This is a genomic window from Candidatus Methylopumilus turicensis (assembly GCF_000953015.1).
Taxonomy (GTDB): Bacteria; Pseudomonadota; Gammaproteobacteria; order Burkholderiales; family Methylophilaceae; genus Methylopumilus_A; species Methylopumilus_A turicensis.
This window is the reverse complement of sequence record NZ_LN794158.1, coordinates 1,664,617-1,722,287: the sequence shown is the minus strand read 5'-3', so window position 1 is coordinate 1,722,287 and position 57,671 is coordinate 1,664,617. Positions and strand designations below refer to the sequence as shown.

General features: G+C 45.6%; 54 protein-coding genes and 1 tRNA gene (2 of these 55 only partly in view). 34 read left to right on the top strand and 21 right to left on the bottom strand.

Annotation, left to right across the window (positions count from 1 at the left end; all coding sequences use genetic code 11):
* The 5 genes from BN1209_RS08680 to BN1209_RS08660 form a co-directional block, all read right to left on the bottom strand.
* Positions 1 to 2,681, bottom strand: the 5' portion of a protein-coding gene (locus BN1209_RS08680; RefSeq protein ID WP_045751818.1) for a glutamate synthase-related protein. The gene continues 1,945 nt to the left of window position 1, outside the view; only the first 2,681 of its 4,626 coding nucleotides appear in the window; the start codon lies at positions 2,679 to 2,681; its stop codon lies off the left edge, out of view.
* A 284-nt stretch (positions 2,682 to 2,965) separates the two neighbouring features.
* Positions 2,966 to 4,258: a glutamate-1-semialdehyde 2,1-aminomutase gene (gene hemL / locus BN1209_RS08675; RefSeq protein WP_045751817.1), complete on the bottom strand. Its 1,293-nt coding sequence runs from the start codon at positions 4,256 to 4,258 to the stop codon at positions 2,966 to 2,968.
* Between the two features lie 19 nt (positions 4,259 to 4,277).
* Entirely contained in the window at positions 4,278 to 4,904 is a 627-nt protein-coding gene (thiE, locus tag BN1209_RS08670) for a thiamine phosphate synthase (protein WP_045751816.1), read from the bottom strand.
* A 9-nt stretch (positions 4,905 to 4,913) separates the two neighbouring features.
* Positions 4,914 to 5,741 (bottom strand): bifunctional hydroxymethylpyrimidine kinase/phosphomethylpyrimidine kinase, encoded by an 828-nt coding sequence (thiD, locus tag BN1209_RS08665; RefSeq protein ID WP_045751815.1) that lies wholly within the window; start codon positions 5,739 to 5,741, stop codon positions 4,914 to 4,916.
* A gap of 103 nt (positions 5,742 to 5,844) precedes the next feature.
* Positions 5,845 to 5,918: transfer RNA gene (locus tag BN1209_RS08660), tRNA-Gly, on the bottom strand.
* Between the two features lie 152 nt (positions 5,919 to 6,070).
* On the opposite strand from BN1209_RS08660, the gene thiS reads away from it, so the two are divergent.
* Genes thiS through mltA form a run of 4 tightly spaced genes read left to right on the top strand, consistent with a single transcriptional unit; the run spans position 6,071 to position 8,697 of the window.
* Complete coding sequence (gene thiS / locus BN1209_RS08655; RefSeq protein WP_045752097.1) at positions 6,071 to 6,274, top strand: sulfur carrier protein ThiS; 204 nt, start codon at positions 6,071 to 6,073, stop codon at positions 6,272 to 6,274.
* 21 nt (positions 6,275 to 6,295) lie between these two features.
* Complete coding sequence (locus BN1209_RS08650) at positions 6,296 to 7,075, top strand: thiazole synthase (RefSeq protein WP_045752096.1); 780 nt, start codon at positions 6,296 to 6,298, stop codon at positions 7,073 to 7,075.
* A gap of 6 nt (positions 7,076 to 7,081) precedes the next feature.
* A complete protein-coding gene (apaG, locus tag BN1209_RS08645) occupies positions 7,082 to 7,465 on the top strand; it encodes a Co2+/Mg2+ efflux protein ApaG (protein WP_045751814.1) in 384 nt (127 codons plus the stop codon).
* The gene (mltA, locus tag BN1209_RS08640; protein WP_052661137.1) at positions 7,465 to 8,697 is read left to right on the top strand and encodes a murein transglycosylase A; all 1,233 of its coding nucleotides are present in this window, start codon (positions 7,465 to 7,467) and stop codon (positions 8,695 to 8,697) included. Before apaG ends, mltA begins: the two co-directional genes overlap by 1 nt.
* 67 nt (positions 8,698 to 8,764) lie before the next feature.
* Here the strand turns inward: mltA and pqqA are convergent, their stop codons facing one another.
* The 5 genes from pqqA to glnA form a co-directional block, all read right to left on the bottom strand.
* The gene (gene pqqA, locus BN1209_RS09080) at positions 8,765 to 8,836 is read right to left on the bottom strand and encodes a pyrroloquinoline quinone precursor peptide PqqA (protein ID WP_081624291.1); all 72 of its coding nucleotides are present in this window, start codon (positions 8,834 to 8,836) and stop codon (positions 8,765 to 8,767) included.
* 136 nt (positions 8,837 to 8,972) lie between these two features.
* Complete coding sequence (gene ntrC, locus BN1209_RS08635; RefSeq protein WP_045751813.1) at positions 8,973 to 10,361, bottom strand: nitrogen regulation protein NR(I); 1,389 nt, start codon at positions 10,359 to 10,361, stop codon at positions 8,973 to 8,975.
* Positions 10,362 to 10,389: 28 nt separating this feature from the next.
* On the bottom strand, positions 10,390 to 11,505 hold the full coding sequence (glnL, locus tag BN1209_RS08630) for a nitrogen regulation protein NR(II) (protein WP_045751812.1): 1,116 nt from the start codon (positions 11,503 to 11,505) through the stop codon (positions 10,390 to 10,392).
* Between the two features lie 204 nt (positions 11,506 to 11,709).
* Positions 11,710 to 12,021: a hypothetical protein gene (locus BN1209_RS08625; protein ID WP_045751811.1), complete on the bottom strand. Its 312-nt coding sequence runs from the start codon at positions 12,019 to 12,021 to the stop codon at positions 11,710 to 11,712.
* Between the two features lie 263 nt (positions 12,022 to 12,284).
* Complete coding sequence (gene glnA, locus BN1209_RS08620; protein ID WP_045751810.1) at positions 12,285 to 13,694, bottom strand: type I glutamate--ammonia ligase; 1,410 nt, start codon at positions 13,692 to 13,694, stop codon at positions 12,285 to 12,287.
* Positions 13,695 to 13,942: 248 nt separating this feature from the next.
* Between glnA and BN1209_RS08615 the strand changes: the two genes are divergently transcribed.
* From BN1209_RS08615 to mtgA, 3 genes are read left to right on the top strand one after another with little or no spacing between them, the layout of a single operon-like run.
* Positions 13,943 to 14,398 carry a rhodanese-like domain-containing protein gene (locus BN1209_RS08615; protein WP_045751809.1) on the top strand — a complete coding sequence of 152 codons (456 nt, stop codon included), beginning with the start codon at positions 13,943 to 13,945 and terminating at the stop codon, positions 14,396 to 14,398.
* A gap of 15 nt (positions 14,399 to 14,413) precedes the next feature.
* Positions 14,414 to 15,247, top strand: coding sequence for a shikimate dehydrogenase (gene aroE / locus BN1209_RS08610; protein ID WP_045751808.1), 834 nt, complete (start codon positions 14,414 to 14,416; stop codon positions 15,245 to 15,247).
* 3 nt (positions 15,248 to 15,250) lie between these two features.
* Positions 15,251 to 15,943, top strand: coding sequence for a monofunctional biosynthetic peptidoglycan transglycosylase (gene mtgA / locus BN1209_RS08605; RefSeq protein WP_045751807.1), 693 nt, complete (start codon positions 15,251 to 15,253; stop codon positions 15,941 to 15,943).
* A gap of 1 nt (position 15,944) precedes the next feature.
* Here mtgA and uvrA read toward each other — a convergent pair whose 3' ends face one another.
* On the bottom strand, positions 15,945 to 18,761 hold the full coding sequence (uvrA, locus tag BN1209_RS08600; RefSeq protein ID WP_045751806.1) for an excinuclease ABC subunit UvrA: 2,817 nt from the start codon (positions 18,759 to 18,761) through the stop codon (positions 15,945 to 15,947).
* Positions 18,762 to 18,924: 163 nt separating this feature from the next.
* On the opposite strand from uvrA, the gene BN1209_RS08595 reads away from it, so the two are divergent.
* Complete coding sequence (locus BN1209_RS08595) at positions 18,925 to 20,310, top strand: MFS transporter (protein ID WP_045751805.1); 1,386 nt, start codon at positions 18,925 to 18,927, stop codon at positions 20,308 to 20,310.
* Between the two features lie 3 nt (positions 20,311 to 20,313).
* Complete coding sequence (locus tag BN1209_RS08590) at positions 20,314 to 20,802, top strand: single-stranded DNA-binding protein (RefSeq protein WP_045751804.1); 489 nt, start codon at positions 20,314 to 20,316, stop codon at positions 20,800 to 20,802.
* Between the two features lie 73 nt (positions 20,803 to 20,875).
* Here the strand turns inward: BN1209_RS08590 and BN1209_RS08585 are convergent, their stop codons facing one another.
* Positions 20,876 to 21,667: an exodeoxyribonuclease III gene (locus BN1209_RS08585; protein ID WP_045751803.1), complete on the bottom strand. Its 792-nt coding sequence runs from the start codon at positions 21,665 to 21,667 to the stop codon at positions 20,876 to 20,878.
* Between the two features lie 32 nt (positions 21,668 to 21,699).
* Here BN1209_RS08585 and pyrE point away from each other — a divergent pair, with 32 nt between their 5' ends.
* Complete coding sequence (gene pyrE / locus BN1209_RS08580) at positions 21,700 to 22,359, top strand: orotate phosphoribosyltransferase (RefSeq protein WP_045751802.1); 660 nt, start codon at positions 21,700 to 21,702, stop codon at positions 22,357 to 22,359.
* A gap of 158 nt (positions 22,360 to 22,517) precedes the next feature.
* Here pyrE and gatB read toward each other — a convergent pair whose 3' ends face one another.
* From gatB to gatC, 3 genes are read right to left on the bottom strand one after another with little or no spacing between them, the layout of a single operon-like run.
* Complete coding sequence (gene gatB / locus BN1209_RS08575) at positions 22,518 to 23,960, bottom strand: Asp-tRNA(Asn)/Glu-tRNA(Gln) amidotransferase subunit GatB (RefSeq protein WP_045751801.1); 1,443 nt, start codon at positions 23,958 to 23,960, stop codon at positions 22,518 to 22,520.
* Positions 23,960 to 25,429 (bottom strand): Asp-tRNA(Asn)/Glu-tRNA(Gln) amidotransferase subunit GatA, encoded by a 1,470-nt coding sequence (gene gatA / locus BN1209_RS08570; RefSeq protein WP_045751800.1) that lies wholly within the window; start codon positions 25,427 to 25,429, stop codon positions 23,960 to 23,962. The genes gatB and gatA overlap by 1 nt, the downstream gene beginning before the upstream one ends.
* A 6-nt stretch (positions 25,430 to 25,435) precedes the next feature.
* Positions 25,436 to 25,723 carry an Asp-tRNA(Asn)/Glu-tRNA(Gln) amidotransferase subunit GatC gene (gene gatC, locus BN1209_RS08565; protein WP_045751799.1) on the bottom strand — a complete coding sequence of 96 codons (288 nt, stop codon included), beginning with the start codon at positions 25,721 to 25,723 and terminating at the stop codon, positions 25,436 to 25,438.
* Between the two features lie 133 nt (positions 25,724 to 25,856).
* Here gatC and BN1209_RS08560 point away from each other — a divergent pair, with 133 nt between their 5' ends.
* The 13 genes from BN1209_RS08560 (at position 25,857) to BN1209_RS08500 (ending at position 38,492) form a co-directional block, all read left to right on the top strand.
* Positions 25,857 to 26,900, top strand: coding sequence for a rod shape-determining protein (locus BN1209_RS08560; protein WP_045751798.1), 1,044 nt, complete (start codon positions 25,857 to 25,859; stop codon positions 26,898 to 26,900).
* Between the two features lie 131 nt (positions 26,901 to 27,031).
* Positions 27,032 to 27,970 (top strand): rod shape-determining protein MreC, encoded by a 939-nt coding sequence (gene mreC, locus BN1209_RS08555; RefSeq protein WP_052661136.1) that lies wholly within the window; start codon positions 27,032 to 27,034, stop codon positions 27,968 to 27,970.
* On the top strand, positions 27,957 to 28,436 hold the full coding sequence (mreD, locus tag BN1209_RS08550) for a rod shape-determining protein MreD (protein WP_045751797.1): 480 nt from the start codon (positions 27,957 to 27,959) through the stop codon (positions 28,434 to 28,436). The genes mreC and mreD overlap by 14 nt, the downstream gene beginning before the upstream one ends.
* Before the next feature lie 5 nt (positions 28,437 to 28,441).
* The gene (mrdA, locus tag BN1209_RS08545) at positions 28,442 to 30,364 is read left to right on the top strand and encodes a penicillin-binding protein 2 (protein WP_045751796.1); all 1,923 of its coding nucleotides are present in this window, start codon (positions 28,442 to 28,444) and stop codon (positions 30,362 to 30,364) included.
* Positions 30,357 to 31,454 (top strand): rod shape-determining protein RodA, encoded by a 1,098-nt coding sequence (gene rodA / locus BN1209_RS08540; protein ID WP_045751795.1) that lies wholly within the window; start codon positions 30,357 to 30,359, stop codon positions 31,452 to 31,454. Before mrdA ends, rodA begins: the two co-directional genes overlap by 8 nt.
* Positions 31,451 to 32,434, top strand: coding sequence for a septal ring lytic transglycosylase RlpA family protein (locus tag BN1209_RS08535; protein ID WP_045751794.1), 984 nt, complete (start codon positions 31,451 to 31,453; stop codon positions 32,432 to 32,434). The genes rodA and BN1209_RS08535 overlap by 4 nt, the downstream gene beginning before the upstream one ends.
* A gap of 31 nt (positions 32,435 to 32,465) precedes the next feature.
* Positions 32,466 to 33,599 carry a D-alanyl-D-alanine carboxypeptidase family protein gene (locus BN1209_RS08530; protein ID WP_045752093.1) on the top strand — a complete coding sequence of 378 codons (1,134 nt, stop codon included), beginning with the start codon at positions 32,466 to 32,468 and terminating at the stop codon, positions 33,597 to 33,599.
* Between the two features lie 15 nt (positions 33,600 to 33,614).
* Complete coding sequence (locus BN1209_RS08525) at positions 33,615 to 33,905, top strand: HP0495 family protein (RefSeq protein WP_045751793.1); 291 nt, start codon at positions 33,615 to 33,617, stop codon at positions 33,903 to 33,905.
* Positions 33,906 to 33,920: 15 nt separating this feature from the next.
* Complete coding sequence (lipB, locus tag BN1209_RS08520) at positions 33,921 to 34,547, top strand: lipoyl(octanoyl) transferase LipB (protein ID WP_082048437.1); 627 nt, start codon at positions 33,921 to 33,923, stop codon at positions 34,545 to 34,547.
* Positions 34,544 to 35,512 (top strand): lipoyl synthase, encoded by a 969-nt coding sequence (lipA, locus tag BN1209_RS08515; protein WP_045751792.1) that lies wholly within the window; start codon positions 34,544 to 34,546, stop codon positions 35,510 to 35,512. Before lipB ends, lipA begins: the two co-directional genes overlap by 4 nt.
* Positions 35,513 to 35,790: 278 nt before the next feature.
* Complete coding sequence (locus tag BN1209_RS08510; RefSeq protein ID WP_045751791.1) at positions 35,791 to 36,978, top strand: Fic family protein; 1,188 nt, start codon at positions 35,791 to 35,793, stop codon at positions 36,976 to 36,978.
* A 93-nt stretch (positions 36,979 to 37,071) separates the two neighbouring features.
* Positions 37,072 to 38,079 carry a Gfo/Idh/MocA family protein gene (locus tag BN1209_RS08505; RefSeq protein ID WP_045751790.1) on the top strand — a complete coding sequence of 336 codons (1,008 nt, stop codon included), beginning with the start codon at positions 37,072 to 37,074 and terminating at the stop codon, positions 38,077 to 38,079.
* Positions 38,079 to 38,492 (top strand): HIT family protein, encoded by a 414-nt coding sequence (locus tag BN1209_RS08500; RefSeq protein ID WP_045751789.1) that lies wholly within the window; start codon positions 38,079 to 38,081, stop codon positions 38,490 to 38,492. Before BN1209_RS08505 ends, BN1209_RS08500 begins: the two co-directional genes overlap by 1 nt.
* Here BN1209_RS08500 and BN1209_RS08495 read toward each other — a convergent pair whose 3' ends face one another.
* The 6 genes from BN1209_RS08495 to BN1209_RS08470 all read right to left on the bottom strand — a co-directional run bounded on the left by BN1209_RS08495 (position 38,493) and on the right by BN1209_RS08470 (position 46,914).
* Positions 38,493 to 38,807, bottom strand: a complete 315-nt coding sequence (locus tag BN1209_RS08495; protein WP_045751788.1) for a (2Fe-2S) ferredoxin domain-containing protein — start codon at positions 38,805 to 38,807, stop codon at positions 38,493 to 38,495.
* 18 nt (positions 38,808 to 38,825) lie between these two features.
* Entirely contained in the window at positions 38,826 to 39,785 is a 960-nt protein-coding gene (locus tag BN1209_RS08490) for an energy transducer TonB (RefSeq protein ID WP_045751787.1), read from the bottom strand.
* 21 nt (positions 39,786 to 39,806) lie between these two features.
* Complete coding sequence (mpl, locus tag BN1209_RS08485; RefSeq protein WP_045751786.1) at positions 39,807 to 41,195, bottom strand: UDP-N-acetylmuramate:L-alanyl-gamma-D-glutamyl-meso-diaminopimelate ligase; 1,389 nt, start codon at positions 41,193 to 41,195, stop codon at positions 39,807 to 39,809.
* Positions 41,196 to 41,214: 19 nt separating this feature from the next.
* Positions 41,215 to 45,066 carry a methionine synthase gene (gene metH / locus BN1209_RS08480; protein ID WP_045751785.1) on the bottom strand — a complete coding sequence of 1,284 codons (3,852 nt, stop codon included), beginning with the start codon at positions 45,064 to 45,066 and terminating at the stop codon, positions 41,215 to 41,217.
* Positions 45,067 to 45,159: 93 nt separating this feature from the next.
* A complete protein-coding gene (locus tag BN1209_RS08475) occupies positions 45,160 to 46,671 on the bottom strand; it encodes a YifB family Mg chelatase-like AAA ATPase (RefSeq protein ID WP_045751784.1) in 1,512 nt (503 codons plus the stop codon).
* Positions 46,672 to 46,680: 9 nt separating this feature from the next.
* Complete coding sequence (locus BN1209_RS08470; protein WP_045751783.1) at positions 46,681 to 46,914, bottom strand: accessory factor UbiK family protein; 234 nt, start codon at positions 46,912 to 46,914, stop codon at positions 46,681 to 46,683.
* A gap of 224 nt (positions 46,915 to 47,138) precedes the next feature.
* On the opposite strand from BN1209_RS08470, the gene BN1209_RS08465 reads away from it, so the two are divergent.
* The 11 genes from BN1209_RS08465 to eat form a co-directional block, all read left to right on the top strand.
* Positions 47,139 to 48,125 carry an ABC transporter substrate-binding protein gene (locus BN1209_RS08465; protein ID WP_045751782.1) on the top strand — a complete coding sequence of 329 codons (987 nt, stop codon included), beginning with the start codon at positions 47,139 to 47,141 and terminating at the stop codon, positions 48,123 to 48,125.
* Between the two features lie 36 nt (positions 48,126 to 48,161).
* Entirely contained in the window at positions 48,162 to 49,127 is a 966-nt protein-coding gene (locus BN1209_RS08460; RefSeq protein WP_045751781.1) for an ABC transporter permease, read from the top strand.
* 9 nt (positions 49,128 to 49,136) lie between these two features.
* Complete coding sequence (locus BN1209_RS08455) at positions 49,137 to 50,060, top strand: ABC transporter ATP-binding protein (RefSeq protein WP_045751780.1); 924 nt, start codon at positions 49,137 to 49,139, stop codon at positions 50,058 to 50,060.
* 3 nt (positions 50,061 to 50,063) lie between these two features.
* A complete protein-coding gene (gene nikR, locus BN1209_RS08450) occupies positions 50,064 to 50,528 on the top strand; it encodes a nickel-responsive transcriptional regulator NikR (RefSeq protein ID WP_045751779.1) in 465 nt (154 codons plus the stop codon).
* 15 nt (positions 50,529 to 50,543) lie between these two features.
* On the top strand, positions 50,544 to 51,275 hold the full coding sequence (locus BN1209_RS08445) for an urea amidolyase associated protein UAAP1 (RefSeq protein ID WP_045751778.1): 732 nt from the start codon (positions 50,544 to 50,546) through the stop codon (positions 51,273 to 51,275).
* Between the two features lie 9 nt (positions 51,276 to 51,284).
* On the top strand, positions 51,285 to 51,944 hold the full coding sequence (locus tag BN1209_RS08440) for an urea amidolyase associated protein UAAP2 (RefSeq protein ID WP_045751777.1): 660 nt from the start codon (positions 51,285 to 51,287) through the stop codon (positions 51,942 to 51,944).
* 63 nt (positions 51,945 to 52,007) lie between these two features.
* Entirely contained in the window at positions 52,008 to 52,139 is a 132-nt protein-coding gene (locus BN1209_RS09260) for a hypothetical protein (protein WP_269446853.1), read from the top strand.
* Positions 52,129 to 55,731 (top strand): urea carboxylase, encoded by a 3,603-nt coding sequence (uca, locus tag BN1209_RS08435; protein ID WP_045751776.1) that lies wholly within the window; start codon positions 52,129 to 52,131, stop codon positions 55,729 to 55,731. Before BN1209_RS09260 ends, uca begins: the two co-directional genes overlap by 11 nt.
* A 10-nt stretch (positions 55,732 to 55,741) precedes the next feature.
* The gene (gene atzF, locus BN1209_RS08430) at positions 55,742 to 57,115 is read left to right on the top strand and encodes an allophanate hydrolase (protein WP_045751775.1); all 1,374 of its coding nucleotides are present in this window, start codon (positions 55,742 to 55,744) and stop codon (positions 57,113 to 57,115) included.
* A 9-nt stretch (positions 57,116 to 57,124) separates the two neighbouring features.
* The gene (locus BN1209_RS09290; RefSeq protein ID WP_320408768.1) at positions 57,125 to 57,532 is read left to right on the top strand and encodes an allophanate hydrolase-related protein; all 408 of its coding nucleotides are present in this window, start codon (positions 57,125 to 57,127) and stop codon (positions 57,530 to 57,532) included.
* Positions 57,533 to 57,591: 59 nt separating this feature from the next.
* Positions 57,592 to 57,671, top strand: the 5' end (the start) of a protein-coding gene (gene eat, locus BN1209_RS08420) for an ethanolamine permease (RefSeq protein ID WP_045751774.1). Its footprint extends 1,270 nt past the window's final position; 80 of the gene's 1,350 nt are visible here — the first part of the coding sequence; the start codon lies at positions 57,592 to 57,594; its stop codon lies beyond the right edge, outside the window.

The following is a 57,671-nucleotide window of genomic DNA, read 5'->3' as shown; positions in this document are numbered from 1 at the left end:
TCAGTTGAAATCGAACCTAAAGACATTGCGCCCGTTGCAAAGCGTTTAACGATCTCCTTGGCTGATTCAACTTCTTCTAGTGGCACAGGGGCGCCAGCAGATTTAATCTCGAATAAACTACGTAAGGTCATGTGACGACGGCTTTGGTCGTTGATCAGTTTTGCATACTCTTTGTAGGTGCTGGCTTCACCAGTTCGCGTTGCATGTTGTAGTTTCGCAATTGAATCAGGCGTCCACATATGCTCTTCACCACGGATGCGGTAAGCATACTCACCGCCCGCATCTAGCGCGTTTGCCAAAACAGGATCGTCTCCGAAGGCAGCTGTGTGAAGCTTGAAGCTTTCTGTTGAAACTTCCTCTAAGCCGATGCCTTCGATATGCGTCGCTGTACCGGTGAAGTATTTTTCAATAAATGGCGTGTTCAGGCCAATGGCTTCAAAAATTTGCGCACCGCAATAAGATTGGTAGGTTGAAATACCCATCTTGGACATGACTTTATGCAACCCTTTGCTGATCGCTTTAATGAAGTTTTTATTGGCTTCGTAGGAGTCACCTTTGACCATATCTGCAATGGTTTGGAAGGCGAGCCAAGGGCAAACAGCCTCAGCACCGTAACCGCCAAGCAAAGCGAAATGATGAACCTCACGTGCAGAACCAGTATCAACCACTAAGCCAGTGCTGGTTCTGAGGCCTGCACGTACTAATGACTGATGCGTCGCTGATGTGGCTAATAATGCAGGGATCGCTAAGCGATCTTTGCTGATTGCGCGGTCTGAAAGAATCAATAAATTGTACCCATCACGCACTGCTTTGCTGGCCGCAGCACAAATTGCTTCAACGGCGGCGCCCATCCCTGCGGTGCCTTCTGAAATTGGATAAGTAATATCCAACGTTAACGCGCGGTATTGGTTTTCAGTGAGCGTATCAATGGCTCGAAGTTGTTCTAATTCCACTAACGTGAGTACAGGCTGGCTAGCCTCTAAACGCATTGGTGGGTTAGTCTCATCAATCGCTAGTAGGTTTGGTTTCGGTCCAATAAAAGTGACCAGTGACATGACTAATTCTTCACGAATTGGGTCAATTGGTGGGTTGGTCACTTGGGCAAATAATTGCTTAAAGTAGTGATATAGCACTTTTGGCTTATTAGACAACACAGACAACGCACTATCGTTACCCATCGAGCCGGAGGCCTCTTCGCCATTAGCAATCATTGGTTGCATGACGAACTTCACATCTTCTTGAGTGTAACCAAACGCTTGCTGCGTATCCATTAAGCTGGCAGCCATCGCTGGTTGCGCATCCACCTTAGGTAAGTCCGCTAAGGAATAACGCGTTTTTTCAATCCATGCTTTATATGGTTTAGCTTCGGCTAGGCTTTTCTTGATTTCAGCATCGTCAATGATGCGGCCTTCTTCAAGGTTAATCAGCAGCATTTTGCCTGGTTGCAAACGCCATTTCTTGATGATTTTTTCTTCTGGGAATGTCAGCACGCCCATTTCAGAGGCCATCATCACATGGTCATCATCTGTTAATAGGTAGCGTGCTGGACGTAAGCCATTACGGTCAAGAGTCGCGCCAATGGTGGTGCCGTCTGTGAAGGCAACCGCTGCTGGGCCATCCCAAGGCTCCATCAAGGCTGCGTGATATTCGTAGAAAGCGCGACGATCTGCATCCATCAGTTTGTTGGCGCTTTCGTTGGACCATGCTTCAGGAATTAACATCATCATCGCGTGTGGCAATGAGTAGCCGCCAGCCACCAACAACTCAAGCGCGTTATCAAATGCAGCGGAGTCAGATTGACCTTCCACAATGAGTGGCCATAACTTTTCTAAGTCCTCACCCATTAATGCAGAGCGCATAGATTCGTGACGAGCAGCCATCCAGTTGATATTGCCTTGCACGGTGTTAATTTCACCATTGTGCGCAATCATGCGGAATGGATGTGCTAAGTCCCAAGCAGGGAAGGTGTTGGTTGAGAAACGTTGATGCACTAAGGCTAGTGCAGACATCATGTCAGGGTCATTTAGATCGGTGTAGTAAACACCAACCTCATTGGCAAGCAGCATGCCTTTGTAGATGATGGTTTTTGATGACAATGATGGGAAATAAAATTGTGCAGAATCGTCTAATTTAAGCGCACGTACTTCATGTTCGATGCGTTTACGAATCACAAATAGTTTACGTTCAAACGCATTTTGGTCAGCTACATTTTCACCCCGACCAATAAACACTTGGCGCATTACTGGTTCAACGTCTTTCGCCGCTTGTGCAATGTTACTGTTGTCACGCGGTACATCACGCCAGCCTAAGAGTGTTTGCGCTTCTTCGTGGATGATGCGTGCAACGATAGATTCACAAGCTTCGCGGCCATTTTTAGTTTGAGGTAGGAATGCGGTGCCGCAAGCGTAGTTGCCAATTGCCGGAAGCGTAATGCCAAGTTTGGTTGCTTCTTTGCGCATAAACGCATCTGGCATTTGAATCAAAATGCCGGCGCCGTCACCCAATTTTGGGTCGTAACCAGTCGCACCACGGTGGGTTAAGTTTGCAAGAATTTGCAAACCTTGTTGCACAATTTGATGGCTCTTTTTGCCTTTTATGTGCGCAACAAAACCAAGACCGCAGGCGTCGCGTTCGTTAGATGGACTATATAAACCTTGCTGCTCTGGCATTCCGCTGCCCATTTCCTATCCCTCGTCAGTACTGATAAAAACGGACACCAAATCGAGGGTTTTGGTGTCCGCTAACCCCGTCGTTGCTGGATTTTTGATAAGAAAAGACTCATCACAATCAGCACACGGGAAAATGTAAATTAATCCATATTCTTAACATATGATCTTGATTTGCTTAAATTGAAGCAACTTAATCACATATTTCACGGTGAAACCTTGTAATTCTATATACATTAACGCTCTGCTTCAACCTACATATGCATGTAAACCTTAGCTTTTGCAGAAAATTAAATCCGTTACTTTCTAGCCTTCATCTCGCTAAAAACTTTTTTGGCTGCAGCGATGGTTGCATCAATATCAGCATCGCTATGCGCGGCAGATATAAATCCAGCCTCAAAGGCTGATGGCGCTAAGTAAAAACCAGCATCTAACATGGCATGAAAGAAGCGGTTAAAGGCTTCTTTATCAGACTGCATGACTTCGTCGAAACTGGTGGGTACCTTTTCACTAAAATAAAGACCAAACATTCCACCAACAGATTGCGCACTAAATAAAATGCCCGCTTCTTTTGCCGCATGACTTAATCCATCAACCAAACGTTTTGCACTTGCCGTGAGTTTTTCATGGAAGCCCGGCGCTTGAATGAGCTCCAAAGTTTTCATGCCCGCTGCCACTGCGACAGGGTTGCCTGACAATGTCCCTGCTTGATATACAGGGCCAACAGGAGCTAAGCATTGCATAATGTCTGCACGTCCACCAAACGCGCCAACAGGCAAGCCACCACCAATGACTTTTCCAAGCGTAGTAAGGTCGGGCTTCACGTTGTAGAGCGCCTGTGCACCGCCAAGCGCTACGCGGAAACCTGTCATCACTTCATCAAAGATCAACACGGCGCCATGCTTGGTACATTGCTCACGCAATGCTTCTAAAAAGCCTTTACTAGGCGTAATTAAGTTCATATTGCCTGCAATGGGTTCGACAATTACACAGGCAATTTCGTTGCCAATTTCTTTAAATAGCGTTTCAAGACCGGGTATATCGTTGTAGTTGAGCGTCAGCGTATGTGCAGCAACCTCGGAGGGAACGCCAGCCGAACTTGGTGTGCCAAAGGTAAGTAATCCAGAGCCAGCTTTCACCAATAATGCATCTGCGTGACCATGGTAGCAGCCTTCAAATTTTACAATCTTACTACGACCTGTAAAACCACGCGCAACGCGAATCGCGCTCATTGTGGCCTCTGTCCCTGAGCTGACAAGGCGGAGCTGTTCCATACTTGGGACGAGTTTGCTCACCATTTCAGCCATGTCTAATTCACGTGCCGTAGGCGCGCCAAATGAAAGACTATTCACGGCGACTTCTTGTACTGTTTTAATCACTTCTGGATGAGCGTGTCCTAAAATCATCGGCCCCCACGAGCCAATGTAATCTGTATATTCTTTACCATCTTCATCCCACAATTTTGAGCCTAAGCCACGCTTAAAAAATATTGGGGTGCCACCCACAGAGCGGAAAGCACGAACGGGTGAATTAACGCCCCCAGGAATAAATTTTTGTGATTTTTCAAAAAGTTGTTGATTACGTGATGTCATGATGAATATGCCCAATGGCTTAAAAAAATGATGAAAATTGTTGTGCGCAAGGCGCGATTTCTTGAATGTCTCGATTAAATAATTCACCAATCACCGCAACAGCAGAAGCGCCTGCAGCAACGACACTGCCAACATTTTCTAGTGTAATGCCGCCAATAGCAACACAAGAGACTTGTAAAATTTGGGCTCGTGTAAACAAATTAAGTTCTGCGCGGGGTGCATTGGGTTTGGTCTTGGAGGTAAAACATGCACCAAAGGCAACATAGTCAGCACCAAGTTCTGCCGCTTTCTGGGCGCGATTAAAATCGCCGTAACAAGAAACTCCTAAAATTTTATCTGGCCCTATTTGCGATCTTGCAACTGCAATGTCGCCATCGTCCCCGCCAATATGAACACCATTAGCATCGAGCGCTAAACAAAGCTCAATGTGGTCGTTAATGATGAATGGGACTTGATGTTGGCGGCAAATTGTTAATAAAGCGCTTGCTTGTTCTATCCGTAAGGCATCTTGAGCAATTTTGTTGCGGTATTGAATAACCCGCGCACCCCCTAAAATGCTTGCCTCAACCATCTTACAAAGTTGATCAGTATTTTCTGAGTCGGGAGTAATGGCATACAGGCCATGAATCTTGGCGCTATTGAACATCGGTTTTGACTATTCTTCCTCGTCGTCGCGTGCCCAAAACATTCGGTCAGGAATGTATTGACCCATGCCAGGACGGAAGCCTGCTTTGAGTGTCTGCCATGTGTATTCTTGCGCTTCGAGAATCGCTTCTTCCATACTCAGGCCATGCGCGATACATGCGGCAATCGCTGAGGTGAGCGTACAGCCAGAGCCATGATAACTGCCTGGTAAACGCTCCCAGTTGTAGGATTTAATCAGGCCAGTTTCACCATAAAGCGTATTGACCACTTCGTGCGAGCGCTCATGGGTGCCAGTGACTAAAACGTACTCACAGCCAATATCTAATAAGCGCTGAGCACTTTCATCTAGTGAAGCATTTTCTGCTTCATCTGAGTCGTCATTGTAGAAAGCTAAACGACGTGCTTCGATGCTGTTGGGGGTAATTAAAGTGGCTTGTGGAAATAGCAAATCAATCATTGCAGCTTGCACATCGTCGTTCGCAAGCTCGTCGCCGCGGCCAGATGAAAGCACGGGGTCGATTAGTAATGGAGTATCAGGGTAATCGGCCATAATCTCCGCGATGACTGCCACGTTTTCTACGCTACCAATCATGCCAATCTTAAAAGCCATGACCTGCATGTCTTCTAGAATAGTGCGTGCTTGTTCGTTGATCCATTCTGCATCAAAAACCATCACATTTTCAATGCCAACAGTATCTTGAACGGTGATGCCTGTCACCACAGAAAGTGGGTGACAGCCGATGCTTGCAAACGTCAAAATGTCTGCTTGCAAACCCGCCCCGCTGCTTGGGTCTGTGGCCGCAAAAGTCATTACTGATGGTGGCATGAGATTTTTCATGGTGTATGTATTGGCGTGAAACGCACGTTAAAACTTAATACCGTATTCTAGCTTAAAACCGAGGGGCAAATTGAGAAACGAGGATTTCCGTATGGAGGAAAATTGGAGCGGGTGACGGGAATCGAACCCGCGTATCGAGCTTGGGAAGCTAGCGTTCTACCATTGAACTACACCCGCAATTGAAAGCGCACGTTATTTTACCAATTTTGTGGCGAGAGCACCGTATTTATTGGGTTTGCCAAATGGTGTGCAAACTACGTAAAATAGCTAATTAATTTTGAAAACACGTGCCGCATTGTTTTGGGCAGTTTCTGACGAGTATCCAATTGATTCAAATCACGATTAACGGTAACCCTAGAAGTTTTGATGCGGAAATCACCACGGTGGCGGCTTTAGTTGAGAAGCTCGGTTTGGTTGGTAAGCGTCTCGCGATTGAGCGAAATGGTGAGATCGTTCCCAAAAGTACCTTTGCTGAAGTGCCGTTGCAAAATGGTGATAAATTGGAAATTGTGGGTGCTGTCGGTGGCGGTTAAGGTTAGGTTAAACAAATGAGCATGAACACATTAAATATTGCAGGTAAGTCATACAACTCACGTTTATTGGTGGGGACAGGTAAATATAAAGACTTTACTGAAACGCGTGCGGCGATTGATGCGAGCGGTGCTGAAATTGTGACGGTGGCAATTCGCCGTACCAATATTGGTCAAAATGCAGGTGAGCCTTCATTGCTCGATTATTTACCGCCCGAAGAATTTACTTATTTGCCTAATACCGCTGGTTGTTATTCAGCGGATGATGCGGTGCGCACTTTACGTTTAGCACGTGAGTTGTTGGATGGTCACAAGCTGGTCAAACTTGAGGTGCTTGGCGATCCAAACACGCTCTACCCAAACGTGATTGAAACGATCAAAGCAGCTGACGTGTTGGTTAAAGACGGTTTTGATGTGATGGTTTATACCTCTGACGATCCGATTATTTGCAAGCAGCTAGAAGAAATTGGTTGTTGTGCCGTTATGCCGCTTGCTTCATTAATTGGATCAGGCATGGGAATTTTAAATCCTTGGAATCTTCAGATTATTATCGAAAATGCCAACGTGCCGGTGTTGGTGGATGCTGGCGTGGGTACGGCATCTGATGCAGCCATTGCAATGGAGCTTGGCTGTGCAGGTATTTTGATGAATACCGCGATTGCAGGTGCAAATGATCCCATTTTAATGGCGTCTGCCATGAAAAAGGCTGTAGAGGCAGGCCGTGAAGCTTACTTGGCGGGCCGTATGGCGAAAAAACTTTATTCAGCTACCCCAAGCTCACCAACCTCTGGATTGATTACCTAGGCTGCCATGACTTCTGATAAACATTACGAATGTTCGGTGACGGTAAGAACAGAGTTTTTACCTGACCAGTCTGATCTTCAAGCGGGTCGTTATGCGTTTTCTTACCACATCACCATCACGAATACAGGCACATTAGCTGCCCAGTTAATTAGTCGTCATTGGGTGATTACAGATGCTGAGCAAAAGGTTCAAGAAGTCCGTGGGTTCGGCGTGGTGGGCGAGCAGCCATTGTTACAGCCATCTGCGACATTTGAATATGCCAGTGGTACGGTGCTGACAACCACTGTTGGTACTATGCATGGCACTTATCAATTTACCGCAGTTGACGGTACGCAATTTGATGTTCCTATTCCTTCCTTCACGTTGTCCATGCCAAGGGTTTTACATTAATGCTACACAAAAGGATTTTGCGTCTTTCATTTTTGTTGATCAGTTTGATGATGCTCAATGCCTGTGATCGGTTCCAAGTAAAGCCAACACCTCCCGTGAAGCCTGACTGTGATTGCCCGGTTCAGCCTACTCCTGCTTTGAAACCTGCAGAAGTGAAACCGGAACCTATTAAAGTACCAGATTATGGTCTGCTTAAACCGGCGGATTGGCAGGAGTTGGATGCAATCACGAAAGATGATGTCACTAAAGCATGGCCAGCTTGGAAATTAGGATGCGCCTCGCTCAAAGCTAAGCCAGCATGGCAAGCCGTTTGTAATGAGGCGGATAAATTAGAGACTCCCTCTCATGAGAGCATCATTGATTATTTTAAAAACAATTTTGCCGTGTACCGCACTACAAACTTAGATGGAACGAATACGGGTTTAATTACTGGATATTATGCGCCTGTCATTAAGGGCAGTCGTGTTAAAACCGACAAATACCGATTTCCTTTATATACCCGTCCAGATGACTTAATCACGGTAGAGTTATCTAGTCTTTTTCCTGAGCTAGCCAACAAACGGGTACGTGGTCGGGTAGTGGGGACTAAGTTAATTCCTTATTACAACCGTGGCGAGATAGAAGCGGACAATTCCCCTTTAAAAGGGAAGGAATTTGTTTGGGTCGATGACCAAATTGATTTGTTCTTTTTACAAATCCAAGGGTCTGGCATGGTGCATTTTGATAACGGTGAAAAAATGCACGTCGGTTACGCAGATCAGAATGGTCAGTCCTATCAGTCTATCGGGCGGTTGTTGATAGAAAAAGGTGAGCTAACTGCGGATAAAGCCTCAATGCAAGGCATTAAAGACTGGTCACGGAATAATCCCAATAAGTTGCGAGACTTACTCAATGCTAATCCTAGCTACGTTTTTTTTCGTGAGTTACCACCAGGACTGCCAGGTCCGATCGGCGCACTTGGTTCGCCAATATTGGCTGAGCGTGTAGTGGCAATTGATCCTAAATTTGTGCCACTAGGCGCACCTATTTTCTTGTCGACCAATTTACCTATCGCCAATAAATCATTAAATCGCTTAATGATGGCACAAGACACGGGTGGCGCAATCAAAGGGGGAGTACGTGCTGATTTTTATTGGGGCGCTGGCGATGCTGCTGGTAAATCTGCAGGATCAATGAAGCAACAAGGTAAAATTTGGGTATTGTTACCGAAAGATTTTCCGCTACCTAAATAAGTAAAGTTGAAAAGTGGCAGGCATAAAAAAAGGAGCAATTAAGCTCCTTTTTTACAATCTTTAAAAATTACTTGTTCATTACGTACATAGTAACTTCAAAGCCAAAACGCATTTCTGTAGCTGCTGGTTTAGTCCACATAGTAATTCTCCTAATGTTGTTTTAGTCGCTTCATCTAAATGAATCAGCGGGTGAATGAATAATACGCTCAACGTAAAACTAAGCACTACCCTAAGTCATTAAAGATGACTAATGAAAATCATTAGCCGTTTCTTTGCTATTCCTCAATATTCAACTCTTGAATTTTACGCGTTAACGTATTTCGCCCCATGCCAAGCAATGTTGCGGCTTCGATACGACGACCGCCAGTGTGCTGCAATGCTTTGGTGATAAGAATTTTTTCAAATGTATTTGCGCGGGATTCAAGAATATTTTGTTCGCCACGGTTAAGGGCGCTTATTACCTCAGCGGCAAGCCCTTCCTGCCAAGAGTTCGTGCTGGCTAATTTTGTAGCATCTTCTTTAAGTTCAGGTGGCAAATCAGCCACATCAATATTTTGACCGGGCGCCATAACAGTCAACCAGTGGCAAACATTTTCTAGTTGCCGCACGTTGCCGCTCCAACTCATGCTGCTTAAGTACTTCAATGCTGCGACAGTAGGTTGTTTTGGATCAACGCCCAATTCAGTCGCGCTGTGAAGTAAAAAGTGTTTGACGAGCAATGGCACGTCTTCTGGGCGCTCACGGAGTGCTGGCAAACGAAGTCGTATCACGTTTAGTCGGTGGAACAAATCTTCGCGGAACAGCCCTAATTTTACCCGTTCCTCTAAATCTTGATGGGTGGCGGCAATAATTCGCACATTCACTTTAACGGGTTGATGACCCCCTACCCGATAGAATTGACCATCACAAAGCACGCGCAATAAACGTGTTTGTAGATCAGAGGGCATGTCACCAATTTCGTCCAAAAATAAAGTACCACCGTCTGCTTGCTCAAAGCGTCCGCGTCTTGTGGCTTGTGCGCCTGTAAATGCGCCGCGTTCATGACCAAATAATTCTGACTCTAATAAGTCTTTTGGAATGGCGGCAGTATTAATGGCGATAAAAGGTTTGTCGGCGCGTGGGCTATGGCGATGTAAGGCGCTTGCAACCAACTCTTTACCTGTGCCTGATTCTCCGTTAATTAATACGGTGGCATGTGAACGGCTTAAACGACCAATGGCACGAAACACTTCTTGCATTGCCGGCGCTTGCCCGATAATTTCTGGTGTTTCTTCGACCACCGTTACTTCTGTATTTTGATGTTGGCTTTCATCAACAGCACGACGGATCACATCAATTGCTTGATCGACATCAAATGGTTTCGCAAGGTATTCAAAGGCCCCGCCTTGAAATGCTGCAACAGCACTTTCTAAATCTGAGTAAGCCGTCATGATAATAACGGGTACATCAGGCAGTCGTTGTTTAATGACCTGTAAAAAATCCAAACCAGAACCATTAGGCATGCGAATGTCACTGACAATGACTTGCGGTGTTTCATGACTCAACGCATTTAAAGCCTCGGGCGTTGATGAGAACGTTTTGAATTCCATTTCAGTCCGCGCTAATGCTTTTTCAAACACCCAGCGAATCGATTTGTCGTCGTCGATAATCCAAATTGGTTTCATGCTGACCCTTCAGTCGTATTTGTTTAATTTATTGCTTAATAACATGGCCCACCATCACGGAGCTTTCAATCGGTAGCAAAATCGTAAAACAGGTTTGACCTGGTACGCTTTCGCATTCAATCATGCCGTGGTGCTGAGTAATAAAAGTTTGGGCCAGTGTTAACCCTAAGCCGGAACCACCTTCACGCCCTGAAACTAAAGGAAAGAAAATGCGCTCGCGGATGTCGGCAGGGATGCCCGGCCCGTTGTCGACGATTTGTAATTTAATCGCCACACGGTAGCGTTTTTTAGCAAGCGTGACTTGGCGTTCTGCACGTGTGCGCAAAATGATTTTGCCGTCTTTTTGGCCATTCGCTTGCATGGCTTGTGCTGCATTTCTGGCAATGTTGAGCACTGCTTGAATCAGCTTTTCTCGGTCACCAATGATTTCAGGCAAGCTGGTATCGTAATCGCGCTGCACGGTAATTTTGAAAGCATCTTTTGAGAAACCTGAAGGCGACTCTGCAAGCAATAAACTTCGGACGCGCTCTAAGACTTCATGAATATTTGTCGGCTCATATTTTGGTACGCGATGGGGTACCAGCAATCTATCCATCAGCAGCTGAAGACGATCAGCTTCTTTGATAATGACTTGCGTATATTCGCGGAGGCCCGCATGTGGCAACTCGTGTTCAAGAAGTTGCGCTGCGCCACGTAAGCCCCCAAGCGGATTACGAATCTCGTGCGCTAAATTACGAAGTAGCTCGGCATTAGCTTGCTGTTGCACCAGCATTCGCTCTTCACGTGCCATACGGAGCTGCTGATCCATCTGTTGAAATTCAAGGACCAGGCAAACACTCGGGTGCTCTACTGGTGTTACGGTGCAGGTCACTGCAAGTGAGTGCTGTCGAATGGTGGTGATTAAAAATTCATGTTCGCGAAATGGGCTGTTCGTGCCCATGGCATTTTCAACAGCAGAGTGGAGAATTTCGCAGCCAGGAAATACTTGTGAAATTGGCAAATTGCTAATTTGTTTGGCGCTAAAAGCAAACAATACTTCAGCACCGGGGTTAGCGTAAACGACATGACGCGCCTCGTTGAGCAATATGACGGCAGTGGCCAAATGCTCAAGTCCTGAAAAAGAAGAAGGTATTTTATGATCCATTGTTTTGTAATAAGCAACCTATATGCCAACAAGACGAAAGCATTAATAAATCAGTTACCTGCTTGCGAGATTAATGAACGACGCAAAGCGACATTCTAACCTGAATCACTTGGGTGCACTATTTTAGTGCGCCAATTTCTTTTTTCAGTAACTCGATATTTTTTTGGTGCATGCTTATATCGTTTTGCACGGATTGGTTTTGAGCTAACTCAAGGGCTTTTTTTCAGCATTCAACTCGGACAATAAGATTTCTTTGCGTTTATCATCACGCTGAATTTGCGTTTGCTTGTCAATTTTTGGGAAGTCATTTGGCGTTGGGGTGGCTTGCTTGTTTGATGGGCTTTTCGCGCCATTTTCACGCATGATGATTTGGCAATTTTTGTAATTCACTTTGGTATTGCCGTCGACAAAAGTAGATACGCCTCCATCGCCCGTGCATTTATAGATATCTGCAAATGCATGGCCTGTATACATCAGCGCAGATTGACATAATGCAACAATCACATTTGTTTTCATAAAGACTTTGTGGAGAATATTTTAAGGAAAAGTGTACGTTTTAAGCGGGGGCTAATCAATGAAGTTTGGCCAATCCGCATCTAAAGTGACATATTTTGCGGCTTAACCCACTAGGGGCCAATTTACTGAGCGTTTAGGTTATGTCCGTTGAACATATCAGCTAAAGCTGATTGTTCTAAGGCCGGAAGCCAGTAAACTCCCAAGTAAAGTGCGAAAAAAAAGGCGGGTGACCCCGCCTTTTTGACTTGCTAATTTAAAGCTAATTAGCAGCTATAGTACAAACCAAACTCAGCTGGGTGTGGTGTCATACGTAACTTGTTCACTTCTTCCATTTTCAATGCAATGTAAGCATCGATCCAGTCATCAGAGAACACACCGCCACGCGTTAAGAACTCGCGGTCTTTGTCCAAGTTAGCCAATGCTTCTTCTAATGAAGCACACACTGTTGGGATCAAAGCATCTTCTTCTGGTGGAAGATGGTACAAGTCTTTAGTTGCTGGCTCACCTGGGTGAATCTTGTTTTGAACGCCATCAAGACCAGCCATCATCAATGCACTAAATGCCAAGTATGGGTTAGCGATTGGATCTGGGAAACGAGCCTCAACACGACGTGCTTTATCAGAGTGAACGAATGGGATACGGATTGAAGCAGAGCGGTTTTTAGCTGAGTAAGCTAATTTAACTGGCGCTTCAAAGTGTGGAACCAAACGTTTGTATGAGTTAGTACCTGGGTTAGTAATCGCGTTCAATGCTTTAGCGTGCTTGATAATGCCGCCGATGTAGTAAAGCGCGAAATCGCTCAAACCTGCGTAGCCGTTACCAGCGAACAAGTTTTTGCCATCTTTCCAGATTGATTGGTGAACGTGCATACCTGAACCGTTATCGCCAGCGAAAGGCTTAGGCATAAATGTTGCAGTTTTACCGTATGCGTGTGCAGTATTCAACACTACGTATTTAGTAATTTGTGTCCAGTCAGCGCGCTCTGTCAATGTGCTGAATTTAGTACCGATTTCACATTGACCAGCAGTAGCCACTTCGTGGTGATGCACTTCAACAGGCACGCCCATCTCTTCAAGTGCGATACACATTGCAGAACGTACGTCTTGCAATGAATCGACTGGAGGCACTGGGAAATAGCCACCTTTAACGCCAGGGCGGTGACCAGTGTTACCACCTTCAAATTTTTCGCCTGACGCCCAAGCACCCTCTTCAGAATTGATACGCACTGAGCTACCGCTCATGCTGACATCCCATTGGATTGAATCAAAAATGAAGAATTCTGGTTCTGGACCAAAGTATGCTGTATCGCCGATACCGCTTGATTTTAAGTATGCTTCAGCACGTTTTGCCAAGCTACGTGGGCAACGGTCGTAACCTTTACCATCTGTAGGGTCAACCACGTCACAAGTTAAAATCAATGTTGGCTCGTCCATGAATGGATCGATGTTCGCTGTATCTGGATCAGGCATCAACTGCATATCAGATGCTTGAATACCTTTCCAACCAGAGATTGAAGAGCCATCAAATGCGTGGCCTTCAGTGAATTTTTCTTCGTTAAATGCTGAAACAGGCACAGTAACGTGTTGTTCTTTACCACGTGTGTCGGTGAAACGGAAATCAACAAACTTGATGTCGTTATCCTTCACCATTTTCATTACGTCGGCGATAGCCATTGAGTTCTCCTAAAGTACACTTAATAATTAAACAAAAAATCAGACATATTTTACGAGCAAAAAATATGCCAATATGAAATTCGTATATCTCATTATTTTCACACATATAGTTAGAAAAGAGAACCAAAAACGCACGCCCTAGTTTTGTGCGTTACATGTAAATTTGCACCAAATTAGTGCGCCCGTGCGATTGTCCCTAAATACCGCTATACTTTCAGCATAATTGTAAAGATGACAGAGGAATTAAAATGGAAACCATTTCACCTATTTTAGAAAAAGCAAAACAACGTGCCGCAGACTTAAATCTTCCTTATGCTGGTGCGTTAACACCGAGTGAGGCATTTAAGATTTTGCAGTTGACGCAAAATGCAAAATTGGTTGATGTGAGAACACGCGCTGAGTTGGAGTTGGTTGGACGTGTTCCTCAGGCAACCCATATTGAATGGGCGTTCTATCCTGGCATGGTGGCCAACCCAGATTTTTCCGCTCAAATCAAAACCCAGCTTGATCCTGAAGCGCTCACCATTTTTATGTGCCGCACGGGTGGCCGTTCACATAATGCCGCTGTGTTAGCGGCTCAACTCGGCTTTTCAGAAGTCTACAACATGCTAGAGGGCTTTGAAGGCGAAGCAACGCCAGATACTAAACAGCGTTGTAAACTCAATGGCTGGAAAGCGGCGGATTTGCCTTGGACAAACGCTTAGTCGGTATTTAATGATATGACCGATTTTTACGCCGTCATTGGCAATCCGATCGAACATAGCAAGTCGCCTGTGATTCACCATGCATTCGCGCAATTAACGCATCAAGACATTCAATATGAGCGTGTGCTTGCCCCTTTGGATGCATTTAACGAAACAGTTCATGATTTAATTAGTCATGGTTTTAAAGGTGCGAATGTCACGGTCCCTTTTAAGCTCGAGGCATTTGCGATAGCCAACCGACTTACAGAGCGTGCGCAAGATGCGGGCGCAGTGAATACGTTAATATTTGATGCAGAAGGCATCATTGGTGACAACACAGACGGTGTAGGCTTGGTTCGCGATATTACCCAAAACATTGGGGTTGCATTTGCGGGGAAGCGCGTGTTGCTCATTGGCGCTGGCGGAGCCTCAGAAGGTGTGTTGCATCCTATTTTGGCTGAACACCCTGCGCTACTGATTATCACTAATCGTACTTTGGACAAGGCGCTTAACATGGTCAAGCGTGTAGAAGCGCGCGACGAGATGTTGTTTGTTTCTATCAATGCCTATGCGTTTGATGATCTGCATGGTCAGCAATTTGATATTGTCATCAATGCGACTTCTGCTGGATTAACTGACAGCCACTTACCGCTTCCAACAGGAATTTTTGCGCCCAATGCCTTAGCTTACGACATGATGTATGGTCGTATCACACCATTTATGGCATTTGCACTTGACCATGGTGCAACTGTGTTTGGTGGACTTGGTATGCTAATAGAGCAGGCCGCTGAGGCGTTTTCTCTATGGCGTGGTGTGCGCCCACCAACGGCGCCGGTCATTGAAATGTTCAAACAACAGGCTAAAGCTTAGCGGATGCGTGTCTCACCTACTTTTTGGCGCGTGTTGAAATGGCTGGGCATCATTATTGTGATGTACCAGCTTTGGATTTTTCTCCATATTTGCTGGTGGATAAATCACAATCCATCAACCAGCGCTTTTATGGAGGATCGCTTAGAGGTCCTGCAAGAAAGCAACCCAGATGCTGTCCTTAAACATCGCTGGGTCGATTATAAAAAAATTTCCCCCAACTTAAAACGTGCACTGATTGCGGCAGAAGATGCTAAATTTGTAGATCACGAAGGCTTTGATTGGGATGGCATCCAAAAAGCTTATGAAAAGAATATTAAAAAAGGCAAAGTGGTCGCTGGCGGTTCAACCATCAGCCAGCAGCTCGCCAAGAATTTGTTTTTATCAACTAAGCGCACGCCTTGGCGCAAAGCGGAAGAAGCCATGATCACCGTCATGCTAGAAGCGACCATGAGTAAGCGTCGTATCTTTGAGATTTACTTAAACGTCATCGAATGGGGTAACGGCATATTTGGCGCAGAAGCGGCCGCTAAATATTATTACCATACCAGCGCCAAAAACTTGAGTGCTAACCAAGCTGCAAAGCTAGCAGCGATGGTGCCAAACCCCAGGTATTACGATAAGCATCGTCAAGCCAAAGGGTTGATCCGTAAAACGCGGATTATTGAGGCGCGTATGAATAGCGCCGAAATTCCTTAAGTTATTTCAGCATCGTTTTAAGGTATTTACCGGTATAGCTTTCGGCACACTGCGCGACCTTTTCAGGCGGGCCTTCAACGAGCACAGTGCCGCCACCATCACCTCCCTCTGGACCCATGTCAATGAGCCAGTCCGCCGTTTTAATCACATCCAAATTGTGCTCAATAATTACCATGGTATTGCCTGCATCACGAAGACGATGAATGACATCTAACAGGAGTTGAATATCCGCAAAGTGAAGGCCAGTGGTTGGTTCATCCAAAATGTAGAGTGTGCGGCCAGTATCCCGTTTTGAAAGCTCAAGCGCGAGTTTTACCCGTTGCGCTTCACCGCCGGATAGGGTTGTCGCGGATTGGCCAAGGGTAATATAACCTAAACCAACATCGAGCAAAGTTTTGAGCTTGCGTTGCACCACAGGAACCGCATTAAAAAACTCATGTGCTTGCTCAACCGTCATTTCCAATACTTCACGAATGTTTTTACCCTTGTAGTTAATTTCCAAGGTTTCACGGTTGTAGCGTTGACCTTTACAGACATCACAGGGGACATACACATCTGGCAAGAAATGCATTTCTACCCTTAATACGCCATCGCCTTGGCAAGCCTCACAACGTCCACCTTTGACATTAAATGAGTAGCGACCTGGCCCATAACCGCGAACGCGACTTTCAGGAACGCCCGCAAACAAATCTCGAATCGGTGTAAATAGCCCCGTGTAGGTGGCAGGGTTTGAGCGCGGTGTTCTTCCAATTGGACTTTGATCTACGTCCACGACTTTGTCGAAAAACTCCAAGCCTTCGATGCCATCGAAAGGTGCTGGTTCTGCTGAGCTGCCGTATAAATGTTGCGCAACCACGCGGTAAAGCGTGTCGTTAATGAGGGTTGATTTACCTGAACCTGAAACACCCGTGACACATGTGAGCAAGCCCACTGGCAACTTAAGTGATACGTCTTTTAGGTTGTTACCAGTTGCGTGAGAGAGTGATAGCCAACGCGCTGGGTCAGGCGTATGGCGTTGATGGTTGTACGTAATCTGTTTTTTGCCGCTGAGGTATTGGCCTGTCACTGAGTTTGGATTCGCTTGAATTTCTGCAGGCGTTCCTTCAGCAATAATTTGGCCACCATGTTCACCAGCACCTGGGCCAATATCGACCACATAGTCGGCCGCCATAATCGCATCTTGATCATGTTCAACAACAATCACACTATTGCCGATGTCGCGCAAACGCATCAAGGTTTCTAATAGTCTATCGTTATCACGTTGATGTAAACCAATAGAAGGTTCATCCAGCACATACATCACGCCCGTTAAGCCAGAACCAATTTGTGAGGCCAAACGAATACGTTGCGCCTCCCCTCCTGATAGCGTTTCAGCGGAGCGAGAAAGTGATAAATACTCCAAGCCAACGTTGGTTAAAAACTTCAAACGGTTGCTAATCTCTTTCACAATTTTATCGGCAATGGCGAGCTTTTGTCCATGCAGCTCAATGGTTTCAAAGAATGTTAGTGCTTGCTTTAGTGGCACTTCGCATACTTCATGGATATTTTTATTGCCTACTTTTACATGACGCGCTTCGGTGCGTAAACGCGTGCCAGCGCAGCTAGGGCAAGTTTGTGAGTTGAGATATTTCGCTAACTCTTCTCGCACAGTCGTTGAGTCAGTTTCGTGGTAACGGCGTTGTAGATTATTTAAAATGCCTTCAAAGCTGTGACGCTTTTCAAAAAATGAACCGCGCTCATTCATGTATTTAAAGGCTATCTCCTCCTTACCGCTGCCCTGCAACAATATGTGTTGAACTTCTTCGGGCAGCTCTTCAAAAGCCGTTTCTAAATCGAATTTGTAATGCGCTGCAAGGCTACTAAGCAGCTGAAAGTAAAATTGGTTACGCTTATCCCAGCCTTTAATAGCGCCAGCGGCAAGTGACAAATGTGGAAATGCCACGACGCGTTTGGGATCAAAAAAGCTCATTTGACCTAGGCCATCACATTTTGGACATGCACCCATTGGATTGTTGAATGAGAATAAACGCGGCTCGAGTTCGGCCAAGGAATAATCACAAGAAGGACAAGAGAACTTGGCTGAGAATAAATGTTCTTTCCCAGTATCCATTTCCATCGCGATCGCTTTGCCTTCGGCCAAACGCAGCGCGGTTTCAAACGACTCAGCAATGCGCTGTTTCATGTCGGTACGCACTTTTAGTCGGTCAATCACGACATCAATCGAGTGTTTAGTTGTTTTAGTCAGGGTTGGTGGTGCATCAAGCTCATAAATTTCACCATCTACACGCACCCGCACAAAACCTTGTGCTTTTAATTCATCAAATAAGTCGAGTTGTTCGCCTTTGCGTTCACGCACTACTGGCGCCAAAATCATTAACTTGGTTTCTTCAGGTAGGCTTAAAACACTATCCACCATTTGCGAGACAGTTTGTGCCTCAAGTTTAATATGATGTTCAGGACACTCAGGGTCGCCAGCGCGCGCGTAAAGCAAACGCAAATAATCATGAATTTCAGTCACGGTCCCCACTGTTGATCGTGGGTTATGCGATGTCGATTTTTGTTCGATAGAAATGGCTGGTGATAACCCTTCGATTAAATCGACATCGGGCTTATCCATCCGCGCCAAGAATTGGCGAGCATAAGCAGAGAGAGATTCAACATAGCGGCGTTGGCCTTCAGCGTAAAGGGTATCAAAAGCGAGTGATGATTTGCCTGAGCCAGAAAGTCCGGTAATGACAATCATTTTGTTACGCGGTAAATCCAGCGAAACGTTTTTTAGATTGTGCGTGCGAGCACCGCGAATACGTATGAAATCCATCAATTTATGGTTGGCCTAAAAAATAATTTATTAAAACAAAAAGTTGTTTGAAGTGAATGCAGAAAAACGACGAACTCTAAAACAAGTCTTTTTAAGTGCCGCATCAAATAAAGCGGGCAACCTGTTAATATACGCAAATTAAAAGATAAAGTTAAATAATTTCATGTCATCCACACCATCCCTAGACAAAATGAATTCCACTGAGTTGCGTGGAAGTGCAAGTTTGGCGTCCATTTATGGTTTGCGTATGCTCGGCATGTTCCTTATTTTGCCGATTTTTGCGATTTATGCCGAAACGCTCCCTAGTGGTCAAAACCATTTGATGATTGGCCTCGCCCTGGGTGCTTATGGCCTGACGCAAGCCATTTTCCAATTGCCATTTGGAATGGCTTCAGATCGATTCGGTCGCAAGCGCGTCATTTATGTCGGCTTAGTTTTATTTGTGATTGGTAGTTTGGTGGCCGCTCTCGCGCATGATTTACCTATGATTATTTTAGGTCGCAGCATTCAGGGGGCTGGTGCTGTCTCTGCCGCAGTGACTGCGCTGGTGGCTGACCTTACTCGAGAAGAGCATCGCACCAAAGCCATGGCGATGATCGGTGGAACGATCGGCATTACGTTTGCCATGTCTCTTATTTTAGGCCCCGTGCTAAATCAATGGATAGGCGTTCCGGGTATCTTTTTAATGACAGCCGTTTTAGCAGCAGCGGCTATTCTGGTGGTCAAATTTGTGGTGCCTGATCCTGTCATCAGTAGCTTCCATTCAGACGCACAAGCTAAAACAGGCAAGCTAAAAGAAGTACTGAAAGACGTCCAATTATTACGTCTTAATTTCGGCATTTTTGCGCTTCATGCGGCGCAGATGGCCATGTTTGTGGTGGTGCCGTTTGCCATTAAAAAAACCAGCGGCATGGATGCCAATGATCATTGGCTGATTTATCTCCCAGTGCTGGTGAGCTCCTTTGTATTAATGGTGCCAGCCATTATTTATGGTGAGAAAAAAGCCAAACTCAAACAAGTGTTCGTCGCCGCCATCGCGACCATGCTTGTTGCGCAGTTAGCGTTTGCTTTTTCAATTGATTATTTCTGGGGCATTGTCTTCTCCCTCGGGGCTTATTTTGTGGCGTTTAATGTGCTCGAGGCATCCTTGCCGTCCATCATCACTAAGATTGCCCCAGCTGCTTCTAAAGGAACCGCGATTGGCGTTTACAACACCACACAATCATTGGGGGTGTTTGTCGGGGGTACGGTTGGCGGATACTTATCGCACTATCATGGCTTTGCATCTGTATTTGTTTTTTGTAGTGTTTTAATGGCATTATGGTTGCTATTCGGCTTGAGCATGAAAGCGCCGCCAGCCGTAAAAAGTAAGATGTACCATCTTAAAAAAATCAGTGCAGCTCAAGCCAAAACATTGGCAACCAAGCTAGCTGCTTTGCAAGGTGTTCGTGAGACAGTGGTATTAGCAGACGAAGGTATGGTGATACTGAAAGTGGATATGCAGCAGGGTTGGGATGAAGCTGCTGTAGTGCGATTAATAGGAGAGTAAAACATGGCATCAGTCAATAAAGTGATTTTAGTGGGTAACTTGGGTCGCGACCCAGAAATGCGCTTCATGCCAAACGGCGAAGCAGTATGTAACTTTAGTATTGCAACCACTGATAGCTGGAAAGATAAAAGCGGTCAAAAACAAGAGCGCACTGAATGGCATAACATTGTCATTTATCGCAAGCTTGCAGAGATTGCTGGCGAATACCTCAAAAAGGGTCGTCCTGTTTATATTGAAGGTCGTTTACAAACACGAAAATGGCAAACTAAAGAGGGTCAAGATCGCCTCACGACAGAAATTATTGCAGACCAAATGCAAATGTTAGGTGGTCGTGAAGGCGGCGGTGCAAGTAGCTCATACGAATCGATGGATGAAGATCAAAGCATGCAATCACGTCCACAACAAAGCGCTCGTCCAGCGCAATCAGCCCCTGCACAGCAACCTGCAAGCGGTGGTGATTTTGATGCGTTTGAGGATGACATTCCTTTCTAAAGTTCACCAGTGTTTATGTTAAAAGTAAGCCCGCTAATGCGGGCTTACTTTTTGGTCGATCACCAACAAACCTTTAAATCATGTAATCAATAATCAGCGGCGCGTGGTCGCTAAAGCGCTCGGCTTTATAAATCTGACATTGCTCGGCACTATTGCCAATGCCTGGCGTCGTGACTTGATAATCAATTCGCCACCCAACGTTTTTATCCCAAGCTGCACCGCGGTTACTCCACCATGTATAACATTCCTCGGTGGTTTCTGGATGCACTTTTCGATAAGCATCAATCCATCCTAGCTTGCTGAATATGTCTGTCATCCAAGCGCGTTCTTCAGGTAAAAATCCTGAATTCTTTTTATTGCCTTTCCAGTTTTTAAGATCTGCTTCTTGGTGAGCGATGTTCCAGTCACCACAGACGACGACTTCGCGACCGCTGGCTTTGAGTGCCTCAAGGTGTGGATAGAAGCGATCCATCACACTGAATTTGACTTGTTGTCTATCTTCACCACTAGAGCCAGATGGGAGATAGAGCGAAACGATGCTCACTTTCTTGCCCTCTAAATTTTCAAACTGCAGTTCGATATAGCGTCCTTCTGCATCAATGTCTGCATGGCCTAATCCAATAATGACATTATCTGGTTTGTGTTTGGTGTAGATGCCGACACCGCTATAGCCTTTTTTCTCGGCATAGTGAAAATAGCCTTGGTATCCATTGGGAGCGTGCATTTCTGGCGTCATATCAGCTTCTTGCGCTTTGAGTTCTTGTAGGCAAATGAAGTCGGCATTTTGTTTTTGCATCCAAGGTAAGAAACCTTTATTCACTGCGGAACGGATGCCGTTGAGATTTGCGGATATAATTCTAAGCAAGATATTTCCTTAAAGTTTTTAGAAGATTCTAGATGACGACTATCCCAACACAACGGACAGATTTTACCGCGCAGTTTATCGATTTTGCCATTAAAAAACAGGTACTGCGCTTTGGTGAGTTTAAAACAAAAGCGGGTCGCTTAAGCCCTTATTTTTTTAATGCGGGTTTATTTAATGACGGCGAAAGTCTCATGAAATTAGGCGAATTTTATGCGGCAGCGATTCTGAAATCAGGCGTGCAGTTTGATATGCTTTTTGGACCAGCTTATAAAGGCATTACCTTAGCTGCAAGTATTTCGATTGCGTTGGCACGACAAGGTCATAACTTTCCTTATGCTTATAACCGTAAGGAAGCAAAAGATCATGGTGAGGGCGGTACGATTGTTGGTGCGCCACTACAAGGCAGGGTATTGATTGTCGATGACGTAATCTCTGCTGGCACCTCTGTTCGTGAATCTGTTGAGATGATTAAAGCTGCAGGCGCAAAACCAGCAGGTGTGGCTATCGCGATTGATCGCCAAGAGCGTGGTTTGGGTGTGCTTTCAGCGGTTCAGGAAGTGGAAAAAGATAGTGGTATGCCTGTGATTAAAATTGCGACATTGGCTGATTTAATTCAGTTTTTAGATGGGGCTGCCGACTTGGCTGAGTTCAAACCAGCGGTGCAAGCGTATAGAAATGAATATGGCGTGTGAATCTGATTTTTTGTCATGCCGCACTTGATGCGGCATCCAAATTAGGTCTTAAAATGGACCCCGCATCAAGTGCGGGGTGACAGAATCAAGTGAGTTGGCCAACAAGTTAAGTTCTAAAATGGAGCCCGCATAAAGTGCGGGGCGACATAACCAAAGACTTAGCCTTCTAGTTTCTTCTTCAAAATCTCGTTCACTTGTGCAGGGTTCGCTTTACCTTTTGAGGCTTTCATTGCTTGGCCAACAAGCGCGTTAAACGCCTTTTCTTTACCTGCTTTAAACTCTTCAACCATGGCAGCATTTGCGGCAAGTACTTCGTCCACAATCGCTTCAATTGCGCCACTATCAGAGACTTGTTTTAAGCCTTTGCTTTCGATGATGCTGTCTGCATCCCCTTCGCCAGTCCACATTGCTTCAAACACTTGTTTGGCGGCATTGTTAGAAATTGTGCCGTCTTGAATGCGTTTGATGAGGCTTGCTAAAGCTCTAGGAGAAATTGGTGACGCTGAAATCTCTTTGTCTTCAGCATTAAGCTTGGCTGAAACACTACCCATGACCCAGTTAGCTGCCAGTTTTGCATCGCTGCCAGCATCAACAGTCGCAACGAAATAATCCGCTGTGCCACGTGAACTAGTGAGCGCATTTGCATCATAGTGCGCCAAGCCAAATTGTGCTTCAAAGCGAGCTTTCATCGCTTCTGGTAATTCAGGCATGTCAGCTTTGACTGCGCTGATATCACTTTCTGAAATTGCAAGCGGTAACAAATCAGGGTCTGGGAAGTAGCGATAATCGTTCGCTTCTTCTTTGCTACGCATCGCGCGCGTTTCGCCTGTGTCTGGATTAAATAGCACGGTGGCTTGTTGAATCGTGCCGCCATCTTCTAACGTTTCAATTTGCCAGCTTGTCTCGTACTCAATCGCCTGTTGCATAAACTTGAATGAGTTTAAGTTTTTAATTTCGCGGCGAGTGCCAAGTTTTTCTGAGCCCTTAGGACGCACAGAAACGTTCACGTCACAGCGAAAGCTACCTTCTTGCATGTTGCCATCGCAAATGCCGATCCATTGCACTAGATCATGTAATTTTTTAGCATAGGCCACCGCTTCAGCAGCTGAACGCATATCAGGTTCAGTCACAATTTCAAGAAGTGGCGTGCCAGCACGGTTTAAGTCGATGCCAGACATGCCTTCTTGTGCACCGTGCACAGATTTACCAGCATCTTCTTCTAAATGCGCACGGGTAATATTGATGACTTTTTCATAAGCTTTGTCGCCGCTACCCACTTGAATCGTCATGCTGCCTTTGCCAACCACTGGTAGCTCGTACTGGCTGATTTGATAGCCTTTAGGCAAGTCTGGATAGAAGTAATTCTTACGTGCAAACACAGAGCGTGGTGCGATTTCAGCATTCACCGCGAGGCCAAATTTAATCGCGCATTTCACTGCTTCTTGATTGAGCACTGGCAAGACGCCAGGAAACGCCAAACTCACAACGCAAGCTTGTGTGTTTGGCTCAGAACCAAACGCAGTGGAGGCACCACTAAAAATTTTAGTTTTGGTTTGTAGCTGGGTGTGAGTTTCCAGCCCGATCACGACTTCCCATTCCATTATTCAATTCCCTCTGGCATTTGTGTATGCCAATCTGTGACTTGTTGATAAGCGTGGCCAGCATTGAGCATGCGCGCTTCATCAAAGTAATTACCAATAATTTGTAAGCCCACCGGCAAACGTTTGCCATCTTCACTTGGCGCAAAGCCCGCAGGGATGCTCATGCCTGGCAAACCAGCTAAGTTCACCGCGATGGTATAAATATCTTGTAAGTACATCGAAACTGGATCGTCGGCTTTTTCACCGGCTTTAAAGGCTGTCGATGGCGCAGTTGGTCCCATGATGATGTCGCATTGTTTAAATACATTTTCAAAATCTTGCGCAATGAGGCGGCGGATTTGTTGGGCTTTTATGTAGTAAGCATCGTAGTAACCAGCACTTAATACATACGCGCCAATCAAGATCCGGCGTTTAACTTCTGCGCCAAAGCCTTCAGCACGGCTCTTGCAATACATATCCATTAAGTCGCCATATTCTTTAGCGCGATGGCCGTAACGCACACCATCAAAGCGAGATAAATTACTCGATGCTTCAGCTGGTGCAAGTACGTAATAGACTGGAATAGAAAGCTTGGTATTAGGCAGGCTAATGTCAATGATTTGGGCGCCTAGCTTTTTGTATTCAGCAATGGCTTCATTCACTACCTTGGCCACATCGGCGCCCAGGCCTTCTGCGAAATACTCTTTTGGTAAGCCGACTTTTAAGCCAGCAAGTGGCTTATTCAGGTCGCGCGTGTAATCTTCTTTTTCACGATTTAAGCTCGTCGAATCACGTTTATCGAACCCTGTAATGACGTTCATCATCAGTGCCATGTCTTCGCATGATTTTGCCATTGGACCGGATTGATCTAATGATGATGCAAAAGCAATCATCCCATAACGAGAAGCTAAGCCATAAGTTGGTTTTAAGCCTGATAAGCCACAGAGTGAGGCTGGTTGACGAATTGAACCGCCAGTATCAGTGCCAGTTGCTGCCGCGCATAAACGTGCTGCAACCGCGGCGGCGCTACCGCCCGAACTGCCGCCTGGAACGCGACTTCTATCCCAAGGATTTTGTACTTTGCCGAAGTAGCTGGTCTCGTTGGATGAGCCCATCGCAAATTCGTCCATATTGGTTTTACCCAAATTGACTGCACCTACACCATCAAAGCGCTCAATGATGTCTGCATCATAAGGCCCGATAAATGTTTCGAGCATTTTTGAACCACATGTTGTGCGCCAACCTTTAGCCACAAAAATATCTTTTTGGCCGATTGGCAAGCCGGTTAAGGCAGTGCCTTTTCCAGCCGCTAATAGGCTGTCAGCATGTTTTGCTTGGGCAAGCGTTTTGTCTTTATCTAGCGTGATGAAGGCATTGATTTCAGGGTTTAGTCTGTCAATACGGTTTAAAAATTCTTGCGTCAATTCGACGCTAGAAATTTCTTTGCCTTGGAGCATGGCGCCAAGTTGTTTTAGGCTTTTGTTAATCATGAGTTTTTATTCGATCACTTTAGGAACAAGGTATAGACCACCCTCAACCGCTGGCGCGATTGATTGGAACAGTTCGCGTTGGTTGGTTTCGGTCACGACGTCTTCACGAAGACGCTGGGTCACATCTTGTGAATGCGACATTGGAACGATGCCTTTGGTATCGACCGCTTGCATTTGCTCAATCAGGCCAAGAATGCCTGTCAGCTTGGTTAAAGTGGCCTCTGCTTCTGTATCGCTCACCTCAATACGCGCCAAGTGCGCAATCCTTTTAATATCTGCACTGTTAAGTGACATTTCTGCGTCCAAATCTTAAATTTTTGTTAGATATAAGGTATTATAACTTGATTTTACGCACAACTTCAGCCGCGGCGTGTTTCGTCACAATACTTCCGCTAAATTTTAGTAGCTTGCTAAGGATATAAAGACAATGTTTGGTTTTTTAACTAGTTATTTCTCAAATGATATCGCCATCGACTTGGGGACAGCTAACACGCTAATTTATGTCCGGGGTAAAGGTGTGGTGCTAGATGAGCCTTCAGTGGTTGCGATTCGTCAAGAAGGTGGCCCAACTGGTAAAAAGACATTGCTAGCGGTAGGCGCTGAAGCGAAACTTATGCTTGGTCGCTCACCAGCAAATATTAGTGCAATTCGCCCAATGAAAGACGGCGTGATTGCTGACTTTACAATTACTGAGCAGATGCTTAAGTATTTCATTCGTCGTATTCATGAGTCACGTCTGTTCTCACCTAATCCACGCATCATCATCTGTGTGCCTGTTGGCTCCACACAAGTTGAACGTCGTGCAATTCGCGAATCAGCGATTGGCGCTGGTGCTCGCCGCGTGTATTTGATTGAAGAGCCAATGGCAGCTGCCATTGGTGCCAATATGCCTGTAGCTGAAGCCACTGGCTCGATGGTGGTGGATATCGGTGGTGGTACGACAGAGGTGGGTGTGATTTCACTCGGCGGTATTGTGTATGCGAAATCAGAACGTGTGGGCGGTGATAAATTTGACCAAGCGATTATTGATTACATCCGCCGCAACTACGGCATGCAAATTTCTGAGCCAACCGCTGAGCTGATTAAAAAGCAAATCGGTTCAGCTTTCCCAGGCAGTGAAGTGAAAGAAATGGAAGTGACAGGCCGTAATTTAGCTGAAGGCTTGCCACGTAAATTTACGATTTCAAGCAACGAAATTTTAGAGGCCCTCACGGAGCCTTTGAACGCGATTGTTGGTGCGGTTAAATCAGCGCTGGAACAAACCCCTCCTGAACTAGGTGCCGACATTGCTGAAAAAGGCATGGTACTTACTGGCGGCGGCGCCTTGTTGCATAATCTAGATCGCTTGATTATGGAAGAAACTGGCTTGCCTGTTGTTGTCGCAGAGGATCCGTTAACTTGCGTAGCGCGTGGTTGTGGTCGAGCGCTTGAGGAAATTGACCGACTCGGTGATATTTTCGCTTACGAGTAACAAGGTTTGATTGTTGAGGGCTGCATCGCAGCCCTCTTTAATTGTACTCAACGGTTTTCTTAATGCTTTTATTAATGGCTTTATTTGTCTCTTTTGGGTCATATGATTTTGATTTATTTGCATAGATTTTAATGGATCAACAACAAACCCCACGTTTCTTTATACATGGCCCCAGCCCGTTTGTGAGGGTCATTGTATTTTCTACGCTATCACTTTTGCTGATGGCGTCAGATTCAAAATTTAACTACCTCACGCCGGTTAGAGATGCGTTAACAGTGGCGCTTAAGCCTTTGCAAACATTGGCTAACAGCCCATTTGTGTTATATCGCAATATTGGCAACTACTTTATTTCCAAGCAATCCCTCCAAGATGAAGTGGAGGTGCTAAAGAAACAAGCCATTTTTCAATCGATACAAGTTCAGGCAATTCAATCCTTGAAAAATGAAAATGACCAACTACGCACGTTGATGGAGGCTGCTAAGGTAGCCAGCCAGCCAGCGCATCTGGCTGAAATTATGTACACCGGACGAGATCCGTTTACACACAAAGTCATCGTCAATATGGGTAGCGAAAATCATGTGGTTGCTGGTCAAGCGGTAGTTGATAGCGCCGGAATTGTCGGTCAAGTAACAAGAGTGTTTCCCTACACAAGTGAGGTGACGCTGCTCACCGATAAATCTCTCTCTATCCCTATTCAAGTTGAGCGTAACGCTTTGCGCGCTATTTCATTTGGGCATGGTCGCGACAATGTCGTGAATTTGCCTTACTTGCCAGCCAACGTCGATATCCAAAAAGGCGATAGGTTAGTGACTTCAGGGATTGATGGTATTTATCCTGCGGGACTTGCTGTTGCCGTTGTCGATAGTGTTAAAACGAATGCAAGTTCGCCATTCGCACAAATTATTGCCAAGCCATTGGCGGGTATCCAAAATCATCGACAATTGCTAATCCTCTCAAGTGATACTGAGAATTTGATCGCTCAAGATATTCAGAAAACACTCACCTTGGATGCACAAAAGCAGTTAGATAAAAAACAAACCTCGGCAAGGAGCGGCGATGCCAAACCATAACCGAAGGCGTGTTTATTTTAGTTTAGTTGCCGCCCTTTTGCTTCAGCTACTCCCTTTGTCCGGGGTCTTGCTTCAAATTAAGCCAGATTTTTTATTGCTGGTGCTGTTATTTTGGCTGCTGCGTGCACCAAGCATTTGTAATATTGGCATTGCTTGGACGGCAGGCATTTTGATGGATTTGGTAACCGGCGATTTGTTTGGTCAAAATGCACTTGCTTATGCTTTAACTGCATTTTTGGCGGTGATGTATCAGCGCCGATTAATCTTATTTACGACATTGCAACAATCGGTTTATGTATTGTTGTTGTTGTTTGTCAATCAAGTCATCTTGCTATTGCTCAAGTCTTTCTCGGGCAGTGAGTATTTTGGTTGGACTTATTTCGTGCCGTCCTTCACCGGTATTATGTTGTGGTATGCCGTGCTTCACTCTCAAATTTCAACGCATATTATGGCGCGTCAGCAATAATTAATATGCGCTTGCGTTTCGAAGTAAAAAATCATTCTTTAGAGCAACATCATTACAGCGCGCGCTTGACCGTGGCAATGGTCTTGATATTGCTGTGCTTTGCTATTTTGTTAGGCCGCTTCGCTTATTTGCAGATTTTGAAGTACGACTATTTTCACACGCTTGCAGAAAACAATCGTGTTTCATTGGTTCCAATCGTGCCTAATCGGGGCCTGATTCTTGATCGAAATGGTGTGACCTTAGCGCATAATTTCTTTGTTTACACCTTGGAAATTACCCCATCAAAAGCGGTCGATGTTGAAGCAACCATTAATCATATTAGCCAGTTAATTGAAGTGAGTGCTGAAGACCGAAAGCGTTTTAAAAAGTTACGTCAAGAAAGTCACAGTTTTGAGAGTGTCCCTATTAGAACCCATCTAAACGAAGTAGAAGCCGCTAAATTTGCTGCGCATCGCTATCAGTTTCCTGGTGTAGAAATTCGCTCACGACTTTTTAGGCATTACCCTCTAGGCAATCTTGGTGTGCATATGATTGGCTATATTGGGCGTATTAATGCGGCGGATGTTAAAGTCCTCGAGCAGTCTGAAGACCTCTCTAATTACAAAGGCTCTGACCACATAGGCAAGGGTGGTATTGAGCAATATTACGAACGTCAATTGCATGGCACCACAGGTTTTCAGCAAGTGGAAATTGATGCTGATGGCCATGCGATTCGGGTGTTATCAAGCACACCACCAGTGCCAGGTGATAACTTAGTGTTGTCGATCGACTCTAAGATGCAAGATATCGCCGAAAAAGCGTTTGAAAACCATCGTGGCGCATTAGTGGCAATTAATCCAAAAAATGGTGAAATTTTATCTTATGTGAGTATGCCAACCTTTGACCCAAATCTCTTTGTGGATGGCATTGATGCGGATACCTGGAAATCGCTCAATCAATCCTTGGATCGTCCCCTCATCAACCGTCCTATTCGGGGTATCTATCCACCAGGGTCAACATTTAAGCCTTTTGTTGCAATGGCCGGCTTACAAGAAGCGAAGCGCAAGCCGCCTTTCAGTATAGGTGACCCTGGGTTTTATACATTAGCAGGTAGCTCGCATCAGTATCGTGATTGGAAACCAGGTGGCCATGGTCAAGTGGATATGCAAAAGGCGATTACTGTTTCTTGCGATACATTTTTTTATGGACTCGCGTTAGAGCTGGGTATTGATAAACTCACTTCTTTCGTCAGTCACTTCGGCTTTGGGAAAAAAACAGGTGTAGATTTGGCGGGTGAGATTGGTGGTTTGTTACCAACGCCTGAATGGAAATGGCGTCGTTGGAAACAAAAATGGTATCCAGGTGAAACGGTGATTGTCGGAATTGGCCAAGGCTATACCTTGGTCACGCCAATGCAGCTCGCGCAGGCAACAGCGGCGCTGGCGAATAATGGCATTGCAATGAAGCCGCATTTGGTGAGCAGCATTCAAAAGCATAATGGGGCAGAAACGCATTTAATGCCCATCACAAAGTTGGATGAGATCGCGCTTGATACGGGTAACATTGAAATTGTAAGAGCGGGCATGACGGCGGTGACTCAGCCTGGTGGGACTGCCGCGAGCGTGGGGGCAGGCAGCAGCTATAGTATCGCGGCAAAAACAGGAACCGCTCAGGTCGTGGGTATCAAGCAGGGCGCGAAATATAATGCGGGAAGTATGGATGAGCGTCATCGCGACCATGCTTTATTTATTGCTTACGCCCCTGCTGATGACCCAAAAATTGCTGTGGCAGTGATTGTTGAAAACGGCGGTCATGGTGGTTCAGCAGCGGGCCCTATTGCCCGTAAAGTCATGGATTATTATCTCCTAGGAAAAACGCCCGTCACACCACCACAGGACGCCAGCAAAAAGCCTGAAGCGTCTATTGTCGAGGATGCTCCACATGATTAGTCAAATTGCTGAGCGATTGAAAAAGTATATCGATCCATTTTTAATGGGTTGTATTCTTTTTAGCTGTGTTGTTGGGCTGTTTGTTTTATATAGTGCATCGGGAGGCAGTTTTGATCGCGTTGGTTCTCAGCTGCTCAACATTCTGGCTGCATTAACGATCATGTGGCTTGCCGCGAATACTTCGCCTCATTATTTAGAGCGAATTGCATTGCCACTTTTTATCCTCGGATTATTAATGCTAGTCGGCGTGGCGTTGTTTGGTGAAATTAGTCATGGCGCAAGACGTTGGCTCAACTTAGGCATCGGTAGGATTCAACCCTCAGAACTGATGAAGATAGCGGCGCCGATGATGTTGGCTTGGTATTTTTCAAGGCGTGAGCAAAGTTTACGCTGGTTAGATTACGGTGTGGCTGCATTACTCTTGGTGGTGCCTGTTGGCTTGATTATGAAACAACCTGATTTGGGCACCGCCTTGATTGTCACTGCGGCTGGCTTTTATGTTTTATTCTTAGCTGGATTAAGTTGGAAAATATTGGCTGGAGGCGCAGTTTCAGTGGCCGTCATGGCCCCTATTTTTTGGTCGATGCTACACGACTATCAGCGCAGAAGAATTGAGATTTTGTTCGACCCTTATCAAGACCCATTAGGCGCTGGGTACCACACCATTCAGGCTAGTATTGCATTAGGCTCAGGTGGTTTAGCCGGTAAAGGTTGGATGGAAGGAACACAATCACAACTTGATTTCTTACCAGAACGCACGACGGACTTTATTTTTGCGGTGTTTGGTGAGGAGTTTGGATTTTTGGGTAACGTCTTGTTACTGATTTTGTTCATGCTACTTATTGGCCGTGGATTAGTGATTTCGTCACAAGCTCAAAATACGTTTACGCGTTTATTGGCGGGCAGTATTACGCTGACATTTTTTACCTATGTGTTCGTCAATATTGGCATGGTAAGCGGAATATTGCCTGTCGTCGGTGTGCCCTTGCCTTTTGTCAGTTATGGCGGCACTTCTTTGGTCACGATATTATTGGGCTTTGGTATTCTAATGAGTATTCATACGCATAAAACATTGATGTCGACATCATGAAATTGATCCATATTTTCATTCCAGCTTTACTTACCTTTTTACTCGTTGCTTGCGGAGGAAGTCCGTCGGTGAAGACGAGCGAGCCAACCAAGCCAACGGAAGTGAGTAAAGCTAAAAAGTCGGGCGGCTATTATTTAGATGATGGCCCAGGCGAAAATCCGCCAGCCAATCTTGAGGCAACACCTGATGCAATTCCCCGCATTGAGCCATTGATGGTGCGCGCTAACAAACCGTATAGTGCTTTAGGTAATTACTATACGCCGATGACCGAATTTCAGCCTTACAAGAAACGCGGTGTAGCCTCTTGGTATGGAAAGCGATATCACGGTCAAAAAACCTCAATAGGGGAGGTCTATGATATGTATGGCATGACGGGTGCGCATCCTATTTTGCCTTTACCCAGTTATGTTCGCGTCACGAATCCAGAAAATCAAAAAACGGTCATTGTGCGCATTAATGACCGCGGCCCATTTCATAGTGATCGACTGATTGATCTATCTTATGCAGCGTCTTATAAGTTAGGACTGTCTGGAAAGGGGAGTGGGATCGTCGATGTTGAAGCCATTGATGCCAGAAAGTATGTGCAAAACACATCGCTTTCGACGCCACCTAATACTGCTGCGGTGGATGACAGCACAAGCGTTAAAATCGAGCCATTAAAAAGCGCAGATGCGCCAGCGGCTAGGAACATTTCTGATGCTGCAGCTAAATCCCTTAACCAAGAGAAGCGCAATCCAATCGCTATGCCAGGAAGCTTTGTCCAAGTAGGGGCGTTTAAGTCATCTGAAAACGCTGAGCTGTTGGCTAGAAAGATAACGGGCGATAACTTAGTTGAAAATATGCCTATCAATAACTGGTACAATCAAGGCATATACCGCGTCCGTATTGGTCCTTACGCTAATAGAGCGATGGCAGAGCTTGCCGCGGAAAAAGTTAAAAAAGCACTAGGCCTTAACACCTACATTATTGATCAACCCTAAATCAAACAGAGAAATGCCCACAAAAGAAACCATGACTTATTTCACCTCATTTTTTGTACTAATCCTAAGTTTATTCGTTGGTAACGCGTATGCAGAAGTTGCTCCAGCCCCAGAATTGGCTGTCAAAGCCTATTTGCTTAAAGACTTTAATAGCAATCGTGTGCTTGCCGAACAGCAGAGTCAAAGCCGTGTTGAGCCCGCTTCACTGACTAAGTTGATGACGGCCTATCTTTCATTCAAAGCCCTAAAAAATGGTCAGTTGCAACTCGATCAAACGCTACCAATTTCTGAAAAAGCCTGGCGTATTGAAGGGTCGAAGATGTTCGTCGACACCACCATGACAGTGACGGTGGATGAGCTATTGCATGGCATGATTATTCAGTCTGGAAATGACGCATCAATCGCGTTGGCTGAAGGTATCGGCGGAACTGAAGCCGCGTTTGCAACAAAAATGAACCAAGAGGCTGCGCGCCTTGGCATGAAGAACACCCATTTTATGAATGCGACGGGTTTGCCAGATGCGCAACATTACACAACGGCATACGATCTATCATTGCTCGCAACGGCCCTCATACAAGACTTCCCAGAGCAATATAAACGCCTGTATTCCGTTAAAGAATATACCTACAATAAAATCACGCAACCAAATCGCAATCGCTTATTGTGGCTTGACCCAAATGTGGATGGGATGAAAACTGGCCATACTGAATCAGCTGGTTTTTGTTTAATTTCTTCTGCTAAGCGCGGTGAACATCGTTTAATTTCTGTGGTGCTCGGTGCTGCCAATGACAATGCTCGTGCGACAGAAAGTCAAAAATTATTGAATTACGGGTATCAGTTCTTTGACGCGCATTTAGTCTATAAAGCTGGCGCAACGATTGCGACACAAAAAGTGTGGAAGGGTACTGAGAGCAAGCTTGCTGCGACAACCTTTCAAGATCTCTATGTGACCTTGCCAAAAGGGGATTACGCCAGAGCTAAAGCGAAAGTGATCAGCAAGCAACCTTTAATTGCGCCAGTCGCAAAAGGTCAAGAAATCGGCAGGATACAATTTGTCATCGATGAGAAAGTGGTTGATGAGCAGAAATTGCTTGCCGCAAAAGAGGTGAAAGTCGCTGGTATTTTCGGCCGACTTTGGGATAGCTTCATGTTGTTGTTTGCATAAAAAAGGATCAGTTTTATGGCAAACCAAAAGCCAGAAATCGATAAAACGGAAGAGACGCTCGTTGAGTTTCCTTGTGACTTTTTAATTAAGGTCATGGGTGAGACGCATGATGATTTTGCCGCGACCATGGTAAAAATCATTCAAGCGCACGCACCTTCCTTTGATGCTTCAAAGGTAGACATGCGTGCGAGTAGTGGCGGCCGTTTCATCAGCTTGAGCTGCAATGTCTATGTCACTTCTAAAATGCAACTAGACAGTATTTATCGTGCGCTTTCCGAACATCCGCAAGTGAAGTACGTCGTGTAATTTGAGTCAAAAGCATTGAGTTCAAATATTGTTATTCGTCATTTAGGGCGTACTGAGTTTGAAAACACTTGGCGCGCCATGCAAGATTTCACCACAAATAGAGCCGCTGAAACGCCAGATGAAATCTGGCTCACCGAACACTCCCCGGTTTATACCTTAGGGTTAAATCGCAAGAATGTTCGCATGCCTTCCCGCGATGATATTCCCGTTGTGAATACGGATAGAGGCGGAAAAATTACCTTTCATGGGCCCGGCCAAATCATCATTTATTTCTTGATCGACCTTAAACGCAAAGGCATTAACATCCGCCAGCTAGTCAGCGCTATGGAAAACGCTGTGATCGCACTTCTGAAGGAATCAAATGTCGATGCTGCTGCTAAAGCCGATGCGCCAGGCGTTTATGTTCAAGAGAAAAAGATTGCATCGCTTGGTTTGCGTTTAAAAAAAGAATGTTGTTATCACGGTTTATCTCTCAATGTAGATATGGATTTGTCACCGTTTAACGCGATCGATCCATGCGGCTATCAAGGCTTAGAAGTCACGCAGTTAAAATCCTTAGGGGTCGATTTAACGCAAACAGAAGCCGCCACAAAACTGCTAAAATACCTGATTAAAGAATTAGGCTATTCCATTTCAATATGACCGAACAAGCGAACAAATCTGCTGAATTAAAACGCCCAAGTAAAATTGCGGGTGTCAAAGAAACCAGCGAGCAAAAAACTGCACGCATTCCAATTAAAATTGTGCCGCAAGCACCGATGCGTAAGCCCGAATGGATACGGATGAAAGTGCCAGATAGCGCGCGCTTTCAAGAAATCAAACAAGTTCTTCGTGAAAACAAACTACACACAGTGTGTGAAGAAGCCTCTTGCCCTAACATTGGCGAATGCTTTAGTGGCGGGACAGCGACCTTTATGATTTTGGGTGATATTTGCACCCGCCGTTGCCCATTCTGCGATGTGTCACATGGCAAACCACTAGCACCTGATGTGAATGAGCCAATCAACCTAGCTCGTACCATTGCTCAAATGCATTTGCGTTACGTGGTGATTACCAGCGTAGATAGAGATGACTTGATGGATGGCGGTGCACAGCACTTTGTTGACTGTATTCAAGCAGTGCGCGAGCAGTCGCCAGAAATTAAAATTGAAGTGCTCGTCCCAGATTTTCGCGGGCGCTTAGAAACGGCAGTTGAGATTCTTAAAATCGCTCCGCCCGATGTCATGAACCATAATCTAGAAACTGTGCCGCGCCTTTATAAAGAAGCGCGTCCAGGTGCCGATTATCAAAACTCACTCAATCTCCTTAAAGTTTTTGGTGAGTTACACCCAAATGTGCCCACTAAATCAGGCCTCATGTTGGGCTTAGGCGAAACGGACGAAGAGATTTTAGAAGTCATGCAGGATTTACGAAACCATGGTGTCACGATCCTAACTTTAGGACAGTATTTACAGCCTAGTCAGCACCACTTGCCGGTGGTGCGGTTTGTGACCCCTGAGCGCTTCGCAGAGTTTGAGCAACAAGCGCTTGCAATGGGTTTTACCAAAGCAGCCTGTGGCCCAATGGTGAGAAGTTCGTACCATGCAGACACGCAGGCTGGCATTTAATTTAACCGGTTGTAAGCAGATATAAGTAAATGAAAATATTCAATGACGATCATCTTTCGATCGTCAGTAGGTCTTAAGCGGATTAAGTAGTGTGATAGTCGTCTGAAGCGCCGTTCGCCATATGTGACGATTGCACATATGTTTACTTCTCAAAATATATTGGCAAAATTATCGGCATAAATATTTGTTTAATTCCAAATAAATCTATATTATATAAGTAATTATATCGGCAAAATTATCGGCAAATGTCCTATATCTTTCCCAAAAATGCAACCCAAATGGAGCCCCTCATTTTTGAGGAGGGTGAGGATTTTTTTGCAAAGTGTTATGCATTAGATCGTGACTCAGCCATGCTCTCTGCACTCATTCATCCAACGACGGCAAAAGAAGTGTCGTTGTTAGTGAGTAGCATGAATTGTTATTACTCTAATTTGATTGAGGGGCATAACACCAAGCCAGTTGATATTGAGCGCGCCATGGCAGGTGATTACGCTAGCACCGCTGAAAAGCGCATACTGCAGATAGAAGCTAAAGCGCATATTGATGCTGAGCGTTTGTTGCTAGATTGTCCTGTGCCGGATGATGCGCTTTTTTCACAAGAATTTATTGCCTCAATTCACCGTGAGTTCTATTCAAGATTGCCAGAGGATTTGCATGTTTCTGTGTCAAGTGACGGCGGCAAACAAGAGCGGGTGTTGCCTGGTCAATTAAGGACATCAGAAGTGCAGGTAGGTATCCATTACCCACCTCAATACACTGCTTTGCCTGAATTCCTGAGGCGTTTTCAGTCAGCCTATATGGAAGCTTGGCGTCACCGGAAATTGCCTTTTCAGCGATTATCGTTGGTAGCTTGTTCGCACCATCGTTTGTTATGGATTCATCCTTTTTTAGATGGGAATGGACGAGCGGCAAGATTGTTTGCCGTGCTGGTGATGAAGGCGGCGGGAATTGAGGGCATTGGGTTGTGGTCTCCTTCCAGAGGATTGGCTAGGCGTGTGGATGAGTATAAGGCGTTGCTTCAGGATGCAGATAGCTTACGTAGAGGTGATTTTGATGGTCGCGGTAATTTGTCGCTGTCTGCTTTGCAGGCGTTTGCCGAGTTTTATGTGGATGTCTGTTTAGATCAAGTGCAATTTATGACGGAAATGTTTGAGTTAGATAAGTTAGTGAAACGCGTAGAAAACTTTTTTTCGATTATCTCAGCCACAGCGCCAATCAAAAAAGAAGCTTATCGATTAGTGGTTGAAGCGATTGTTCGCGGTGAGTTTTCTCGGGGTGAGGCCGCTAGAATTACTGGTTTGGGTGAACGTGTCGCTCGTGATGTCCTTGGTGATTTGATTAAGAGAGGCTTTTTAAAGTCTGATTCTCTTAAGGGCCAAGTTCGCGTTGGCTTCCCGACGATTGCAACGGGATATTACTTTCCCAATCTTTTTCCTGCTGGCTCTTTGTCTGAGCTGACAGTTTAGTGCGCTTAGAACGATGCTAACGATTTTATAGTGTTAATCATTGATTGATGATTGATTTAACCATGGTTTTTGAAAATACGTTTGGATATTAAAATGAATAAATTACGTTGGGGAATTTTAGGTGCGGCGCGGGTAAATGAACGTTTGCTTCCTGCTATCGTACATGCGAGCAATTCAGAACTTGTTGCGATTGCGAGTCGTCGTGCAGGTGCGGCGGCCGAAACGCTGGCGAAATATGCGCCGCAGTTGCAGGGCGTAAAAACATACGATGCGCTCGAAGACCTGCTGGGCGATCCTAACGTTCAAGCCGTTTATATTCCGCTTGCTAACCATGAACATGCCGAATGGGCATTAAAGGCGATTGCGGCTGGCAAGCATGTACTGATCGAAAAGCCCATGGCGATTAAGGTTGCAGATATTGAGGCGATAGAAGCGGCGGCGCTAAAGCATGATGTCAAAGTAATGGAAGGGTTTATGTATCGCTTTCATCCTCAGCATCAGCGGGTTAAAGAGATTGTGGGGTCAGGCCTGATTGGCGAAGTGATGTTTGCGAAAGCGAGTTATTCCTTCATGATGCGCGAAGCGCGTATGTATCGATTAGCCAATGATGCGAACAATGGCGGTGGTGCAATGTGGGACATCGGTCCATACGCGATTCATACTTTACGACATTGCTTTGATACCGCGCCAATCAGTGTGATGGCGACGGCAAAATACGCTAAAACAGGGGCTGATATTTCAACAAGTGGTCTCATCGATTTTGGTGATGGCAAGCGTGGTCATTTTGATACGAGTTTTGAGTGTAGTCGCCAGTCTGAATATACGATCGTTGGTACAAAGGGAAGTATTAAGTGTCATACCGTTTGGCAGTTGCCAGGCTCGAATGATTTACCTGTTGTGAGTTGGTGGACGGAGGATGGCCGCAAGGGTGAGGGCGTTTATTTAGCGAGTAATCATTTCGATCTCGAGATAGAGCACTTTAGCGATTGCGTCCTCAATGACAAACCAACGTTGTTAAACTTTGATGACGCCAAGAATAACTGCGCAACAATTGTAGCGACGCTTGAGTCTGCCGCATCAGGAAAATTGGTGAAAATTTAATGAGCAATTCGTGTGTGTTTTGTCATTCAGTGGGCGGTGAGCTACTTTGGCAGGATGATTTGTGCCGAGTTGTTCTAGTGGATGATCCACATTATGTTGGGTTTTGCCGTGTGATTTTGAACAAGCACATTAAAGAGATGACGGATTTGATTGAAGCCGAACGTATCAAAGTGATGCAGACCACATTCGTGGTTGAGCAAGTTTTACGTGATGTTTTACAGCCAACAAAAATCAACTTGGCTAGTCTTGGCAATAAAACCCCGCACATACATTGGCACGTCATTCCACGATTTGAAACCGATGCACATTTTCCTGAAACGGTTTGGAGTAAAGAAGTGCGCCAAGTTGAAAAGCCCAATATTCAAGATTTGGCGCTGACGCTTCAAGCGAAATTGGCAGAGGCCTTGCGCTAATTAAACCACTTGCAGGCGTTCGACTAATTTACCTTGTTGTAAATGTTCACTGATAATCTCGTCGATATCTTCCAAATCGACGAAGGTGTACCAAATAGCTTCAGGGTAAATCACCATTAAAGGCCCTTCTCCACACCTATCCAAGCAACCGGCTCGGTTGACTCTAGTTTTGCCTTGACCATTCAAATTTAGTTTTTTGACTTGCGCTTTCATATGGTCAAAAGCAGCTTCTGCACCATGGTCTGTGCAGCAAGCTGAGCTATCTTCGCGTTGGTTTAGACAGAAAAAAACGTGGTGTTGATAATGCGTGTTCATCTATATTCCTATCCTGTTTTATTCTGAAGCTTTGGTTGCCAAGCTATCTTCTTTAGTAAAAATCCAAGTTCTCGTAATGTCTAAAACATCAACTTCCTTGCGTAAATCCTCTGGAAAAGCAGCATAAGGTGAGCCCATTTCAACGATACGTTTTGCGGCATTATCTAATACTGGATAACCTGAACTGCGTTTAATTTCTACCTTCTCGACTTCGCCACTGGATTTAATATAAACGGTCAGTTGCAATTGCCCATAGATTTTTTGATCTTTGGCGGCCTCTGGATAATTTACATTGCCGATACGTTCTACTTTTTGGCGCCAAGACTCCACATATGCAGCAAAGCGATACTCTTGAGCGCGCGCGCCGATGGATTTACGTTTGGGACGTTTTTGATAATCATCTTGTTGCTTGTTAATTTGTGCTTCTAGCCTTGCCATTTCCAAACTTGCATTCACTAAGTCAGTGGCATTGAGTGCTTTTATGGCTGAGTCTTGCGTCCCTGTTTGGGGATTGGTTGGCCGCGACTTCTGAGTGGGGTTCGTTTCAATCGCGTGTGCTGCTTCAAGTTGACTCATTAATGCTTTTGCTTGTTTATCAAGTTCAGCGAGTCGTTCTGCTTTGCGATTAGCCTCGGCTTCGGCTTGCGCTAAACTTTTCTCAAGGGCCTTGGAGCGATGTTCAACTGTCGCATCGCTTGGTTTGTTTTTTTGCCAAGGCAGTGCTGATTTTAGTGCGCGGTTCTCTGATGTATTTCCGCCACCATCTAGATTTGCTTGCGCTAGCGCGTCTGCTTTCTTCGGTCTTTTATGATGTTTGCTGTTCACCAAGACTACATCTAATACAGATATTTGGTTTTTAAAAAATTGTAGTGCAGGGGGCTGAAATTTGACGAAAATGATGACTAGTAGATGAAGAGAGGCTGAGATTAATAAAGCTAGGGTAAAGAAGTCTAGCTTTTTAAGTCTACCTAACAACATACGTGAGGGTGTTGGTCAATGCTACTGTGCAAGCAGTGTGAGAAGCTTTTGATGAATGCCACCAAACCCGCCATTACTCATCACTAAAATTTGATCGCCACTTTTCGCTTCCGAAACAATTGCTGCAACTAGCGTATCCATGTTGTCAAAAACTTTCGCCTTGTTGCCCATCGGCGCAAGCGCTTCGCTCGCATCCCAGCCTAAATTTGCGCCATAACAAAACACTAAATCTGCCTCTACTAAGCTTGCAGGGAGTGCTTGTTTCATGACGCCAAGTTTCATGGTGTTAGAGCGTGGTTCGAGTACTGCTAAAATTCTTGATTTCCCCACTTTTGCGCGTAAGCCAGCCACGGTAGTGGTAATTGCCGTTGGATGGTGTGCAAAGTCGTCGTATACGCTTACGCCTTGTTCGACCCCCCGAAGTTCCATACGGCGCTTCACATTTTGGAACAAGCCTAGTGCCTCAATACCAACTTCTACAGAAACACCAACGTGACGAGCCGCCGCAAGCGCGGCCAATGCATTCATGCGATTGTGCTCGCCAAGTAACTCCCATTCAACACGGCCAACCACTTTCCCGTTAAGCATGACATCAAAGCTTCCATTCGGGTCAGCTTCGCCACCTTGCCAGCCATCAGCCGAGCCAAAATGTTCAACGCGTGTCCAACAGCCACGGTCAATCACGCGCTCCAAACTCTCCTCTTTGCCATTCGCAACCACTAGGCCTTGTTGCGGAACAGTTCTGACTAAATGGTGAAATTGCGTTTCAATGGCATGCAAATCAGCAAAAATATCTGCATGGTCAAACTCAAGATTATTCAGGATGGCTGTGCGCGGACCGTAATGCACAAATTTTGAACGCTTATCAAAAAATGCTGTGTCGTATTCGTCAGCTTCAATCACGAAAAAAGGTGATGTGCTTTTAACATCTTGTTTTGGCTTTTGTGGCAAACGTGCAGAAACTGAAAAGTTTTGTGGAACACCGCCAATCAGAAAGCCCGGCGCTAAGCCTGCGTGCTCTAAAATCCATGCGAGCATGGATGAAGTCGTTGTTTTGCCATGCGTACCAGCGACAGCCAATACCCATTTGCTAGGTTCGCCTTGTGGATGCAAGATATTTTCAGCGAGCCACTGTGGCCCTGAAATATAAGGTAATCCTTTGTTAAGGATTTCTTCCATTAATGGATTACCACGTGACACGACGTTGCCGATCACATACACATCAGGCTTCAAATCTGTTTGGCTTGGATCAAAACCTTCAATCAGTTTGATCCCTTGCGCTTCAAGCTGCGTGCTCATTGGAGGGTAAACATTGGCATCGCAACCTGTCACAGTATGGCCAGCATCTTTTGCCAATACCGCAACGCCACCCATAAAAGTGCCGCAAATACCGAGAATATGAATATGCATTATGTCTTTATCCTAACTTTTAGCCTAAATTAGGGGCGAGCCAGCGTGCCAATTCTTCTTTATTCATGCCACGTCTTTTAGCTAACTCGGTGAGTTGATCTTCACCAATTTTATCCACACTAAAGTACTTGGCTTCAGGGTGTGCAAAATAATAACCAGAAACTGCTGCAGCTGGGTTCATTGCGTAAGCGTCGGTCAGTGACATGCCAATTTCTGTCGCTTGCATCACTTTAAACATGTCGGCTTTGACGGTATGGTCGGGACAAGCGGGATAGCCGGGTGCTGGTCTAATGCCTTGATACTCTTCTTTAATCAAAGCTTCGCAACTCAGTTTTTCTTGTGCCGCATATCCCCACAAATCTGTGCGGACACGTTCATGTAGATATTCTGAAAAGGCCTCAGCCAAACGGTCAGCCAATGATTTCAGCATGATGCTATTAAAGTCATCATGAGCATCTTCGAAGCGTTTAAGATGTTTTTCAATACCGAGGCCAGCAGTCACTGCAAACATGCCGATGTAATCTTCAACACCAGACTCTTTGGGTGCGATGAAGTCTGCGAGGCATTGGTTCGGGCGAGGTACGCCATCGATGACTGGTTTTTCTGTTTGTTGGCGCATGCCGTAATAAGTAAATGCAACTTCTTTGCGGCTTTCATCTTTATAGATTTCGATGTCGTCCTCATTCACGCTATTGGCTGGCAATAATGAAAGTACGCCATTCGCTGTGAGCCATCGGCCTTCAATGATTTTCTTGAGCAGCGCTTGGCCGTCGGCAAATAATTTTGTCGCAGTTTCACCCACCATAGGATCTTTAAGAATTGCCGGGTAAGCCCCTGCTAAATCCCAAGTTTGGAAAAAAGGACCCCAATCGATGTATTGGGCAATCGTGGCTAAATCAATATTTTCTAATACACGGCGACCAATAAACTTAGGTTTGACGGGCGCATTATTCCCCGTGAATGCAAGCTTGGTTTTATTTTGACGTGCGTCTTCAATCGACAACATCGGCACGCCTTTTTTGTTGGCGTGTTGATGACGAGCACGTTCGTAGTCTGCATTCAGTTCTGTAATATAAGCGTCGCGTTGTTCTGGCGATACGAGTGATTGCATGACGGCAACGGAACGAGAGGCATCTGGCACATACACCACGGGCCCATCATAATGCGGTGCGATTTTTACCGCGGTATGGGCGCGTGATGTCGTTGCGCCACCAATTAAGAGTGGTGTTTTAAGTCCGCGGAAATAAGGATCACGTTGCATTTCGCGGGCAACATGCGCCATTTCTTCAAGTGATGGGGTAATCAAGCCAGATAAGCCAATGATGTCTGCATTTTCAGCTTTAGCTAAGGCTAAGATTTCTGAACATGGCACCATTACGCCCATGTTCACGACTTCGAAGTTATTGCATTGTAAAACCACGGAAACGATGTTTTTGCCGATGTCATGCACGTCACCTTTGACGGTTGCAATGACCATTTTGCCTTTTGGTTTTGCGGCGACGCCTGTGCGTTTTTCTTCTAAAAGTTTCTCTTCCTCAATGAAAGGAATGAGGTGCGCAACTGCTTGTTTCATAACGCGGGCTGACTTCACTACTTGGGGTAAGAACATTTTGCCTTGCCCGAACAAATCTCCCACGATGTTCATGCCATCCATGAGTGGGCCTTCAATCACATGAATGGGTCGGCCGCCGTTTTGTAACGCTTCAACACGCGCTTCTTCTGTATCTTCATTAATGAATTCAGTGATGCCATGAATGAGAGCGTGGGCTAAACGTTTTTGAACGCTGACAGGATTTTCTGGCGTACCACGCCACTCAAGTGTCGCGGCTTCTTTTTTGCCACCAGCAGTCAGTGTGCCCGCCATTTCAATCATTCGTTCTGTTGCATCTGGGCGACGGTTGAGCACGACATCTTCTACGCACTCACGCAAGGCTTCTGGCAAGTCATCATAGATACCAATCATGCCCGCATTGACGATGCCCATCGTCATGCCGGCTTTAATCGCATGATATAGAAACACGGTATGAATCGCTTCGCGGGCGGGCTCGTTACCACGGAAGCTAAAGCTTACGTTTGACACCCCGCCAGAAATTTTGGCATGCGGTAGATTTTCTTTAATCCAGCGCGTGGCATTGATGAAATCGACGGCGAAGTTGTTGTGTTCTTCGATGCCGGTTGCAATCGCAAAAATGTTTGGGTCAAAAATAATGTCTTCAGCAGGGAAGCCAACTTTATCGACGAGTAAGTCATAAGCGCGTTTGCAAATTTCAATTTTGCGCTCAAACGTGTCCGCTTGGCCTTTTTCATCAAAGGCCATCACAATAATTGCTGCGCCATAGCGCATGCATAATCTGGCTTGGCGTAAGAACTCTTCCTCGCCCTCTTTCATCGAGATTGAATTAACGATCGATTTGCCTTGCACACATTTGAGGCCGGCCTCAATGACGTCCCACTTCGATGAGTCGATCATAATCGGCACACGTGCAATATCAGGTTCTGACGCGACCAAGTTCAAGAAGTGAGACATGGCCTTGATGGCATCTAACATGCCTTCATCCATGTTGATGTCGATGATTTGTGCGCCGTTTTCAACTTGTTGGCGTGCCACATGAAGTGCTTCTTCAAACTGCTCGTTCAAAATCATGCGAGCAAAAGCTTTTGAGCCAGTGACATTAGTTCGCTCACCGACGTTTACAAAGAGTGAATTGTCGTCAATGAAGAACGGCTCAAGCCCAGAAAGTTTAGTCGTCTTTTCAACAGTTGGAATTTGCCGTGGTGCAATTGTTTTTAGCGTGTCAGCAATCGCTTTGATGTGGGGCGGTGTTGTACCGCAACAGCCGCCAGCAATATTGATAAAGCCGTTTTCAGCAAACTCTTTTAGTAAGGCTGAAGTGTCGGCAGGTTTTTCATCAAACCCTGTGTCTGACATTGGATTCGGCAAACCTGCATTCGGGTAAATACAAACAAAAGTATCAGCGATTTTTGAAAGCTCTTGTGCATACGGGCGCATCAAGGCGGCGCCAAGCGCACAATTCAAGCCGATAGTCAGTGGTTTTGCGTGGCGAACCGAGTGCCAAAAAGCGGGCACGGTTTGACCAGATAAAATACGACCAGAAGCATCGGTGACCGTCCCGGAAATCATTAGCGGTAGACGTTTCCCGCTTTCTTCGAAGAAAGTCTCAATCGCAAATAATGCGGCTTTACAGTTAAGCGTATCAAAGATGGTTTCCACCATCAAAATATCTACGCCACCCTCAACCAAAGCGCGTGTTTGCTCAAGATAAGCGGCAACTAGTTGATCAAAAGTCACATTGCGTGCAGCGGGATCGTTGACGTCTGGGGAAATCGAAGCCGTTTTGGGTGTTGGGCCTAAAGCGCCTGCGACAAATCTTGGCTTGTCAGGGGTGCTGTATTTGTCTCGTGCGGCAAGGGCTAGCTTGGCAGAAGCCAAATTCATTTCGTAAGCCAAGTGGGCCATGTGGTAATCGTCTTGCGCCACAGTGGTTGCCCCAAAAGTATTGGTTTCAACAATGTCTGCGCCAGCCGCGAAATATTGTTCGTGGATCTCTTGAATGACGTGAGGTTGTGTAAGACTTAATAGCTCGTTGTTGCCCTTTACAAACAGCTCACGCGTGGTTTCTGTTGGGGCTGGATTATGGTTTGCGCCACAACCGCAAGAGGAGCCTTTATTGCAGAATTCCGCGCCAGCCGGGCCTTTAAAATCTTTGAATCGACCGTTCTCTCCGCCGCGGTAGTCTGCTTCGTTAAGCTTGTATTGCTGAATCATCGTGCCCATCGCACCATCTAAGATGAGAATGCGTTTGGCTAATAGATCTCGCAGGATTTGTTCGGTAGGGGAAAACAGTGTCATGTAAAAAGTCTCAAATGCTTGTTTTAGCTTGCCTTGTATAGCTCGCTATTATAAAGCAGGCAGCGCAATTCGCTAAATGTTAAGTGTGACGATTTACGTGTTTTTTATAGACTCATAACGGCGATATTGCACCGCTTCGGCAATATGTGCGGGCTTGATTTGCACTGACCCAGCCAAGTCTGCAATTGTTCGTGCGACCTTGAGGATACGGTGATAAGCGCGTGCAGATAAATTAAGTTTATGAATGGCTTGTTTTAGGAGGCTAATGCCTGCGTCGTCAGCTTGGCAAAATGCATCAATTTCTTTGCTGCCTAGCAAGCAATTGGCTTTGCCTTGACGGACGAGTTGAATGTTGCGTGCTTGGTCAACACGTTGGCGAATTAATTCGCTGAGGTCGCCATTGGCCGCCCCTAACAGTTCGTCTTCTTTAAGGGCAGGCACTTCGATGTGCATGTCGATGCGGTCCAACAAAGGGCCAGAAATCTTACCGCGATACCGTGAAATTTGGTCTGGAGTACAACGACATTTATTATTGTGATGCCCTAAGTAGCCGCATGGGCATGGGTTCATGGCAGCAATTAATTGAAATCGCGCAGGAAAATCTGCTTGCCGCGCGGCACGTGAAATCGTGATGTGCCCAGATTCTAATGGCTCGCGTAAGACCTCTAAAACTTTTCTATCAAACTCTGGCAGCTCATCCAAAAATAATACGCCGTGATGCGCTAAAGAAATTTCACCCGGGCGAGGTATCCCACCGCCGCCAACCAAGGCGACACCAGAGGCTGTGTGATGGGGTGCGCGAAAGGGTCTTTTTCCCCAGTTTTCAGCTTTGTAATGATTGTTGAGGGATTGGATTGCAGCTGACTCCAAAGCCTCTGCCTCCGACATACTAGGCAAAATACTGGGGAATCTTGATGCGAGCATTGATTTTCCCGTGCCAGGCGGACCTGCCATGAGAATGCTGTGCCCACCTGCCGCGGCAATCTCTAATGCCCGTTTAGGTAAATTTTGGCCTTTCACTTCATTAAAGTCTTGGTATTCTATTTTGGTGGGGCTGGTTAGGTTTTCATAAGGCGTGATTTGCGTGTGCCCACTCAGGTGCGCGCATACCTCAAGCAATGAATTTGCAGGCAATATTTCAATATTTTTGACTAGGCCAGCCTCAAGTGCGCTCTCTTTCGGCAAGATAAATGCTCGGCTATTTTTGTTTTGACTAGCCATGCCCGCAGTCATTGCAAGCGCACCTCGAATAGGTCGTAATTCGCCCGTGAGTGCAAGCTCCCCCGCCACTTCGTATTGGTTTAATTTGGCGGAAGGGATTTGTCCGGATGCCGCCAAAATGCCTAAAGCGATGGGTAAGTCATAGCGCCCACTTTCTTTCGGTAAATCGGCAGGGGCTAGGTTAACCGTGATGCGGCGGGCAGGGAATTCAAACCGTGCGGTCTGCAAAGCAGCGCGGACGCGATCTTTGCTCTCTTTCACTTCGGCTTCGGGCAAGCCAACAATCGTAAAGCTAGGCAGGCCATTTGCCAAATGCACCTCAACGACGACTTCTGGTGCATCCATGCCCGTGAGCGCGCGGCTATATAAAACGGCCAAACTCATCTAAACAGTTTACTTCTGCGCTTGCTCTAGCGCGCTTAATTGTTTTTCAAGGGCATCAAGCTTTTCTCGCGTTTTTCTAAGCACTTCCGTTTGCACATCAAATTCTTCGCGCGAGACAAGCGCCAATTTGGTGAATGCGCTCTGAAGTAGTGCATGAATATTCTTTTCTAAATCACCTGCTGGAGATTTGGATAGTGTTTCGCGTAGTTTTGAAGAGAGATCCTCAACGAATTGCATGTTCATTTTTTTGTACCTTTCCATTCAGAAATTAAATTCTATCAGCTTTTTATAAAAATAAACAAAATCATTAAGTTATCAATTAATCTTTTTGTGAATCTACGCCTATATTACTTTTGGTTGATGGCAATAAGGACTCCGCTGACCAGTCTATTTTCAATAGTTGGCACAGCCATTGCTTAAGTATTACTGAAATTCACTTTCGTAATACTTAATTTAGGAGCGTTGCCATGTTCTCTGTTAATTGTCATAGCTTTAAAAAAGCCGTTTTAGGCATTTCGTTGCCACTTGCTTTAATGCTTTCGAGCGTCGGTCAAGCTGCACCATTGAAGATAGGTTATAGCGATTGGCCAGGCTGGGTCGCTTGGCAGGTAGCCATTGAAAAGGGCTGGTTTAAAGAGGCGGGTGTGGATGTGAAGTTTGATTGGTTTGATTACTCCGCCTCAATGGATGCCTTCACCGCAGGCAAGATTGATGGGGTGACTTTGACAAATGGTGATGCATTGGTGACGGGTGCAAGTGGCGCAAAAAACGTGATGATTCTTGTGACAGATTATTCAAATGGTAATGACATGATTGTTGCTAAACCAGGCATTAAGAGTTTGAAAGATCTGAAAGGTAAAAAAATAGGATTGGAAACGGGTTTTGTTGAACATTTATTGTTGTTAAACGGCTTAGAAAAAGCCGGCTTGAAAGAGTCAGACGTCACTATTGTGAACACCAAAACAAACGAAACACCTCAGGCATTGGCATCAGGCGATTTAGCGGCCATTGGTGCATGGCAACCTAACTCGGGTGAAGCGATGAAGCGCGTCCCGGGAGCTAAGCCAATCTATACATCTGCAGATGAGCCTGGTTTGGTTTATGACGTATTGACAGTCAGTCCAGCAAGTTTGGCGGCACGTCATGCGGATTGGGAAAAGGTGGTGAAGGTTTGGGGCCGGGTTGTGACATACATCAATGACCCAAAAACACAGCCTGATGCCGTGAAGATTATGTCGGCGCGTGTTGGTCTTAAGCCAGAAGCTTATTTGCCTTTGTTAAAAGGGACGCATTTATTGAGTTTAGAAGAAGGCAAAAAGGTATTTGTAAAGGCCGATGGGTTTAAGTCGCTTTATGGTTCCAGCAAGATTGCGGATGACTTTAATGTGAAGTACGCGGTGTATAAAAAACCAAGTGACTTAAACAAAGCCATTGATCCATCTCTTGAAAAATAATTAAGCATCAATCACTGAGTATTAAGGAATAACAGCATGCGTCTATCTTCATGGTTTGTCGTACGTCAGGAGCTGTCGCCACGTAAGCGATCACTCTTGGGGATAGGCTCATTTCTGTTGCCTTTGTTGATCTGGTGTGCAGTCAGTTATCTCCCGAGTGTTTGGCATCCTATGGTGTTGATTAGTGAGCCTGGTTCGGTTGATTATTTTCAAGTGGATATGCTGGTGGAAAAGCAGGTTTTTAAACAAGAACTCACGGACGCAGCCTCTGCAAATAAAGCTTTGCCCGTGGGTCAGCCATCGAATCCAGTGTACCTCCCTGCGCCGCATGAGGTAGCACAAGCGCTTTATACCAGTTTTATCACACCACCTGCCCAGAAGGATGGCTTGTGGCTGCATCAAAGTTTATGGCAAAGCATTCAAGTCATTTTCTGGGGATTTTTAATCTCCTCCTTGATTGGTGTGCCTTTAGGTGTTTTATGCGGCACTTACACCGCGATTTCGAGGTTGTTTGAGCCGTTTATTGAGTTCTTTCGCTACTTGCCCGCACCGGCTTTTGGGGCACTTGCGGTAGCTATTTTAGGGATTTACGGTGGCCCTAAGATCGCTGTGATTGTGATTGGCACGCTATTCCAGCAAGTCCTGATTATTGCGAATACGACGCGTAAATTAGATTACGCATTGATTGAAGCCGCCATGACCTTGGGCACTAACAAACTGAAATTGTTACGGCATGTCATTTTGCCTGGCGTTATGCCCGAGCTTTATCGTGATCAGCGCATTCTATTGGGTTGGGCTTGGACCTATTTGATTGTGGCTGAATTAATTGGCACCTCATCTGGCATCACATGGTTTATTACCCAACAGGCTCGCTACGAGCACTTCGAAAATGTTTACGCCGCCATCTTCATGATTGGATTAATTGGATTAGGTAGCGACTTGTTTTTAGCATGGTTAGGCAAAGGCTTATTCCCTTGGGATAAGTCAGGAAATAAGGCTTAAAGGAAAAGTATGGAAAACAAACTAGATAAATTGCCGAGCTACTTAAGTCAATCACCAGAGGTCAAAGCACGTTTTCAAAAACTAAAACAACGTGATGTTATTTTAGAAGTGAAGGGTCTGGGCAAGATTTATAAAACAGCTAAGGGCGAGGTCACGGCGCTGAAGGATGTGAATTTCAAAACACACAGACGTGAGTTTGTTTGCGTGATTGGGCCCTCTGGCTGTGGAAAGTCATCACTCATTCGTATTTTGGCGGGCTTGGAATCTTACAGTTCCGGTGAGGTATTGTTAGATGGCAAGCCCGTTACAGGTCCTGGTCGAGATCGTGGCATGGTGTTTCAGGGGTATACATTATTTCCCTGGCGCACCGTGAGAAAAAACGTCATGTTCGGCTTAGAGATGAACAATATCACTGGTGAAGAGGCTGCGAATGAAGCGGACTTATGGTTGGAGTTGTTGGGCTTAGAGAAGTTTGCCAATGCTTATCCGCATGAGCTTTCTGGCGGGATGAAACAGCGCGTAGCGATTGCGCGGGCTTTGGTAAATCAGCCGCGCATTTTACTGATGGATGAACCGTTTGGTGCGTTGGATGCACAGTCTCGCGCCAAGATGCAGGCGCACTTATTGGATATCTGGCGCAACATCGATATTACTATTTTGTTTATTACGCATGATTTAGATGAAGCCATTTATCTTGCAGATCGCATTTTAGTGCTTAAAGCCAATCCAGGCGGCGTTCAAGAACTCATCGAAGTGCCTGTTCCACGGCCACGAAGCCCGGATCAATTTAGTAGCCCAGAATTCCTTGCAACAAAGGCCCGGCTAGAAGCGTTAATTCATCCTCCAGAGCCTGTCATTGAAGTGGATCCGCTTGAGGCCCATGTTGAGCCCCGCATGATCCGTTTTGTGAACGTAGCCGATCGTGTGGAATAAATCATGCAACTCTCTAGACAAATATCTTTAGTGAAGCCACTTCGTCATCCAGTGAATCGCATCAGCATTTCTTTACCTGATGAGTTACAAGTGGCTTTGGATGGCATGGTAAACGAGCGAGGTTATGAAAGTCGCTCACAAGCTATTAATGACATGTTAAGACAACAGCTGATTGAGCATAAACGACAAACCAGTGATGAGTTGTTAGTAGGGACGATTACGATTTTGTATGACAACGGCACACGGGGATTACAAGAAAAAATAGCGGATTTGCAATATCACCATTTAGATGAGGTGATTAGCTCCTTGCATGTCAATTTAGTGGGCAAACAAACAATGGAAGTAATGTTGGTACAAGGGCCTGCGTCTAGAGTACAAACCATTGCGGATGAGGTGATTACGCTCAGAGGCGTCATCACCGGTAAGTTGCAGTTGTTGGCCGCGCTAATGCCGCCAATTCATAGTTAATTAATAGGAATTTTAATGATGAAATCTCTTCAATCTGACCAAATTTTATGGCAAGAAACAGTACCTGGCGGTTGCCATTGGTCTGGCTTAATGCGCCGAGGCAGTGCGTTGCGCTTTACCGATTTAGAAGGGGGTGCAAACGTCGCGTTGTTGATGTTTAACGCAGAAGACAAGCTCGAGCGTTACAACATGTCTGATACCCTAAAAGCTCAGCACACGGCGTTTTTCACCACCGGCAATGTCTGCTATTCAGATATGGGCCGAGTGATGGCTTCGATTATTGAAGATGGGGTAGGTTGGCATGATGCGATGTGCGGACTTTCTGATGCAGCACTCATTGAGCAAAAGTATGGCAAAACCCATTATCAAGAGCAGCGTAACGAGATGTACCGCAATGCCAAAGATGGCGTATTAGTGGAAATGGGTAAGCATGGCTTGGGCAAGCGTGACCTGATGCCCAACTTGAATTTATTTAGCAAAGTGACCGCCAATGACGACGGTGAGTTGAAGTATCAAGTGGCACACAGTAAAGCTGGAGATGCTGTTGATATTCGTTTTGATATGAACGTGTTGGTTGTCCTGTCGACAGCGCCACATCCTTTAGATCCTGCAAACAAATATGCGCCAGCGGATGTATTGCTCACCGCTTGGCATGCGGGGATTGCTGCAGAAGATGATGTTTGTCGTCAGCACTGCGAACAAAACCAACGTGGCTTTATTAACAATACTCGTTATTACGCGAACTAAGGAACCATCATGTCAGCGCTAGTTGAAAGTAAATTAAATCCAGATTTGGCCGTTGTGAATGAGACTTGTAAAGCAGGCGACCCTTGGTCGGGGATTGTGAAAAAGGGTCAGATTTTTCGAATTTTAGATTTGGAGGGCAATCAAGCGGTCGATACGCTGTTTTACAACGCAGACAATCCTGAAGAGCGTTACAGCACCTCAGATACTGTGCAAAGACAAGGAAAGGTCTATTTGTCTACAGGCTCTGTGCTTTACTCCAATGAAGGGCGTGCAATGATGACCATCATTGCCGATACTTGTGGTCGTCATGACACATTGGGTGGTGCTTGCTCTGCTGAAAGCAATACCGTGCGTTATGACTTGGCTAAGCGGCCGATGTACAGTTGCCGTGATAGCTTTATGCATGCCATTCAACACTCCCCATGTGTACACGATCGTGACATGAGTAAGCGTGACATTACTGCCAATATTAATTTCTTTATGAATGTCCCAGTGTCTGAAAATGGCGCACTGACTTTTGCTGATGGTATTTCAGGGCCAGGAAAATATGTAGAAATGCGCGCGGAGATGGATATCTTGGTGCTTATTTCTAACTGTCCGCAGCTCAATAATCCGTGTAATGGATATAACCCAACGCCAGTGCAATTGCTCATCTGGAATTCAAACTAGTCAGCAGGACGACCTGTTGATCAATCTAATAACCGAGACGACTCGCAGCTTGAGAGTTAAAAAATGCTAACTAAAGTTCTGATTGCAAATCGAGGCGACCAGCCAGCAAAAGCTGGCGCAGCGGCTAAGCCAAATTGCCTGTATGTCGAAGACAAAGCAGGCGATTTAGCCGAGGGGGTTCAATATGTTTACTAAGGTTTTAATTGCAAACCGAGGCGAAATCGCCTGCCGTGTGATTCGCACCCTCAAAAAAATGGGCATTCAGTCGGTGGCGATTTATTCTGAAGCAGATGCAAATGCACGTCATGTGTTAGACGCGGATGAGGCTTATTGTGTAGGCCCGGCACCTGCTGCTGACAGCTATTTGAATGCCGACAAGATTTTAGAAATCGCTCAAAAAACTGGCGCGCAAGGCATACATCCTGGCTATGGATTTTTATCAGAAAACGCTAGTTTTGCAGAGCGCTGCGAAGCATTAGGCATTGCATTTATCGGCCCGAGTCCACAACAAATGCGCGACTTTGGTTTAAAGCATACCGCGCGCGCATTGGCAGAACAAAACGGCGTTCCTTTGCTGCCAGGTACTGGCTTATTGTCTGGTGTTGATGAAGCTAAAGTGCAGGCTGAAAACATTGGTTATCCAGTGATGTTAAAAAGTACCGCCGGCGGTGGCGGTATTGGTATGCAATTGATTTGGGGTGCTGATGAGTTAGAAAGTGCATTTGCTTCTGTGCAAAGACTTTCTAGTGCCAACTTTAAAGATACGGGTATTTATTTAGAAAAATATGTGCAAGCTGCTCGCCATATTGAAGTACAGATTTTTGGTAATGGACTCGGAGATGTGATTGCATTAGGTGAGCGAGATTGTTCCGTGCAACGCAGAAATCAGAAGGTGATTGAAGAAACGCCAGCGCCTAATATTACTCAAGAAGTAAGAGATGCACTTGCAGCAACAGCGGTGAAGCTAGGAAAGGCAATTCATTATCGTTCAGCAGGAACGGTGGAGTTTGTGTATGACAAAAGCACCGGCAAATTTTACTTTTTAGAAGTCAATACGCGTTTGCAAGTAGAGCATGGCGTAACAGAGTTGGTAAATGATGTTGATTTGGTTGAATGGATGATTCGTATTGCTGCTGGTGAATCTGACGCTTTTGCTAAGTACCAACATCAGCCTAGCGGTCATGCAATTCAGGTGCGCTTGTATGCGGAAGATGCCAATAAAAATTTCCAACCATCTAGCGGCGTACTCACTGAAGTTAAGTTTTCTCCCAATGCGCGTATCGATACATGGATTGAAACAGGCAGTGACGTTTCGCCATTTTATGATCCTTTGGTGGCCAAAGTTTTGGTTCATGCCAAAGATAGAAGCGCTGCCGTAACATCCATGAAGTCAGTATTAGATGAAACGCGTATTAGCGGCATTGAGACCAATTTAGAGTATTTACGCCAAGTGCTTGCTGATGATGTGTTCCCAGCAGGCGAACAAATTACGCGCTACCTCAATACGTTCAATTATCAGCCACATACCTTGGATGTCCTCGATGGCGGTGTCATGACGACCATACAAGATTATCCAGGGCGGATGGGTTATTGGGCTGTGGGTGTTCCGCCCTCTGGCCCGATGGATCATTTGGCATTTCGTTTCGGTAATAAGCTTGTGGGGAATATTGAAGGCGAAGCGGGTTTAGAAATCACCCTGATTGGCCCTAAGCTTAAATTTAATAAAGCAGCGGTGATTGCGATTACTGGCGCGCCGATTGATGCAACCTTAGACGGTGCCCCGATTGCATTATGGCAATCTCATCATATTCAAGCGGGGAGTGTGCTGAAATTAGGTAAAGTCGAAGCGCATGGTTGCCGAACTTATCTATCTATTCAAGGTGGCTTTGATGTGCCTAATTATTTGGGGAGCAAATCAACGTTCACCTTGGGCCAATTTGGTGGTCATGGTGGAAGGGCTATTCGTGTTGGCGATGTGCTGCCTTTGTCTAAAGAAACAGCAAAATTTATTGCAAAAACATTACCTGTTGAGATGCGTCCGGTTTATACAAGCGAATGGGAAATCGGTGTGTTATATGGCCCACATGGCGCCCCTGATTTCTTTACGGATGACGACATCGCGATGTTCTTCTCAACCGACTGGGAAGTGCACTACAACTCTAATACCACAGGGATTCGTCTGATTGGCCCTAAGCCCACATGGGCGCGGAAGGATGGTGGTGAGGCTGGCCTGCACCCATCGAATATTCACGACAATGCCTATGCAATTGGCACGGTGGACTTCACTGGGGACATGCCTGTGATTTTAGGGCCTGATGGTCCAAGTTTAGGCGGCTTTGTTTGTCCCGCTACCATTGTCCAAGCTGAACTTTGGAAAATGGGCCAGTTAAAGGCGGGCGATAAAATTCGTTTTAAACGATTGACGCAGGATGAGGCAAGGCAGTTAGAGCTTGCTCAACACGCTGAAATTACCACATTAACGCCTGCATCTAACGTTGCTATTAAAGCTTCAACAGCGTTAAGTTTTACGCCAATATTGGGCGAAATCACTGAAACTGAAACCCAAGTAAAAGTGGTTTATCGTCAGGCAGGCGATAAGTATTTGCTCGTTGAATACGGTCCGCTCGTGTTGGATTTGACTCTGAGATTCAGAATTCATGCCTTGATGCAGTGGCTTGAAAAAGAAAATGTGCAGGGCATTCTTAATCTCACGCCAGGCATTCGCTCATTACAAGTGCATTACGATAGTTTGGCGCTTCCTGTTGAGAAGTTACTGACTTTGCTTAAGTCTGCTGAGGCTTTATTGCCAGCCGTTGAGGAAATGGAAGTGCCAACACGTATTGTGCATTTGCCATTGTCATGGGATGACGCAGCGACTAAGTTGGCGATTGAAAAGTACATGCAATCGGTGCGTAAAGATGCGCCTTGGTGCCCAAGCAATATTGAATTTATTCGCCGGATTAACGGACTCGATAGTATTGAGGATGTGAAACAAATCGTTTTTGGCGCGAGCTACTTAACGCTCGGTCTTGGCGATGTGTATTTGGGTGCCCCAGTGGCAACGCCGGTCGACCCTCGTCATCGTTTAGTCACCACTAAATACAATCCAGCACGTACTTGGACACCTGAAAATGCAGTCGGCATTGGTGGTGCTTATATGTGTGTTTATGGAATGGAAGGTCCTGGGGGTTATCAGTTTGTGGGCCGCACGATTCAAATGTGGAATCGTTGGAATCAAACCAAAGACTTCAAAGATGGCAAGCCTTGGTTACTTCGCTTCTTTGACCAAATCCGTTTTTATCCTGTGTCAGAGGCAGAGTTATTGCAAATGCGTGAAGATTTCCCACGCGGAAAATTCCAGCTCAAGATCGAAGAGCAAACTTTTAAGCTTAAAGACTATACGGCTTTCTTAAATAAAGAAGCCGAATCAATTGCGACATTCAAAGGCAAACAACAAGCTTCTTTTGATGCGGAGCGTGAGCGTTGGATTGCTTCTGGGCAGGCGAATTACAGCAATGAAAACGAAGCTGGGAATGATGTTGCAGAGACACTTGTACTTGCTGATGGAAGTAGCGTGGTGAGTTCTCATGTGGCCGGTAACCTATGGCAAATCAAAGTCAATGTGGGCGATGAAGTGACTGAAGGTGACGTCGTCGTCGTGGTTGAATCGATGAAGATGGAAATCTCTGTCACCGCATCATGCTCAGGCACAGTGACGCATGTCCTTTGCCAAGAAGGCTCCGCAGTCGCGGCTGGCCAGCAACTTTTAGTCATCGCAGAAAAATAAGGGGCATCAAATGAATTTAGAAATTGCGCATTTAAGAGGCCTTTATTTAGCTGGTGAGTTAAGCCCCGCTGATTTAGTCAAACAGCTAGATGCTGACATTGGCGATCAAGACCCAAGAAATATTTGGATACATCGTTTAAGCCTGGATGAGATGATGATTTATGCAAATCAATTGGCAAATAAAAATCCAGCAGATTTGCCTTTATACGGGATTCCTTTTGCGATTAAAGACAATATTGATTTGGCGGGTATTCCAACAACAGCAGGTTGTGCTGAATACGCTTATACCCCAGAAAAAAGCGCATTTGTTGTTCAGCAATTGATTGATGCAGGCGCTATTCCTGTCGGCAAAACTAATCTAGATCAATTTGCCACAGGTCTCGTCGGCACTCGCTCTCCTTATGGTGCCTGCCAAAACAGTTTTGACACTGCATATATTTCTGGAGGATCTAGTTCAGGTTCTGCCGTTTCTGTTGCATCAGGCATGGCAAGTTTTAGTTTAGGGACAGATACTGCTGGTTCTGGCCGTGTGCCAGCAGCGTTTAATAACTTGGTTGGTCTAAAGCCAAGCTGTGGTTTGTTAAGTACCTCGGGGCTCGTTCCAGCTTGTAGAACATTGGACTGCGTCTCTATTTTCGCGCTGACTGCAAAAGATGCAGAAACGGTTTTAGCCAGTGCGCAAGGGTTTGACGAGGAAGATGCTTACTCAAGGAAGGCTTTGCCGGCTAAGGCTAAACTTAAGCCAACCTTTACTTTTGGCGTGCCTAAGCCTGATCAATTGGCTTTTTTTGATGATTTAGAAACACCGGGTTTATTTCAGGATGCAATTGCTCAATTAAAAGCCTTAGGTGGTAAAGCGTTTGAAATCGATTTTGAGCCGTTTTTGGCAACCGCAAGATTGTTATACGAGGGCCCTTGGGTCGCTGAGCGTTATGCGGCGATTCAAGCGTTCTTTGAAGCGAATGCTGAGGCTATTTTCCCTGTTACTCGTCAGATTATTGGCGGTGCGGTGAAATTTTCAGCGGCCGATACCTATCGTGCGATGTATAAGCTCAAGGCCATGCAGCGCAAATGTGCAGGTGTTTGGGATGATGTGGATTTCATCGTCACGCCGACGGCAGGCACGATCTATAAAATCGACGAAGTGAATGCCGATCCCGTGCGTTGTAATTCTAATTTGGGCTACTACACCAACTTTATGAACCTCTTGGATTTGTCAGCAGTGGCCATCCCTACAGGTTTCCAAAAGAATGGTTTGCCCTTTGGTATTACCGTTTGTGCGCCTGCTTTTAGTGATGTGCAATTGCTGGACTTAGCTAATCAGGTACAGCAAAACACAGGTAAAACATTGGGTGCAACACAACTTCCATTTACTCAACATTAAGACCTTAAGATGACACAAGAAAATGCAATGATAGAAGTGGCCGTTTGTGGTGCACATATGAGTGGCTTGCCGTTGAATGCACAATTAACGAGCCTGGGTGGTGAGTTTGTCAAAAAGGCAAAAACAGCCTCAACGTATAAACTGTTCAAATTAAATGGTTTTATGCCGGCCCGGCCCGGCTTATTAAGAGTGCATGCGGGTGGCACGGCGATTGCTTTAGAAGTATGGCGTTTGCCATTGATTCATTATGGTGCATTTGTTGCAGGCGTGCCTGCACCACTTGGCTTTGGCACATTGATCCTAGAAGATGAAACAACAGTACAAGGATTTTTGTGTGAAGCGTATGCTACGGAAGATGCCGTTGATATTTCTGCATTGGGTGGGTGGCGTGAGTTTTTAGCCGGTCAGAGCGTTTAAGTTCTTCTGCGGTTTAATTTTAGGTTTTATATTTAGCTGTCACATTAAAAGGAGTAGTCATGAGTTCATCATTAAAAGCAACATTAAATGGATGGCATCTGTGGGGATTGGCCGTAGGCTTGGTGATTTCAGGCGAATA

Coding starts and splice junctions, on each gene's coding strand:
- mreD (WP_045751797.1), top strand. CDS start 27,957: ATGCCAAACCATAACCGAAGGCGTGTTTATTTTAGTTTAGTTGCCGCC.
- mrdA (WP_045751796.1), top strand. CDS start 28,442: ATGCGCTTGCGTTTCGAAGTAAAAAATCATTCTTTAGAGCAACATCAT.
- thiE (WP_045751816.1), bottom strand. CDS start 4,904: ATGTTCAATAGCGCCAAGATTCATGGCCTGTATGCCATTACTCCCGAC.
- BN1209_RS08445 (WP_045751778.1), top strand. CDS start 50,544: ATGATGAAATCTCTTCAATCTGACCAAATTTTATGGCAAGAAACAGTA.
- glnL (WP_045751812.1), bottom strand. CDS start 11,505: ATGGATCATAAAATACCTTCTTCTTTTTCAGGACTTGAGCATTTGGCC.
- BN1209_RS08500 (WP_045751789.1), top strand. CDS start 38,079: ATGAGCAATTCGTGTGTGTTTTGTCATTCAGTGGGCGGTGAGCTACTT.
- uvrA (WP_045751806.1), bottom strand. CDS start 18,761: ATGGATTTCATACGTATTCGCGGTGCTCGCACGCACAATCTAAAAAAC.
- mreC (WP_052661136.1), top strand. CDS start 27,032: ATGGATCAACAACAAACCCCACGTTTCTTTATACATGGCCCCAGCCCG.
- metH (WP_045751785.1), bottom strand. CDS start 45,066: ATGACACTGTTTTCCCCTACCGAACAAATCCTGCGAGATCTATTAGCC.
- thiD (WP_045751815.1), bottom strand. CDS start 5,741: ATGAAAAATCTCATGCCACCATCAGTAATGACTTTTGCGGCCACAGAC.
- rodA (WP_045751795.1), top strand. CDS start 30,357: ATGATTAGTCAAATTGCTGAGCGATTGAAAAAGTATATCGATCCATTT.
- BN1209_RS08530 (WP_045752093.1), top strand. CDS start 32,466: ATGACTTATTTCACCTCATTTTTTGTACTAATCCTAAGTTTATTCGTT.
- glnA (WP_045751810.1), bottom strand. CDS start 13,694: ATGGCTATCGCCGACGTAATGAAAATGGTGAAGGATAACGACATCAAG.
- BN1209_RS08440 (WP_045751777.1), top strand. CDS start 51,285: ATGTCAGCGCTAGTTGAAAGTAAATTAAATCCAGATTTGGCCGTTGTG.
- gatA (WP_045751800.1), bottom strand. CDS start 25,429: ATGATTAACAAAAGCCTAAAACAACTTGGCGCCATGCTCCAAGGCAAA.
- aroE (WP_045751808.1), top strand. CDS start 14,414: ATGACCGATTTTTACGCCGTCATTGGCAATCCGATCGAACATAGCAAG.
- BN1209_RS08625 (WP_045751811.1), bottom strand. CDS start 12,021: ATGAAAACAAATGTGATTGTTGCATTATGTCAATCTGCGCTGATGTAT.
- BN1209_RS08505 (WP_045751790.1), top strand. CDS start 37,072: ATGAATAAATTACGTTGGGGAATTTTAGGTGCGGCGCGGGTAAATGAA.
- lipA (WP_045751792.1), top strand. CDS start 34,544: ATGACCGAACAAGCGAACAAATCTGCTGAATTAAAACGCCCAAGTAAA.
- BN1209_RS09260 (WP_269446853.1), top strand. CDS start 52,008: ATGCTAACTAAAGTTCTGATTGCAAATCGAGGCGACCAGCCAGCAAAA.
- BN1209_RS08475 (WP_045751784.1), bottom strand. CDS start 46,671: ATGAGTTTGGCCGTTTTATATAGCCGCGCGCTCACGGGCATGGATGCA.
- BN1209_RS08650 (WP_045752096.1), top strand. CDS start 6,296: ATGAACACATTAAATATTGCAGGTAAGTCATACAACTCACGTTTATTG.
- BN1209_RS09290 (WP_320408768.1), top strand. CDS start 57,125: ATGACACAAGAAAATGCAATGATAGAAGTGGCCGTTTGTGGTGCACAT.
- pyrE (WP_045751802.1), top strand. CDS start 21,700: ATGACGACTATCCCAACACAACGGACAGATTTTACCGCGCAGTTTATC.
- BN1209_RS08460 (WP_045751781.1), top strand. CDS start 48,162: ATGCGTCTATCTTCATGGTTTGTCGTACGTCAGGAGCTGTCGCCACGT.
- gatC (WP_045751799.1), bottom strand. CDS start 25,723: ATGTCACTTAACAGTGCAGATATTAAAAGGATTGCGCACTTGGCGCGT.
- gatB (WP_045751801.1), bottom strand. CDS start 23,960: ATGGAATGGGAAGTCGTGATCGGGCTGGAAACTCACACCCAGCTACAA.
- BN1209_RS08495 (WP_045751788.1), bottom strand. CDS start 38,807: ATGAACACGCATTATCAACACCACGTTTTTTTCTGTCTAAACCAACGC.
- mltA (WP_052661137.1), top strand. CDS start 7,465: ATGCTACACAAAAGGATTTTGCGTCTTTCATTTTTGTTGATCAGTTTG.
- nikR (WP_045751779.1), top strand. CDS start 50,064: ATGCAACTCTCTAGACAAATATCTTTAGTGAAGCCACTTCGTCATCCA.
- BN1209_RS08470 (WP_045751783.1), bottom strand. CDS start 46,914: ATGAACATGCAATTCGTTGAGGATCTCTCTTCAAAACTACGCGAAACA.
- BN1209_RS08590 (WP_045751804.1), top strand. CDS start 20,314: ATGGCATCAGTCAATAAAGTGATTTTAGTGGGTAACTTGGGTCGCGAC.
- mpl (WP_045751786.1), bottom strand. CDS start 41,195: ATGCATATTCATATTCTCGGTATTTGCGGCACTTTTATGGGTGGCGTT.
- atzF (WP_045751775.1), top strand. CDS start 55,742: ATGAATTTAGAAATTGCGCATTTAAGAGGCCTTTATTTAGCTGGTGAG.
- BN1209_RS08465 (WP_045751782.1), top strand. CDS start 47,139: ATGTTCTCTGTTAATTGTCATAGCTTTAAAAAAGCCGTTTTAGGCATT.
- mtgA (WP_045751807.1), top strand. CDS start 15,251: ATGCGTGTCTCACCTACTTTTTGGCGCGTGTTGAAATGGCTGGGCATC.
- BN1209_RS08455 (WP_045751780.1), top strand. CDS start 49,137: ATGGAAAACAAACTAGATAAATTGCCGAGCTACTTAAGTCAATCACCA.
- BN1209_RS08595 (WP_045751805.1), top strand. CDS start 18,925: ATGTCATCCACACCATCCCTAGACAAAATGAATTCCACTGAGTTGCGT.
- BN1209_RS08560 (WP_045751798.1), top strand. CDS start 25,857: ATGTTTGGTTTTTTAACTAGTTATTTCTCAAATGATATCGCCATCGAC.
- apaG (WP_045751814.1), top strand. CDS start 7,082: ATGACTTCTGATAAACATTACGAATGTTCGGTGACGGTAAGAACAGAG.
- BN1209_RS08525 (WP_045751793.1), top strand. CDS start 33,615: ATGGCAAACCAAAAGCCAGAAATCGATAAAACGGAAGAGACGCTCGTT.
- uca (WP_045751776.1), top strand. CDS start 52,129: ATGTTTACTAAGGTTTTAATTGCAAACCGAGGCGAAATCGCCTGCCGT.
- BN1209_RS08535 (WP_045751794.1), top strand. CDS start 31,451: ATGAAATTGATCCATATTTTCATTCCAGCTTTACTTACCTTTTTACTC.
- BN1209_RS08615 (WP_045751809.1), top strand. CDS start 13,943: ATGGAAACCATTTCACCTATTTTAGAAAAAGCAAAACAACGTGCCGCA.
- hemL (WP_045751817.1), bottom strand. CDS start 4,258: ATGACATCACGTAATCAACAACTTTTTGAAAAATCACAAAAATTTATT.
- BN1209_RS08510 (WP_045751791.1), top strand. CDS start 35,791: ATGGAGCCCCTCATTTTTGAGGAGGGTGAGGATTTTTTTGCAAAGTGT.
- BN1209_RS08490 (WP_045751787.1), bottom strand. CDS start 39,785: ATGTTGTTAGGTAGACTTAAAAAGCTAGACTTCTTTACCCTAGCTTTA.
- ntrC (WP_045751813.1), bottom strand. CDS start 10,361: ATGAAACCAATTTGGATTATCGACGACGACAAATCGATTCGCTGGGTG.